This window comes from Xanthomonas vesicatoria ATCC 35937 (genome assembly GCF_001908725.1).
GTDB lineage: Bacteria > Pseudomonadota > Gammaproteobacteria > Xanthomonadales > Xanthomonadaceae > Xanthomonas > Xanthomonas vesicatoria.
This window is the reverse complement of the sequence record NZ_CP018725.1, coordinates 2,183,278-2,238,387: the sequence shown is the minus strand read 5'-3', so window position 1 is coordinate 2,238,387 and position 55,110 is coordinate 2,183,278. Positions and strand designations below refer to the sequence as shown.

The following is a 55,110-nucleotide window of genomic DNA, read 5'->3' as shown; positions in this document are numbered from 1 at the left end:
CGTGCCCTGCAGCGTCTTGTTTGTCGCCCCGGTTACCCACTGTGTCAGTAGTGCCTCGATGCTTAAGGCCATGCAGCGAAAAGCGCTTCTGCTTTGAAATGATCCCTTCTGTCATTGCGAGCTTGATGAATCGCTGCCAGGCGCTATCCAGCGATGACTTAGCCATGGGATTACCGGTCGCACATGGATGATGTAATGGTTCGCCTGTCCGGCGAATACCTTTTAACCGCACACGTTTTCCGGCTCGGGGACAAATGTTGCGCAGAAATCCTCGTCTCTAGAAGTGGTGGTATCACGCTACGGCAGCACAGATTGCCGATGACAGGATTCACTTCATACGTGGAGGCAACTTCCTACGCGCAGAGCCTAATGCGCCAGTGCAGAGTTGCGGGCGACGGCACGCTGCTGCTGCCAGTCGCCGCCGAAACGCAGCTGTCGCAGGGGCGGCAATGAAGGCGCACAACGCATTTTCCAGTTCAAGCGATGTGGTGAAGCCTCTTGATCCATGGCGAACTTATTCCTGCGTTCTTGGAGCTGGAGTTCTGTAGTCCATGTCATGATCTATGAATCTATATCAAAACGTAAATATCGGTACGGTATATGAATTATTCCCAAGGTATCTTGGGGTAATATTAAATATTTCCAGGGGGGATTTTCGTTTTGTGCGTTATATTTTCGCTCTTTTATCAATTTCGTTGGGGGCGTGGGCTATTGTTTTAACGATACCTCCACAGAAATTTTCCAAATGACGAATTGCCTGGTTGCGGGACACTATGCGGATCGCAAAACGTCCAAGCCATATCGTTATATTTTAGTTGCTAGCGTATTAGCATTATTCGCGTCTGGTTCCGCACTGGCTATTGATCCGGCGCGACTCCATCAACCAGTTATCGGTGGCACCGTTCTGACAATGAGCCTTGGTAACGAGTGTACGGCGGGCCTTGTGCTCAAGCAAAAAGGCTTTCTTGCCAACCTAACTCCATATCGGCGGGCGGTGAGATTCGTTCTAACCGCTGGCCATTGTGGTGAATACAATAGCTCGGTTTCGGTCAGAGGATCGGACCTGGGCTACGTTTCTTGGAAGTCAAATGTTTCAGATCTTGAATTGATTCGGGTCGAGCCAGTTAACCACAGTTATCGACATTGCTCAGCACCATCAACAGGGCTTACCTGCTCAATCGTTTCGAGGTATGAGCCGCGTGCGCTCGGAAAAGTACTGCTCTCAAGAGCTGCTCTCTATCGTTCACGAGATGGGGGGCTTGCTTCGATAGCTGTGAGCGGTCATGCGCCCGCATCCGCGACCGAACGGTTCTGCACAAGCGGTAGAACCACTGACGTGATGTGCTACTGGACGGACGCTCGAATTCCTGCGGAAAACCCTATTACTGCCGGACTACTTGGCGCAACGGCCGATTTCGGCGACCTCATAGGTCCAGGTGATTCCGGTGGCCCGGTGGTTAACACTTCAGGCGTTATGCATGGAATCATAAAAGGGCACGCGTCGAATTTGAATATGATGTTGTATACCTCTACTGCCCAGTTTTTTCATGAGCAGCCTGACTATGAGGTTGCACCCCCCAACTGATATTGCGAGTCAATCTAGGTTGGTTGAGAGTTTGCTCTTAAGTCCGTGACGTCGCCGCCCCTGATTGAGGGGCGGCTAACCAGGAGGAAAGCGAGCGCCGTAAAGATAGGAGGTCGAGCAGCATCTCGTAAGATTTTCAGAGGCTAAGTTTGGTCTCACCTTGCACTTTGATTCTAGTTCCAGCTGCGTCAGTGGGCCTTCGCCACTAAGTCGATGTGTGGCCTTGGCACTAGCCAATCCTGCAAATCAACCTCGCCTTTGAAGTTGGCTAGCCTGACACGCTGTTCTGGACACATGTCGGGCCGTCCGATCGCCAGGGTGTAATCGAGCTTCGCCAAGCCACGCTTCACCCGCTCCAGCTCCGCGTGTGCATGCTGGCGTGCCGTTGACTCATCGGCATACGACTCACGCAGACGCTTGGCATTGTCGTCGGTGCCTACGAGCACCGACTGCCGCCGCGCCTTGCCCTTGTCCACCCAGTAAACACGCACGCCGGTGTAGGCATCACGGTCGGCCACGGAGTAGCGGTGTTGGTCGCCGTCTCGTCGTGTGAGGGTGACAGTCGGCAGCGGCCTGCCGCTCACTGTGGTGCCGGCACCAATCGGTGCAAACAGAAGCGCCCCGGCTTTGACCGTCGCGACCGCATCGAACCGTTGCCCCAGCCCCGTCAGTAAATTCATGTCGCTCTCGTTCGCCTGGTCGAGGTGCGGCAGCTTGGTACGCGCCAATGCCTCGGCGACGCGAGGCGTCAGTCCGTGTTCGCCGGCCAACGTGTTGAGCACTGCGCCCAGCGTGGTGTTGTGCCAGCTGCGTTCGCGGCGTGTGCGCCCCTGTGCTACCCGGTTTGATTCGCGAGTCGGTGCGCAAAGCTGGCAAACATCATCTGACGGGCAAGCCTACCGAATTGATGCGGTGCGGATCTGCGAGGCAGGCGGACACGTGCTTGATCCGTTTGCGGGGAGCGGAACCCACATTGGTTGCAGCAGTATTGGAGGGTTATCGCTGGACCGGTGTGGAGATGACTGAGCACTATGCCAAGGTCACCAATAGCCGAGTCTCTCAGCTATAAGCTAAGCACTGTGGCCACCCTCTCCGGGGCGGCCACGTCCTGCTGGAATATCTCTGCCCATCATCCACATGTGCTGTCTTTGTAGAAGCACTGCATTCGCTCACCAGCCATTGTGAGTATAAAGCCTGTCATGGTGGTGCGGTGGCAGTTGCTTGGTCGCGCAGTGAATTAACTGCAGCTTGGCACATCCAATTGTGTCGCCGGCCGCATTAATGCAGGAAAAAGGCTTTTGGTGCAACGTCGCTTATACAGCCTTGGTCTCACGCTATTTCATGTGGATGTGGCCGAGTCGGCATAATAATTTACCCGGAAATCATTGCTTCGCTAAAACAACTGCGACTTCTGATTTGGGTGCTTCAACGTTTAACCATAGAGGATGATTATTAACTCCAAACTCACGAGAACAAAACATGAATAATCCCAAATCGAAATACATGCTTGGAGCCTGTATCGTAGGATGCTTAGCTAGCACAAGCGCAGCAGCGCAGGTCTCCGGAAATAACGATGCTGGCCGCGCTGAGGCTATGTCTACGTGGGAAGCTACGATCATGAAAGAGGTTCCTGCGATGGAGGGCTGCTTTCGTTCGACATTTCCGAACACGGGTTGGCAGGCGGTACGCTGCGGGGCGCAGCCGAAGTTAGTCATGGGTTCGCACCAGGTTGCAAACGGCAACGGCCTTATAACTACCAACGCTGACAGGGCGCTAATTACGGGTGACGGTCACGATTATGCAGCGCGCTCAAGCAGGCTTACCCGCTCGGCCGTTGGCTCGTTCCCGGGTGTAAGCGGCGTGACCACTGGTGTGGTCCAGTATTCTCTACAGATCAACACCGATAATGCAAGCAATCCTGCCGCCTGTGCGCAGTTCGGTTTCTCTTCATGCAAAACCTGGCAACAGTACGTTTACTCGAGCGATTCAGATGAAAATTCCAGTAACGGTTTCCAACCCGTTATCTTCATCGAAAGCTGGGTCTATGCCGACAGTTCCTCAGAGTACGACGCGGTCGGTTGCCCATCCGGTTGGGATGCCTACGAAGGCAACGCATGCGTGATCAATAGTGACTCGGTGACTGTACCTCTAGTACCAGTGTCGGGCATTGGCGGCGTCAAGTTGACAGGTTCGGCAACCTCAGGGGGCGTGGACACCTTGACGTTCTCGGTGAACGGGCGAGCCTATAGCGTGAGCCAGAGCGCCTCCACTGTGAGCATCAATAAGATTTGGCGCCAGTCCGAATTCAACGTCTTCGGTAACGGCGCCAATACGCAGACTGTGTCGTTCAATCCAGGCTCACGCGTCTCGGTAAACCTGGCCGTAAACGATGGGACGACAAATGCCCCAGCCTGTCTGGGCGATGCCGGCACCACGTTCGAGCAGAACAATCTGACACGCGGTAGCTGTAACGCCTTTGGTGGTACGTCTCCCGGCATCAGTTTCCTCCAAAGCAACTGACTGTTTGCGTCTGGGAAGGTTCCGTCTTCCCAGGCGTTGTTCTTGCAGCGGAATCTAATCGAGTCGCACCGAGCGGTTGCCTTAGACCTTGCGCAATTCATTGGTCTAGGACCAATGGCGCCGTCAGGTGGGCTGGGTGCCACTAGGCCAGAATCAGGGCTGAGGTGACGGCCCGCAGATCGCGTTTCGGAGCTATCTAGAGCGAGGTCGCTAACTGGGATGATCGGGAAAATTGGCGGGACGACCCAGCGCGCACTAGGCCTCACGGCCTGGCTTCCGGGAAAAATACGCCCTGCAAGCTACTGATTTTTAGGATTAATAGTGCTAACTCATAATCCTTTGGTTCCAGGTTCGAATCCTGGTGGGCCCACCAACAGAAAGCAGGCACTTGGACGCGCATCCAAGTGCCTCTTTGTGGCTCGGGAAGCTATCAGAACCATCTTCCTCTGTGTTGATCGCGTAGTGGCGGCTTCTGGATAAGCGACTACGTGCGCGGTATTCATCATGCCGCTCCATCGCGGTGCGATTGCTTGCGCAGCCCCGTGAGAACATCGACTGTACGGCCTCATGCATGCAGACACGCCGCCGGACCACAATGATGCTTTGCGCATCGCCGTCCAATGAGGCCATCAAAGCTAGCGGCCTCGCACGCACGGACTTCGATCTGATTTGCTCAGGAAATGGAGAGCATGTGGCAAGCCACACTGCCTATGGTCACGAGTGGGATCAGAAGTGAGTGCAGATTGATGGCGTCAGTTACGATCGTGAGTAGGTGCGGGCGACGTATCAGGTCGACATCCATCATGGCACTGGGCGGATCAGACCACCTAAAAGCATGGCCCCCTATCCCAAGAAGTGGCGACGGTGGCTGGTGGCAGCTGCAAGATCTAAGCATCACGCCGAACCGGATCCAAGGCGCGGTCAAGTTCAATGGCATGAATGGCCCAAGCTTTCGATAGATCGGCACAGTGGGTTCATGACGTTGAAAGGTTCTGAAACCTTTGAGGGAGCCTGCACGGCGGTGGAGCCAGACCGTACCGCTTCAGAGGTGTAATCGAGCCTTCCAGGATGCGCCAAGCACAAGCTGCTGTGTGCAGTTACGTGGCAGGCACGACAACGCGGTACCGGCAGGTATGGACGTCTATGATCATGCCGCCGCTTGGTCGCATGCTTGCGGAGGCGTAGCGTTATACCGGTAGCTACTCATTTGCACGCACGATTACGCGTGCCGGCGGAGCAGGCTTAAGCGATGCCTGTGCCGCGCCGCCGGCGCATCCGGGTAATGGCTGCACTATGCCGTCATCATGTGCCGAGCAGATCTTGTAACCACTGCTCAACGCTGCGCGGTGTGCTACCCAGCAATTGCTGGGCACTGGTGGCGGGGGTGATGGTATTGGCAGGGGTTTGCCAAAGGGCTTGGTAGAACCCGGCGACGGCCATGGCAGCGGGGCCGAGCAGGGGTTGCAGTTGCTCGCCGAAGGCTTCGGGTTGCACAGGCCGGAAGTGGACATCGCGCTTGAAGTGTTTGGTCATTGCTGCGGCAAGGTCTGCGCCCAGCAGGCCAGGTAGCTGGCCGATGCCGACCACGCCGCTGATGGCGGGCTGCTCGAATAGCTGCGCAGCGACGTCGGCGATGTCCAGGTGCGAGCTCCAGGACACCGGGAAATCCTCCCGGATCGGGTAACCGGGGACGCCGTTGGCGTGCACGCCGTCGATAACGATGGGCAGCAGCAGGTTTTCCAGATACAGGCGCGGGGCGATGATGGCGTTGGAGACGCCGCTGCGTTGCACGCCATCGATCAGCAGGGCGATCGCCGAGTCGGGGGCTGCCTGCAAGGGGTTGCCCGGCTCGTCGACGATGCTGCCGCTGGTGGAAATCAGCACACGCGCAGGCTTTGCGGCGGCAATGGCCTGGACGATGTTGGTGGCGTAGGCCACGCGCACGTCTTCGGGCGCTTGAGGCAGGTGCACGAAGACGCCGTGCGCGCTGCGATAGGCCTCGGTCAACGACTGGGTCGAGCCATTATCGATCTGCACCGAAGGACCGGCAGCCGCGTTGGCGTTGCGTACTGCGGCCACAGCGTGCTTGCCGGCCTGCAACAGCACGTTGAGCAGCGGGGCGCCTTGTGCGCCGGTGGCGCCATGGATGATGTAAGTCATTGGCATACTCCTGTGGATGTGAGGGAAAGCTGTGAAGGAGCATGCGTGGCGTGCTTCGGTTACTTCAACTGCACTAATGGCAAGTCGCTGAGGGCATGTCCGCATGGAGAACGAGATGACACTCAAGCAAGGGATCGAGATTGGCGTGGTGTTGTATGCCGATGCGCAGCAGGCGGCCGTGCTCGGACTGACCGATCTGTTTACGGTGGCTAATCGGCTCGCGGGCACGCGCGGTACAGCGCAGGGCGCGGCAATCCGGGTCACGCATTGGCAGCAGGCAACACCCACCGCGGTGCCGTCATGTGTATTTGAGAGCGACACACACGTCGGCGCGCGCCTTTGCGCGTTGATCCTGCCGCCAAGTTTGGTCGATGTGCCTGATGAGCAGCGCAACGCTGGCCTGATCGACTGGCTGCGCAGACAGCATGCCCGGGGCGCGATGCTGTGCTCGGTATGCGCGGGGGCATTCCTGCTGGCCGGCACTGGCGTCGTGGACGGACGTCGCATGACCACGCACTGGCTACACGCAGACGCGCTGCAGCAGCGCTTTCCGGCGATCCGTGTGGACTCGGACGAAATGCTGATCGATGAGGGCGATATCATGTCCGCAGGTGGTGTGATGTCCTGGACCGACCTGGGTCTGCGGTTGGTGGACCGCCTGCTGGGACCGGCGATCATGCTGGAAACCGCACGTGTGATGCTGGTGGACCCGCCGGGCCGGCAGCAGCGCTATTACAGCGTGTTTTCCCCGCGTTTGACGCATGGCGACGCGGCTATCTTGAGGGTGCAGCACTGGCTGCAGCAGACCGGCGCGCAGGATGTGGCGCTGACCAGTCTGGCCGCACAGGCGGGACTGGAGGCACGCACCTTCTTGCGTCGGTTCCAGAAGGCCACCGGCATGACCAGCACTGAATATGGCCAGCGGCTGCGGATCGGCCGGGCACGAGCCTTGCTGGAAGCAAACGTACTGACCATCGACGCGATTGCGTGGGAGGTCGGCTACCAGGAGTCGGCGGCGTTTCGCAAGGTATTCAAGCGCACTCTTGGGCTGTCGCCCAGCGACTATCGGCGGCGATTTGCAGGCGCAAGCAGTGCCCGGGCGAGCTGAGCTTACCGACCGGTTTCTTACTTGACGTGCCTCCAACACGTGTGGCGTTGGTGAAATGTCGCTACAGGACCGATGATGTCGGCGGCGCCACTCGTGGTGAATACGGTACTAGCGCATGCTGGTGCATGGCATTCAACACGAGAAACACCATGAGCAAGGCCGTCATTGTCATCGATCTGCAGAACGATTATTTCCCCGGCGGGAAACTGCCGTTGAGCGAGATCGAGCCTGCGGCCGCAAACGCATTGGCGGTAATCGCCAATGCGCGCATTACGCGCGTTCCGGTATTGCATGTGCGTCACGAGGCGGCTGCAGATGCCGCGTTCTTTGTGGCCGGTTCGCGAGGCGCGCAGATCCACGATACGGTTTCGCCACACGATGGCGAAGTGGTCATCGTCAAGCGGCACGTCAATGCTTTTCGCGAGACGCTGCTTGCGCAGCAACTGCAGCAACATGGTGTAACGGACGTGGTGATTGTTGGCGCGATGAGCCACATGTGCGTGGATGCCTGCGTGCGCGCTGCCTCCGACTTGGGCTACACGGTGACGGTGCTGCACGATGCCTGCGCCACGATGGATCTGGATTTCGGTGACACCAAGGTGCCGGCGGCACACGTGCATGCGACGATGATGGCCGCGTTTCAGTTTGGCTATGCGGCGGTGCGATCCACGCGGGACTACCTGCAGGCTCAGTGAGACAGTGGCGCGCAAGCGGCGCTGGGTGCTGATGCGTGGGCCGATTGCTGAGCGAGCTGCGCTTGGCCCGGGACGGGGTGCGCCGTACATTGCAGCGCGCAGCGCCGCACGCGTCCAAGCGTCAGGCTGCGACGAAGGGTCGCAGGTCGCGTGGCGTTTTTTCATTACACTTCGCCCGTGCACCTCGGTCCCTCGCCCTTGTTCAGCATGATGCAGCGCCTGGCTTGCCTGGCGCTGTTGCTGTTGCTGGTCGCGCCGTTGGTAAGCCGCTCGCTCTCGAACGCCGCCGGCTTCCTGGACGGGCCGCTTTGCCACAGCCAACCCTGGCAAGCGGGTGTGAGGGCTGCGGCGGGTGGCGATGCACATGCTGCGCAGTGGTCAGCAGGCGCGCAGGTTGGGACAGCCAAGCGATGGCTGAGCGCCGAACACGATCTGCATCAGGCCGATGGCGGTCATGTGCCCACGTGCGAGTACTGCCTGCTCGCGGCGCGGCTGTTGCCGTATCTGTTGATGGCGTGCGTGCTGTTTGCGCCCAGTCGCGGCGTGCTTGCGCCTGAGCGTTTGGCCGCCGCGCCTCGATTAGCCGCACGCAGGCTGGCACATGCGCCACGTGGTCCACCGCTGTTTGCCTGAAACATCGGGTCGAGAGCTGCACCCGCCTACGGGTGTGACGTTGGATGTTTTGGAGCATGTAGATGACGTACTTTGCCTTGCCGCCCCGTGCGGCGGCGACGCCTTGCCTTGCCCTTGTGACGCTGGTGCCGGCACTAGCGCTGATGACCACTGCCCAGATGCGCCGGCTTGCCGCGAGCGAACTGCGACACGTATTTCAGGACGACGCGAGCGACGATGCATCGCGCCTGCACTCACCGGATCATGCACTTTGCGCAGAACCGCCGGCCGGCTTTGAATGAAACTCATCACCTATGCGTGCGCACCCGCTGCCGAGCGCAGCTCGCCTGCAGCGCATGGTGCGGAATGGAACGGCAGACACAAGGCCGCTCTCAACGGAAGGATATGCATCAGGATGCGATCAATGCGATTAGTGTGGAAGCGACGATTGTCGCAGGTGATGCTGGGGTGTCTGGTCTGCATAGTGGCCGGATGTGGGCAATGGGGCAGTGGGGCTGCTCCCAATGGTGCAGATCTGAGCGCGATGGCGCGCGGAATGGATTTTTACCTGTACGACACCGAAGGCACGCCACGGCCATTGCGCAGTTTCCGTGGCAGGGCGTTGGTGCTGTTCTTCGGCTTCACCCATTGCCCGGATGTATGCCCGACGACGCTGGCGCGTGCGGCGCAGGTCAAGCGCAAGCTGGGTGCGGATGCCGCGAAGGTGCAGTTCGCGTTTGCCACACTGGATCCGCAACGCGATAAGCCAAACGTGCTCAGGACCTACGTGAGGGCATTCGATCCGGACTTTATCGGCTTGACCGGTAGCGAGGGCGATATCCGCGTGGCCGCGGGCAATCTCAAGGTGAGCTATGCAAAGGTGCCGATGGGCCCGACGTACACCATCGATCACTCGACCCGCAGTTTTCTCTTCGATCGCGACGGACAGCTGCGCGTGGGCCTGGCCCACGCGCAGACGGTGGACTCGGTTGTGCACGATATCCGGCAAGTGCTCTGACTGAAGCAAGAGTGGCCTGCCGGCTTCCCGCAGTTAAACGTCGATGACCGCGATGCAAGGCGCTGTGGCGCATGCACGGCTCGACCCAAGGAGAACGAAATGAAAGTGCATCTACTGATGGCGAGTGCGTTGTCTGTCTTGTCGATGGTGGCCTGCGAGCGCACACCTGCGCCCGAGGCCAACCCGGCACCCGCTGCCGAGGCACCTGCTTCGACTGCGGCGCCGACGCCGGAGCCTGTCGTGGTGGCGAGCGGGGCGTGGTCGCGTGCAACGCCACCGGGCGCGCCAGTGGCAGGTGGCTACCTCACCTTGCGGAATCAGTCGGCAACGCCGGATCGTCTGGTGGCGGTGGAATCGCCAGCCAGTGCACAGGTGGAAATCCATGAGATGACGATGGATGCGGGCGTGATGAAGATGCGCCATCTGGAACAGGGGCTGGTCTTGCCGCCGGGCAAAGACGTGGTGCTGGGTAATGGCGGCACGCATTTGATGTTCATCGCGCCGCACGCGCCGTTCGAACAAGGCAAGCCGGTGGTGGCCACGCTGGTGTTTGAGCATGCACCGCGCGTCGAGGTGCAGTTCGACGTTCGCCCGATGGGCGCATCGGCGCCCGATGCCGGGTCGCATGACGCGCATATGCACTAGGCAATGTCGTTGGCAAGCAACCTGCCAGCACCCTGCGTGCTGGCAGCCATGGGTCGTCCGCTACCAGGATCAGTCAGTTAATGGAAACGTCAAAGGCTCCGTGTTGTGGTGTGGCACGTTTTTTTCAATTGCTGGAGGGCCCTTGGGCGTCGCTGATCGTGCGCGAGCTGCTTGCCGGGCCGCGCCGGTTCACCGAACTCAGGCAGGCATTGCAAGGCATCAGCGCACATACGCTGACCAGCCGCCTGCGGCAGTTTGAGGCCTCCGGTCTGGTGGTACGCACCGCGTACGCGCAGACGCCGCCGCGCGTGGTGTACGAACTCACGCCATTGGGCGAAGGGCTGCGCGGCGTCTTCGATGCACTGCGCGAATGGGGCGAGTCGGTGCCGGCGCAAGCCACGACGGTCATCCAACCAACGGATGGCGTGGCAATGAGCATGCGGGAGATTGCCGCCGGCTGCCCGCTCGCCAAGTCCTGAGCAGGTGTTTGGCTTAGCGCCCACGGCGCCGTCTGCAACTGCGGGCGATGTCGTGGCGTTGTTTCGATGCGTGATGTACCGGCCGCCGCAAGTCTAAACAGGCAGCAGTGAGCAGAGCACGCACATTAGCCACTCTTCCAGCACGCAATCTGCGGCTGGAGCATCGCCGCCAAGCCGCGCCTGCTGCGCATCCCAGTACTTAGGTTGTTGTGGAATATACGATTCGTATACGATATGTATATTCCGCGACATACCAGGAGCCAACCATGGGCATCGTCAATATCGATGACGACCTGCACGATCAACTGCGGCGCGCTTGTACCGTCACCAGCCGGTCGATCAACGCGCAGGCCAATTTCTGGATCAAGGTCGGCATGTTGTGCGAGATGCATCCGGACTCTTCGTTCCAGGACATCGTGGCGCAGGAGCTGCGTGCGGCGGGGGTAAGGCCGCAAGCCTTGAAGCCGCCCACCGCAAAGCCAGGGCGCGCATGATCAAGCGGCCGGATGAGATCGCATTGATGGCGATCTCCGGGCAGCTGCTGGCGCAGGTCTTTCATGCGCTGGATCGGCTGCCGCTGGAGGGACGCAGCACGCTGGAGCTCAACACCATTGTCGAACGGATGATTGTGGACGAGCTCGACGCGCGGCCTGCGAGCAAGGGGCAGTACGGATTCGAATTCGTGCTCAATGCATCGATCGACGACGTGGTCTGCCACGGTGTGCCATCGGCGGACGATGTGCTACGCAGCGGGCAGATCGTGAATCTGGACATCACGCTGGAAAAGAATGGCTTTATCGCCGATTCCAGCACGACGTATCTGGTGGGCGAGGTCGCCTATCCGGTGCGGCGGCTGGTGCAGACCGCCTATCAGGCGATGTGGAAAGGCATCGCTGCGGTGCGGCCCGGTGCGCGCCTGGGCGATATCGGGCATGCCATTGCGCGGCATGCGCGCGACCACGGCTATAGCGTGGTCAAGGAGTATTGTGGGCACGGCATCGGACGCGCGATGCATGAAGAACCGCAGATCCTGCATTACGGCCACGCGGGAACCGGCTTGGCGTTGCAGGAAGGCATGGTGTTCACCATCGAACCAATGATCAATCAGGGCCGCGCGGCGATCCGTTCGCAGCCTGACCAGTGGCCGGTGTACACACGCGATGGCAAGCTGTCGGCGCAGTTCGAACACACGGTGGCGGTGACGCGCACCGGCGTGCGCGTGCTCACGCTGCGGCCCGACGAAACGCCGCTGTGCCCGGTAGAGTGAAGCACGACAGCGCACGGCGCGCGGCAGCTGTCATTCCGGCGATGCGCGCCTGGGCGTGTCGGGCACGCGTGGGATGAGCGGGGTGGTGTTGGTCTGCAGCAGTGTCTGTACGGCTGTCTCGACACTGATAAAACGCCTGCGTTGCAGCAGATAGACCACCATGAGCAGGGCAACGAACATCAGCGTTACGCCTGGCTTGATGATGGCTGCGGGCAGCAGGATCCCAATCACGATATACACCATGGTCCAGTTGCAGCTGCCGGTGATGGTGATCTCGCGCTGCCTGCGGTCGACCGCGATGCGCCCGCGCATGATCGGTGGGTACACCGGGCCGACGATCACCAGAAATGTCTCGCGAAACGCGTAGACATGCTCGGATAACGGATGGAATCTCAGTTCCGGCCAGCGCGACCGATCGAGCGCATGTTCCACCTGCGCCAATGAAAAACAGTCCAGCGCCTGACGGCTTGCCGGAATCCGGCGGCGGAACACCGGTAGTCCCCATCCGAAGTACATGCGGTTCCAGGTGATCGACAGCACGCCTTCGATCGCGATCACGACCAGCAGCAGGGTGAACATCCAGGCTCCTTGTTGTCGGTAGAACACTGCTGCGGGTTGGCGAGGGACTGCGGTCCCACGGTGCCAGTGCCGACTCTAGCAACCACGCGCGCGGCACAGGACGATCAAGCCGCCAGCGCGCCGCAGGCGGCGGACCTGTGGCCGTCGGATTGCATCAGGTCAGCGAGACTGATGCACACTAGATGCCACCGCCAACGTCGCCACGTCCGACGCGCTGATCCAGCAACCCCTGGTGCCATGCAGCCACAGCCCCACACTATCCTTCCTGCGCAGCCGTCTACTACCGCGCAGTGGCGCCGACCCGTCGAGTGGTTGCGCCGGCAGTTGCGTGCCAACGATCTGTGGTTCATCGGTCTGGCGGCCCTGGTGGGGTTGGTGGCTGCCACATTGATGGTGCTGCAGGCCGGGATCGCGCACGCGTTGCAGGCCTGGTTGTACGGGTTGGGGCCGGATGCACGGCTCAGCACGGCAACCTCGATCACGCCCACGCAATTGCTGGTGCTACCGCTGGGCGGGCTGCTGGTGGGCCTGGTGGCGTTGATGGCGCGCCGGCGCAAGCGGCCGCTGGTGGATGCGGTGGAAGCCAATGCGCTGCACGGCGGGCGCATGTCGATGCGCGACAACCTGATCGTGGCGGTGCAGACCTTGCTGTCCAACGGCTTCGGCGCATCGGTCGGGTTGGAGGCGACCTATACGCAAATGGGATCCGGCGCCGGCTCGCAGCTCGGTCGCATCCTGCGGGTGCGCCGCGCGGACATGCGCACCCTGGTTGGCGCCGGAGCGGCGGGTGCCATCGCCGGCGCCTTCGGTGCACCGCTGGCCGGTGCGTTCTATGCGTTCGAGATCGTGATCGGCGCCTATACGCCCTCGGCGTTGGCTCCGGTGGCGGCGGCGGCACTGGCCGGTGCGTTCATGGCCAGCGCGCTAGGTGCAGCGCCGTACTCGTTACCAGCGGCGGTGGCGTACCAGTTGCAGCCCCGCGACTACGCGATCTACGTTGCGCTGGGGTTGGTGTGCGCGTTGATCGGCATCGCCGTGATGCGCCTGGTGGCCGGTATCGAACGCAGCGTGGGGCGTATCAATCTGCCGCTGTGGGGCCGCCCGGTCATCGGCGGGTTGCTGCTGATTCCGTTGGCGATGTATTCGCCGCAAGTGCTGTCCTCCGGCCACGGCGCGTTGCACCTGGATATGACCAGCACCACCACCTTGCAGGTGCTGGCTACGCTGTTGGTGCTCAAGTGCATTGCCTCTGGCATTTCGCTGGGTTTCGGCTTCCGCGGCGGGTTGTTCTTTGCGTCCCTGTTCATGGGCTCGTTGGTCGGCAGTCTGTTCGCGGTAGGCGTGAACCTGTTGGTAGGTGCCGCGGCGGTGGATGTCACCAGCGCGGCGCTGGTGGGTATGGCCGCCCTTGCGGCGGCGATCGTGGGCGCACCGATGACCATGGCGATGCTGATCCTGGAGGGCACGCACGACTTTGTACTGGCCAGCGCGGTGATGGCGGCAGTGTTGGTGGCCAATACGGTGGTGCGCCAGGTATTCGGCTATTCGTTTTCGACCTGGCGGCTGCATCTGCGTGGCGAAAACATCCGCAGCGCACGCGACGTGGGCTGGGTACGCCATCTGTCGGCCGGCAAGATGATGCGCAAGGATGCCAACCACACCGCGCAGGACATCAGCGTCGGCGACTTTCGGCGCCGCTTTCCGCTGGGTTCGACCCAGCGCGTAGTGCTGGAAGATGCGGCCGGGCACTATGCCGGCGTGGTGCCGCTGGCGGTGCTGTATGCCGACAACGTACAGCCGGATGCACCGGTGAGTGACTACGCCAAACATCGCGATGCGGCGTTGCTGGCAGACACCGACATCGTGGCGATCATGAAGGTCTTCGATGCGACGCAGGCCGATGAGCTGGCGGTGATCGATACCGAGCGCCGGGTGCTGGGCGTGTTGTCCGAAGGGTTCGTGCGCAAGCGCTACGCCGAAGAACTGGAAAAACGCGAGCGCGAATTGATGGGCGAGCGGACCAGCGGCGACGACTAAGGCGGTCCATCCGGACGCAACGCAACTGCACTGGTCGCTACAGAAGGTTCAACAGGATGGCAATGCAAGGCAAAGCGGCCAGGCGACGGGCGCCCGACAGCAATCTCAAGCGTGCGTGCTACTACAAGGCAGCAGCCGAAGTGGCGTGCTCGCTGGCCGCCGAAGCAGGGTCTGGTGTGCTTGGCGTAAGGGCATGGGTACCCATCAACGCGGTGAGTCGTCGGTGGCAATCGCGCACGGCAAGCGCGGACGCCGGCATGTTGCAGGCGTCGAAGGTGTGTGCTTCCGCCTGCCAGGCGGCGAGCAGGTCTTCCAGGTCGCGGAGCAGGCTTGGCATACGGCTTTCTCGATGGGAATTTGCTATCTACGGCCGCACACAGTGCGTGGATGCAAGGTCGCTGTGATGCAGGCTGACTCAGTTATCTAACGACACAGCGCGGCCACCCCGCCCCAAACCTGCGTGCGTCGCCAGCCACGCCAGGCGTGTGTCTGACCAGCCTTGGCATGGCCAGCGCTGTCGCAAGCGCCGTGGTTCGGACGTGTTTGCGCAGTGAGGAAGATGCGCACCACTCGACGTCAGCCACACGTACACGTCACGGCGCCGGGAAGAGGCTGGCTAGGCGGCCTTCTGCCGCGGGAGATCAGCATGCGTACGCAAGACACTGGCAACGGACGGATCGGCGACCCCAGCCCGCCTAATGGGGTCAAGGCACCCGGCAAGAACGATGACCTGTTGCAGGACGGCCCGGCGCAGGACAGCGAGATCGATGACGACGACAGCATCGAAGGCGATCTCGACGAAGACCAATAGCTCTGGTGGCAACAGCCGCACAGCTCGTGCGCGTGCGGTGAATGCGCTTTGAAAGCCGCAATCGCGGTTGCCGCTAGCCGTCGGTAAATGTCGCCTTGACGATCCAGTCGACAACCTCAGAGCTGACGTTGCGTTGCGCATCCAGGTTAGTGAAGTCAGGGCACACGTAAGTCCAGGCAAACGCTCGGCAACCTCGATCAATGCGCGGAGCTTGCGCGCCACCGGGCCGCTCCCGAACCCATGCGCCAGGAACGGCACGTGCCCCATGCAGCGCGCCACTCGCGTGCCCGATCGGCATGCACGCGGGTCAGATCGGGGTGCGCATGTGCGCCGCTCGTCAGCCGGCGCTGCCCGACCTACACTGCACGGCCGCCGACCGTTGAAAGCCATGGACACCTTGCCGCCTTTACCCACCATTACGTTGGGCGAGTATCGCCACTTCAAGGGCGGGCGATATGAGGTGCTGGGGATTGTGCGCAGTAGCGAAACGCTGGAGCCGCTGGTGCTGTATCGGCCGCTGGACAGCGAGATCGGCCTGTGGGTGCGGCCTTACGCGATGTTCGTTGAACAGGTGGACGTGGAGGGCATGATGCGGGCGCGCTTTGCGCTGGTGACGTGATCGACGCTCGCCGTGATGTGTCAGCTGTCATTGGTCCGGTAAAACTGCCGTGAGCACAGCCAACGCGCCGCTCATCACGCCCGACGGGCGCTACCTCATCGTGCGTGGCCGGCTATGGCGCACCTCCAATCCACAGTTGAGCCAAGAGGCGCGCGTGGCTTTGGTCGGTGAGCTCATGGATGCACGGCGTGCGGTCAAGACGGCCAAGCGCCATGACGATATGCAGCAACTGGCGTGCGCGCGCGCCAAGGTCGATGCGGCCAAGATCGCGTTGGGAGAACGCGGCCCGGTGTGGTGGACCGATGGTGCCGACGACCTCAATCGGCATCTGGTCAAGAACACGCCCTATGCGGACTGGTTTGCTGGTCTCGACGCCACGGCTTAGCGTGCGTGCAGCACTACGCTGCAGAGACCGATCGCCAACGGTTGCGGCGGAACCCCAGCGATGGTCGTCTCGCACAGAACTGCGCATCTGCTGCGTGGCGCGACTTCCTAAGCACCTGGTGGAACGCAAGCTGTCGCAAGGACGACCTGTCGCAAAGAAAGTCGCAGAGTTGCAAACGGCCCAGCGCGACGCCGCCGCGCTGGGCCGTTGCTGCCAGCGTAGGGGACTCAGCCCAGGTCGCAGTTGCTCGGTTGCGGCCAGGTGGTGGCGGGCAGCATCGCCTTGACGGCGGCCGGCGCGGTGATGCCGATGGTGCTGGCACCGTACAGGTCTTCAAGCTCGTCGATGCTGACGATGTAGCTGTCCAGCGAACCCAGACTGGCACTGTTGGGAATCAACCAGCTGATGGCGCGCGTGCCGCCGCCCGGGTTGGCGGTGATGATGGTCTTCCAGAAGAAGTCCGGCGTCCGAATGCCGTGGCTGCTCAGGAAATAGTCGTTGCTGGTATCGCTGTAGATCACCCCGCCATAGACCTGCACACTGGCGATATCGCGGTAGCACTCGGCCACGTTTTCTGCGCGCACCCAGATGCCCTGGTTGAAGCTGGACACCTGCGGCACGATGTTGGACATCAGGTTGGCGCGACGGATGTAGGTCGCGTTGTAATCCATATGGTTGGAGGTCACCAGGTGGCCGCGGTCGTAGCCGGTGCGCACGCTGGCATACGAGGCGGTGGACGTTTGTCCGGCGCAGCCGCTCGGCAGCTCGGTGTCCAGGTTGAAACTGGAGGGGCGCGCGGCCGATCCGGTATCGGCTTGCAGGACGTACTCGTAGCGCAGCGCGGTGTGGTTGGTGCAGTCGTAGCGCAGCGTATAGCCGCCCTTGTTGAGGGTGACGACCTGCGCCTGAGCTGCGGCACTGAAGGCGGTGAGAAGCAGAACGGCGAAGAAGGTCCTAAAGCGCATGGAGTGAATCTCCTGGGTATCGTTCGGGCGCACAACGCCGTCGTCGATGCCCGTGAGGCAGATCGACGTACTGCGCAATGCAGTGAGAAAGGTGAATCGCTGGCCCGTCCCCTAGCGAGCACGACAGCTATCGCATGCGAATGTTGCTTGCCTATGACGAAGGCGACACGAAACCGATGCACAACGCAGCATGCTGTGGAGGTGTGACGCGTTTGGCAGCTGCTGATGTGCCGGCGCGCGCAGGACGGCGCTGCTGTTGTTCGATAGGATCGGCGGCCATTGCGCGCGATGCGCAATGGCGTGCAAGCGTCCGCCGGACATCATGCGAGCCAAGCCCACTCGGATGCCCTGATGCCGCGCGGCATGCCCCATTGGCACGTGGTCCAGCTGCAGGGTGATCGCTTGCCACTAGCGACTTCAGTCCTTCAATGGCTCCGCGCAGCATGCGGGATGCATCGATTCCCAATAAAAAACCCTCCTCCACATCGCTGCAGAAGAGGGGCGTTGAAGATCCAGCGGATCGATCTACCTAGGCGACTTGTTTGGTCGCAACCGGGTGTGCGGACGTTGCTTCCAGCTGAAACAGCGACACCAGCTGGGTCAGGGTGCTGGACTGTTTTTCCATCGCGCGCGCTGCGGCCATGGCTTCTTCCACCAGCGCCGCGTTTTGCTGGGTGGTTTCGTCCATCTGGATGACTGTCTGGTTGACCTGCTCGATGCCGGCCGATTGCTCGGTGGAGGCGGCGGTGATCTGCCCCATGATGTCGGTGACCCGGTTCACGCTGGCCACGATCTCGGTCATCGTGGAAAACGCCACGCCCAGGCAGTCCGGGCATGGCGATGTGGTCAGGCGAGTCGACCAACGGTACTGATACGTTTTTGCTAGCGTTGCTGCGGCCATCAAGCGAGCACGATGGTTGCAGACCCGGCTGCAGCGCCGGCAGCACGTGTGGAAGCGATCACGGGGCGGCGCTGGGCAATTTCACCACTACCTTGATCTCGAACCGGAAGCCGGCCAGCCAGGTCACGCCGACCGCGGTGACGGTGGGGTAGGGCGCCGGGCCCCAATAGCTGGCCCACCGCTCCCACGCCGCGTCGAACACCACGTCGGGGTTGACCATGAATAAGGTGACGTCGACGACGTCCTGCGATGTGCAGCCGGCGGCGCCGAGGATGGCGTCGAGATTGGCGAACGCCCGCGCGATCTCTGCGTCCAGGTCCGGCTCGGGTGAACCGTCCTCGCGGCTGCCGACCTGACCGGCAACGAACATCAAGCCATCGGCACGCACCGCCGGCGAATAACGATGGCGCTCATACAGCGCATGGCGGGCCTGCGGAAAAACAACGTCACGTGTGGTCATGGGGGCTCTCCTTCGAAGTGCGACAGAACGGACGTCCACCCTAAGCGCGCGACCATGCGCAATAAATCCGCAGGTGCGACCAACACTATTTGTAAAATCCAAACAATCTTGGTGCAGGAGGGGCGATGGACCGGTTCGATGCGATGCAGGCATTTGCGCGGGTGGTTGAGACCGGCAGCTTCACCAAGGCGGCCGAGACGCTGGAGATGAGCCGTGCCAGCGTGACGCAACTGGTGCAGCAGCTCGAAGCGCGCTTGCGGGTGAGGTTGCTCAACCGCACCACCCGCCGGGTGCACGTGACCGCCGACGGCGCCGCCTACTACGAGCGCGTCGTGCGCCTGTTGGCCGACATGGACGATGCCGAAACCAGCCTGTCCGCTGCAGCGACATTGCCGCGCGGACGCTTGCGTGTGGACGTGCCCAGCCCGTTTGCGCGCTTGATCCTGATGCCGGCGGTGCCGGCGTTTCATGCGCGGTATCCGGATATCCAGCTGGATATGGGCGTCAGCGACCGGCGCGTGGATCTGATCGGCGAGAACGTGGACTGCGTGGTACGCGGCGGCACCATCGCCGATCAATCGTTGATCGCGCGCCATGTCGGCGACCTGACAGCCGGTGTGTATGCGGCGCCGAGTTACCTGCACCGGCTAGGCACACCGTCGCACCCTTCCGAGCTGGAAAACACCCGGCATCGCTGCGTGGGTTTCATGCGTTGGGGCGCCACCACCACGGTGCCCTACGCGATGCGGCGTGGCGACGAAGCGGTGACCGTGCACGGCCGGCACGTCGTCGCCGCCGATGACGGCAATGCCTATCTTGCCGCGGGGCTGGCCGGCATGGGCGTGTTGTGGCTGCCGGTGTACATGGCCGCCGCACACGTGGCCAGCGGCGAGCTGGTATCGGTGTTCGAAGACTGGCAGCTGGAGCCGATGCCGCTGTCGATCGCGTTTGCGCCCAATCGCCACGTCAGCGCCAAACTGCGGGTCTTCATCGATTGGGTAATCGAGCTGATGGCCGCGCATGAGCATGTGGTGCACCCGGCGCTGCGTTGAGTGCTGGGTGAAGTGTTTGGCTGACGCAAGGAGGTGGCGCGTTGCGTGTGCGGCTGTCTTGATAGCAATGGCACGGCGCATGCGAATAGGCGTGCCGTGCGGCGCCGTGTTGCAGCACGCCTTCGGTAACGGTGACCTGCGCGGTGCCGTGTCACCCGCCCTCGGGGCCGCCGACAGCGCAACTCGGCATCACACCAACGCGGTCAAACGCGCCTACAGCAGCAGGTCGGATGATCCGAGGGATTCAGGCAATACAAGCAATGTGATAACGTATCATTTTACTTTCCCGTCAACGCTATGCCACCAGACGTACCGCCAAACGCTGCGATTTCCATCCGCGATCTGCACGTCGCCTATGCCGGGCGCGCGGTGTTGAGAGGGTTGAATCTGCATATCGCGCCGGGCAGCGTGTACGCGCTGCTCGGTGGCAACGGCGCGGGCAAATCCTCTACGCTGTCGACGCTGCTGGGCTTCGTCAAACCTGCTTCCGGCAGCGTGCGAGTGGACGGTATCGACCCGGTCGCTTCGCCCGGCAAGGCACGCGCACGGTTGGCGTATCTGCCGGAAAACGTCGCACTCTACGAGCACCTGAGCGCTCTGGAAAATGCCGACTACTTGCTTGCACTTGCCGGGCAGCGCTGCAGCCAGGCCGACATCGGCCAGGCCTTCGCGGCTGCAGGCTTGCAGCGCGAGGCCTGGGGCCAGCGTCTGGGCAGCTTTTCCAAGGGCATGCGCCAGAAGGTAGCCATTGCCGTGGCTACGCTGCGCCAGGTGCCCGTGCTGCTGCTGGATGAGCCCACCTCCGGGCTGGACCCGCGCGCCATTGCCGACTTCAACCGGCTGGTCGACGGCGTGCGCGAGCGCGGCGGCGCGGTGCTGATGGTCACGCACGATTTGCTGGGCGCCGTGGACGTGGCCGACCGGATCGGGTTTCTCGAAGACGGACGCATCGTCGAAGACATCGGCGCTGGCGACAGCGGCTTCGATGTGCGCACCCTGCACGCGCGCTTTGCGCGGCCTCAGGAACGCGCGGCATGAGGGTGCGTGCATGAGTGCGGTGTGGCTGGTCGCTCGCGAAGAGCTGCGCTTCATGGCACGCAATCGCTCCGCCGCCATCGGCGTGGTGTTGCTGATGCTGCTGACCCTGGTCGCGGCGCTGACCGCTGCGCATCACCAGCGTGAGGTCACCGAGTTCCGTGCGCGCCAGCAACAGGCCGCGCAGCAGGCCTTCGACGCGCAACCGGACCGCCACCCGCATCGGGTGGTGCATTACGGTCATTTCATCTATCGCCCGTTGCCGGCGCTGGCCGCATTCGATTCGGGGGTGGATGCCTTTACCGGCAACAGCATGTTTCTGGAAGGCCATCGTCAGAACACCGCCAACTTCGGCGATGTACGTCAGAGCTCGCTGCTGGTGCGCTTCGGTCAACTGACACCGGCTTTTGTGCTGCAGGTGCTGGCACCATTGATGCTGGTGTTTCTGGGTTACGGCGCCGTGGCCCGCGAACAGGAGACCGGCACGCTGCGCGTGTTGCTGCTGCAGGGCGCCACGCGCCGGCAACTGCTCGGCGGCAAATATCTCGCGCTGGCCGCGGTGGCCGGCGCGTGTCTGTTGCCGGCGTTGGTCGGCTTGCTACCGATCGCGCTGTTGCCAGGCCAGGCGGTGTTGGTGGCGCTGCTGGTGCTGGCCTATGGCGTGTATCTGCTGGTGTGGTGTGGGCTGGTGCTGGCGGTATCGATGCTGTGCCGGCGCGGCCGCGATGCGTTGCTGGTGTCGCTGGCGCTGTGGGTGTGGCTGGCTCTGCTGGTCCCGCGGGTGGCGCCGGACGTGGCCAGTGCGGCGTACCGGTTGCCCACGCGGCTGGAAACCGACGTGGCCATCCAGCGCGACCTGCGCACGCTCGGCGACAGCCACAACCCGGACGACCCGCATTTTGCGCAGTTCAAACAACAGGTGCTGGCGCGTTACCGCGTGCAACGCGTGGAAGACCTGCCGGTCAATTACAAAGGCTTGTTGGCACTGGAAGGTGAGCGGCTCACCGCCAGCCTGTTCGAGCGCTATGCGGCGCGCGATGCACGCATCCAGCAACAGCAGAATCTGCTGGTGCGCAGCTTTGCCGCGCTCAGCCCGACGGTGGCATTGCGCGAGGTCTCCATGACCCTGGCAGAAACCGATCTGCGTGCGCATGAGCGCTTTCTGGCGCAGGCCGAGCACTACCGTTACATGCTGGTGCAGCGGCTCAACCAGTTGCAGGCCGATGCGGTCAGCATGGCCGACGACACCGCGCAGGACGCAGGTGCCGATCAGCGTAAGCGCATTTCGGCAGCGCATTGGCAGCGTATCCCGGTGTTTACGTTCACCCCGGCGTCCAACGCGGATGTCGTCGGTGCGGCCGCTGTGCCGCTGGGTCTGATCGCGGCGTGGATGCTGGCCGCCTTGTCTCTGTTGCTGGCCGCCGGGCGGCGCGTGGGAGTGGCACGCTGATGGTGCTGTGGAAATACGAAGTGCTGTTGTTGCTGCGCGCACGCGCGGCTATGGCCGGGTTGCTGCTGTTGACGCTGCTGACGGTGTGCAGCCTGCTCTCCGGGCAGCATGTCATCGACGCGCAGCGCGCCAACATCGCGCGCATCGCACCGTTGCAGCGGGAAGACAGCGCAGCGGTGGAGGCGTATGTCACGCGCTCCAACGATGCCGGCAGCGCGGCCTACTACAGCTTCCATCCGACCTGGGATGCGCCATCGCCGTTGGCCTTTGCTGCCGTGGGCATGCGCGATGTGGCGCCTTACATCCTGCGCATACGCGCACTGGGCCTGGAAGCGCAGGTCTACGATGGCGACAGCTATAACCCCGAGCTGGCGTTGGCCGGACGCTTCGATTACGCCTTCGTGCTCGTGTTCCTGCTGCCACTGTTCGTGATCGCGTTGCTGTTCGACCTGCGCTCTGGCGAACGCGAGGCCGGGCGTGCACGCATGCTGGCCGCGTTGCCAGGTGCCGGCGCCGCATCGCTGGTACGCCGCACCGTGGTACGCGCGGTGGCGGTGCTGGTGTGTCTGGGCGTGCCGTTCGCGGTGGCCGCGACGTTGAATGCGGTGCCGCCGCTGCAGCAACTGGTGGTCCTGGCGCTGACGTGTGCGTATCTGCTGTTCTGGGTGCTGCTGGCAGTGGTGGTGGGCCGCATCCATTGGCGACCGGCCGCACATGCCACGGCGCTGGCCACCTGCTGGGTGGTGCTGGCACTGGTGGCGCCTGCGTTGGCGCATGTGGCGATCAATCAGGCAGTGCCGGTCAATCAGGGCACCGAAATTGCGCGGCTGCAACGCGAGGCGGTGAACCACGCCTGGGATATTCCGCGCCAAGCCACCATGCAGCGGTTCTATGCGAGCAATCCGCAGTGGGCCGATTCGCCGCCGTTGACCGACGCGTTCCACTACAAGTGGTATTTCGCCTTCCACGAAAACGGCGACCGGCAGGTCGCCCCGCAGGTGGCGGCGTATCGCCAGGGGCTGCTGCGCCGCGAGACGTTCGCCCGGCAGGTGGCCAGTGTGTTGCCGCCGGTGGCAGTGCAGGCCGCGCTCACGCGCCTGGCGCGCACCGACCTGCAGGCGCAGCTGGCCTATCAGGCGCGTATTCGCGCCTATCACCAGACATTGCGCGCGTTCTATTACGGGTATCTGTTCCGTGATCGGCCGTTTACGGGCGACGACTTCCAGCGTGCGCCACGTTTCGATGCTACCGCCAAGCCCGCGCCGCAGGGCAGCTAAGCGCGGCTGACCAAACGACTGCGCTCATTGCCAGGCGGGCGCGACCGCTGCTCGGCGCGGCATGCATCACTCCTACGCTCTGAGGCTGGGCGCGCCATCCACACCGAGCCGCGGACTGTGCGCTACTTTTTTGCCGCTTTCAGCAGTAAGTCAAGGCTGAAAAGTGATCAGCTGCGAAGAGTGTGGCCGTGCGGTTTCGGCAGCAAGTGCTGCAAGGAACAGCAGAGGTTGGCGGCGACCGCCGATAAAGGCATTGGTTTCGGGCAGCAGCGTTGGCCAATGTGGTGTGACAGGTTTCTTGCGACGATGGAGCAGATCGTGCCCCGGTTTGCGCTATGTGCGGTGATCGAGCCGTGCTGCCCCAAGACGGGCGCTGGCCGGAGTGGAGCGGATGCTGCGGGTGTAGTTGGCGCAGCACGGCTCACCCTGATTGACGCGGCGTGCGCGTAAGCCTGACGGGACGGCACGACCGCGTATTGGTTTGTCGGGATCGACCTGGACCGCAAGCGCGCCCACATACGCGCGAGTTCATGAACCAGCGCGTCGTCCGCACACACTGGAAACTGCAGAGCACCGCACGGTGGGCTTCATGCGCTGTGGCGACTGCGTGTCATGGCAGCTGGTCCTGCAGCGCGATACCGAGCAAGTGCAGTGCAAGGCGGCAAAGGGATGGTCATGACGACGGAGATGCCTGGCTTGCGACCGGGTTGGCCGTCATGGGCATGCTGTGGTTGCCGCAGCAGACTGTCGATCGTGTTCCCGCCCAACCCGCATGTGCGCACAGAGCTTACGTGCCTTCATCGACTGGGTGATTGCGCTGATGGCCGAGCATGCGCCGGTGATCGCGCCATGATAAGGCTTGGGTTCGATGCGATCGGCCTGTCCCGCGTCCTCGCATGCGATTGGGAGTTGCAGGGTGCGCTGTGTGCGGTCAGTCGGCTGCCGCGCAGTTGCCACCATTGCCGTATGCGCTTCGAGGCCGCCGGCCCGAGACATCGGAATATGCTGCATGCATGACGCTGCGAACGTCAGGCGATGGATCAGGCGTCCGGCTCCATGAGCTGCAGCTTATGACTAATTGCCGAACATAGTGTTCGGTGCGGAGGTGGTCTGTAATTAAATCGATTTTTATAAATAACAATAATTTCTTCTGTAATCCACGTATTACGGATTGGTGGATACTTAAAAATTGCGAATAATTTATGTGACATGATTCCGGTAATTGCTGAAAATATCAGAAAGAATGCGCGCCGACGTGTGGAATTCGGCATCAATGAAAATATATATCATATTTAATCGGAGAATAATTAATGTTTAAAAAGTTAATGGCGCCCGGCGCGTTTCTGCTGCTGGGCCCGCTGCTTGGACTGTTGTCTCCCGCGGCCAAGGCGCAGCAATCGCATGGATTTGTCGACGTGTCGATCAGCGAGGACCAGCAAAAGACGGCACTTGCCTATTGGACGCCGGCCCGTATGGCAAGTGCATTGGCAGCGACAGGCGATCAGGATCTTCCCACTCACGGACGTGACGGCATGCTGAAGCCAGACCGTGTCGATCCGGCCGGTGGGGTCGAGATGATGTCGACCGGGCGCCTATTCTTTCTTGCCAATGGGCGCGATTCGTATTGCACTGCTAATGCCGTGCAATCTGCAACGAAAAGCGTCATCGCGACTGCAGCGCATTGTGTGCAGAACCCGTCCAATCGTCCGAATGGCCCACGGATCGAGCATCTGGTGTTCCTTGCGCATTATCGGAATGGCGAGTGGTCGGGGCGCTTTCCGGTGCGGAACGTCCACACGGTTACCGGGTGGAGTGGCAATGGCGATGCGGGATTCGATTTTGCTTTCCTGAGTCTTGGGCGCGACAACTATGGTTCGCGCATCGGCGATCTCGTTATAGAGAGTCCGGTGCGGTTTGCGGCGCCGCCAACGCTAGGAAATTTTTACGCCTATGGTTATCCCAATGCGATTGGTGGAGGGGAGCTCCCGCAGAAGTGCTCGGGCCGTGCCACCGAAAGCCCGATCTTCCAGCCCGGTCCGGAACTACGTGTTGTGCGGGGCTGTCTGAATTTCTCGGGCGGCGCCTCCGGCGGCCCGGTCATGCAAACATTGCCCGATGGCACATATCAGACCGGTAACGTTAAGGGGTATAGCCCCGGTGCAGGCGGGACCGTGACGATGACCTACTGGGAGAATGCGGCGCACGGTGCCTGGGATCGCGCGCAGCACGACCAGTAGCGCGGTACATTTACGACGTGCCGGGATCGGTCATCGCCGGGCGTAGGCACGCACGTGAGAGACCGACTCGGCATTGTCATCGGTTCCCCTTCCGGAGGTGGCGCGCAAGAAGTTGGTGCTGGCGGCCACGCGTCATGCATGCCGTTACGACAGAGCGAAGCGCGGTTGGGTTCGGCGTTGAGTCGCAAGGCAGTGCGTTATGCGCACGTGCGCCAGTTCAAGCGCAGGCATTGTGTGCTGCGACGGCCGCGCACTGTTCTGGGGCGCGTGGTGTGCGATATGCAGCGCGAGCTGCATCAGGTGTGAGCAGCGTGCGTGAGTGCATCGCTGTCAGGCTGGACGCGCGTCTGGATCCTCACGATTGGATGCTTCCTCTTGGACCTCTTGCCCCGTTTATCGCCGAGATTGGCGTTCGAAAGGGATTTCTCAGGAGAGACGCATACGTTTCACCGACGGCGGTGAAGTGCTGAAACGATACCTCTCGATTCGATCCACCCGCGGCCTCCATCATCTGCGCGGGTAGCGCAGGTCCGGTGTATCAATCCAAGCATCGATGCGGCCGCACCAACGCGGCCGCGCTTCACGACGCGGCTTGGGGCCTGAATGGTAGTGATTGTGCGCACGATGAAGGCACGGAGCGCCCGCAATCACCCTGCGCTGCGTCGCTTCGACGTACCGCTACGGCTGCGCTTCTTGCCGGCTGCCATTGGTGCGGCCGTTTCGTCGGCCAGCACGCCGCCATGCTGCATCTGCTCCAGCCACGACAATGCATCGACATAGCCGAGGAAGTGCTGCAAGTAGCCGGGCGAGCGTTCGCGCATCAGGGTGATGCAGCGGTGCACCAGGACGCTGGAATTGAGCGGGCCGGCGTCCTTGGGCGCGTCCTGCAGCGATTGGCGCACCTGGCTGGCGGTGCGCACGGTGGTCCAGGTACGACGGAAATCGTCCAGCGCCGGCAGCTCCGGGAATAGCTGCGTATCGGCGGCCGCGGTCTTTCTGCTGTCCACTTCCATCAACGCGGCGTGGCCTGCCAACTGGTCGGCCAGGGCGCCAAGCGGGCTGCGTTGCACTGCCTGCGATGCAATGCCGGCATGCGCGCCACGCGCAGTTTTCTTGAGGGTGGCCGCGTACGCATCGACCAGGCCGGCGAGCTTTGCTTCCAGCACCGCACGCACCGCATCGGCCTGCGTTTCGGCGCGCATCGCCAGGGTCTGCATCAGATGGAAGCGCACCGGGTCCAGCCGGTCGGCGCCCTGGCTGCGCCAACGCTCCAGGCGCGCGCGTGCGGAGGCCGGCGTGCTCATCGGGTGGCGGCAGCCTGCGTGGGCGCTGCGCGCTGCGCGCCGGACGGGCGGGCGATCGGTGCGATTTCCACCCGGCGATTCTTGGCGCGGCGCGCTTCGTCGGCGTTGGAATCCACCGGTTGCTGCGAGCCGAACGCCGCAGCGAACACCGATGCGGCCGGCACGCCGTCGGCGATCAGCGCGCGGGTCACGGTGAGCGCGCGCTGCGCGGACAACTCCCAGTTGTCGGCATAGCGGCGGTTGCCGCCCAGCACCGGGCGGTCGTCGGTAAAGCCGCTGACCATCAGGATTTCCTCGCGCGCGCTCAGGTATTGCGCCAATGGCGCAGCAAGCGATTTCAATACCTCGCGCCCTTCCGGCTGCAGTTCATCGGAGTTGAATGCAAACAGCACGTTGCCGCGGATGCCGATGCGGCCGTCGACCAGCGTCACGCGGCCGGCGGCCAGTGGCGCCGCCAGCGCCTGTTCCAGGGTCTTGCGACGCTGCGCTTCGGCCTGGCGCTGTTTGACCTCCTGATCGAGACGGCTGGACAGCTGCAGCTGTACGCCGATCACCCCGACCAGGATCAGCACGAACGCGCCCAGCAACACCGACATCAGGTCGCCAAAGGCGGCCCAGATCGGTGTGCCCGATTCGCCGTCGCTTTCGATCTCCTCGCTCATGCCGGCTCCGCTGCGCCGGCATCGCTGCGGCGGCCCTCCAGCTGACGCAGTTCTTCGATGATCTGCTTCTGCGACAGCATGCTAAGGTCGACCACTTCACGCGCCTGCGCCACGTAATACGCCAACTGGTCGTCGCTGCGTGCCAGCGACGCATCCAATGCAGTGGCCACGTGTTGCAGGCGTTCGTTGAGCTCGCCGGTGGAGGTGCTGAACAACTGCACCGCCATGCCGAAGGCTTCGCCCAGGCTGGCCACTTCCACCGCGCTGCCGCTGACGTGCGCGGCCACCGCGCCGAGCTTGCCGGTTTCGCTGCCGATCTGTTCGGTGAGCTGGCTGCCCACGCGTTGCAGCAGGTCCGCCGAGGTGGTGACCAGCGCATCGACGGCCTGGCGTTGCTCGGTGGAGGCGTGATTGACTGCGTTGAGCAAGGTGTCCAGCGTGGCCAGCAGGCGGCTGCGTTCTTCCAGCATGGCGGTGTCGCGCACCATGCTTTCCGACAGGTTCTGGCGCAGCTCGGCCACCACGTCGGCCGCAGCCTTGGGGGCCTCGGAGGCGATCTGCATCAGGCGCGAGATCTCGGCAATCGTGGCGCTGGTCTGCGCCTGCGCCTGCGTGGACAGCTCGCTGGCGGTGCTGGCCAGGGTGTCGCAGATGGCCTGCTGTTGCTGGGTGACGCGCTCGCCGGTTTGTTCCCACTGCGTGGCCAACGTGGCGCTCATCGCGGCAAAGCGCTCGCTCCACAGGGCAAGACGCTGCGCATCGCGCGCTTCCAGCGCGGCCTGCAACTCGGTATGCGAGTGCTGCAAGGTGCCGACCAGGTCTGCGGCATGCGTGTCGAAGCTGGCGGTTGCCGCGGCCAGCGCCAGCTGGTGCTGGGTGGCCAGTGCGGCACTGGCATGTTGCTGTTGTGCCAGCGCGTCGCTCCAGGCAGTGGCGGTTTCGCTGCTGGACTGCTCCATGCGCTTGGACACCGCATCCACCAGCGCGTTCGAACGCGCATCGAAGGTGCTGGCGAACTGCGTCAGGGCGCTTTGCAGGTCGTGGGTGAGCGTGTGGTTGGCGCGTTGCTGCTCGGCCACTGCGGCGGTCCAGCTGGCGGCCGTGGCGGCGGTGCTGGCCTCGAATCCGCTGGTCAACCCGTCCAGCTGCTGTTGCACGGCCTGCTGCACGACATGCTGCAAGGTAGTGGTCTGCTGTGCGAGCTGTTCCAGCGTGGCCTGCACTTGCGTGCCGAGCGCTTGTGTGGCGCGTTGTTGTTCGGCCAGCACCGATGCCCAGGTGTCGGCATGGGCGGCGGTGCTGCGCGCAAAGCCGTCATCCAGTGCGTGCAATTGTTGCTGCACGGCGGCGCCGACGCTGTCTTGCAGGGCGCTGCTGCGTTGTTCGACCTGCGCCAGCGTGGCGTGCATCTGTTCGCTGAGCGCCTGCTGCGCGTGCTCCTGTGCGGCCAGCGCCGCCTGCCAGTGCTCGGCCGCACTGCGTGCGCTGTCCTTGAAGCCGGCGTCGAGCCCCTGCAGTTGCTGCTGCACGGCGGTGCTTACGCCATCCTGCAATGCAGCGGTGTGCTGGGCGATCTGCGCAAGCGTGATCTGCAGCTGCGTGGTGAGCGCCTGCTGCGCGTGTTCCTGCGCGGCAAGCGCAATGGTCCACTGTTGCGCAGCGCTGTTGGCACTGCGATCGAACCCGCTGCTGATGCCGTCCAGTTGCTGCTGCACGGCCTGGGTGAGTTGCGCATGCAGTGCGGCGGTATCACGCGCAATGCTGGACATGGTGGCTTCCATCGCCGGCTGCAACGCTGCGCCAACCGCGCGCGCGCTGTCTGCAACGCCGACCTGCAACGATTGCTCCATCGACGTGGCCAGCCGCGCATACGCCGCTTCGGTTCTGGCGTGGAACTCGGCCTGCTGTGCGGCCAGACGCGCGTCGGCGGCGATGCTCTGCTGCTCGATGCTGCCCATCAGCGCCTGCAGGCGGTCGATCAAGGCCGGCATCAACGCGCTTTGTTGCTGCTGCAGCTTGAACACTTCGCCGCGCTGGTGCGCGTCCGAATGGGTATGCAATTCGGATGCGATCTTCAGATCCAGCTGTTGCACGGCCTGCAGCCGCTCGCGGCGGCATAGCGCCGACAACAGGCCCAGCATGGCCGAGGTGGCAACACCGGCGATGGAGGTGCCGAAGGCGAATGCCAGGCCTTCCACCGGTGCCGCCAGCGAGCCGCGAATGGCCTGCAGGTCGGTGGCGCTTTGCAGTGCAAACCCGGTGCCCTTGAGGGTGGCCATCATGCCGAGCAGGGTGCCGAGCATGCCCAGCAACACCAGCAGGCCGACCAGATACGGGGTCAGCACCGGCGCCGGCACCGCCACGCGCGCACCCTGGATGCGCAGCCGCACCGCATTGCGCAGGCTCGGGTGCAGCTGCTCCAGCCACGCGTCCAGCGCCGACGGCGCGGCGGTGAGCCCGGTCACTGCGGTGTCCAGCGTTGCGCTGGCCTGACGGTAGCGATACAGCTCCAACGCACCGGCGAGGTAACACGCACCGATCACCGCCGCGACGCAGGCTCCCAGCGGGTTGTTGCCCAGATAGCCGAACCCGACCCAGCAAACCGCCAGCAGGCCGACGAGAAACACACACACGTGTACGAGAGTTTTGAACATGACGTCCCAGTTAGCGGGTACGAAGCGCTGCAAGCAGGCCTTCGATCGGGTGAAAACGAACATCCAGTTCGGCGAGCAACACGCTCTGCATGTCTTTGCGAAATACATCCAGCCAGCCATCGGACACCGCGCGCGGCGCGATCTCCTGATCGCTTGGCGCGCCATGCGCGTACGCGGCCTCGCGCAGGCGGTCGAAATGCGTGCCCAGCAGGCCCGGCACGGTGTTCAACAAGGTCTGCTCGCGTGGGCTCAAGGTCAGCTCCATCACCGCATCCACTTCGGCCAGCCGCGCCATGTCGCTGGACACCAGCGCCAGCAGGTCGCGCAGCCGCCCGCGCAAATCGCCGGTGGCAGTGCGCATGGCACGCTGCATTGCCAGGTAGTGCTGCCGGAACGGTGCGTAGTCGGGCATCGGCGGCGCTGCATCACTGTCCATCGCCGCACGTGCCTCGCTGCGCAGTCGCGCCACCAGCACATCGAGATCGGCGACGCTGCTGGTCGCCAGGCCCGCGCGCACGCGGGCGCAGGCGTCGGCATCGAGCGGACGCGGTTCGGGCAGGTCGTCGATGTCGGGCAGCTTGCCATCCAGCGCCTTGGACACGGCCACGGCCCGGGTCCAGTCGATCCACTGGCTCAGCCGGTCGGCCAGCGCATGGTTGGACTGGGCGACGCGGACATCGCTGAGACGTGCGAGCAGGCGAATGAACGCCGGGCCCGAAAGGGGCGCCCGTGGAGCAGACTTCGCCATTGTTCCGGTCAAAGACCGCGCATTTTACACGGGAATGACAGCGGGTCTGTCGGTGCGGCCGGGCGTGCGCTGCGGTGGCGGGTGACGTTCATGGTGGGCGGGACGTGCGGGGCCTAAGGATTCCGGGAGCCGGCACCGGGGGCAGGCCGGAGCATCGGCAGCGAGGTGGTCGCGCAGGCGCGGCAAGCCGAAACGTCCGCGGCGTCTGCGTTGACGCCCATTCGTGAGCGAGGTTCATGACCGCATGCCGCCTGCGTGGCATCGCGCGGCGCCGGAGTTTGCTACAAACGGGAGAGCAGGTGGCACAGGCGATGCCAGGGCGCCGGTGCACCCCGGGCGATTGCCGGAGCCGCGTCTGGCGTCATGGCCGGCGTGCCGCGCCCCGCGCCCGTCCGCCCGCACTCTTCGAGGAGCATCCGCATGAAATTCGACGCCCCTGCAGGCGCCAACCCCAGCGACCGACTCAAGGTGCTTGGCCAGCCGGTCGACCGCGTGGACGGGCCGCTCAAGGTGACCGGGCAAGCCCGCTACGCCTACGAATGGCACGACCAGCCCGGGGAGATGGCGTATGGCTATATCGTCGGCGCGGCGATCGGCAAGGGCCGCATCACCGAGCTGGACACCGCCGCCGCGCGGGCGGCGGCCGGCGTCATCGCCGTGCTCACCTACCAGAACGTGCCTACGCTGGGCACCGGCGCGTTCTACGTGCAGCGGTTCCTGGCCGCGCCGCAAGTGGACCACTACCACCAGGCAGTGGCCGTGGTGGTGGCGGAGACCTTCGAGCAGGCCCGTGCCGGTGCGGCGCTGGTGCGCGTGCGTTATGCCCGCGAGCGCGGGCAATACGACCTGGCGGCCCAGCAGGCCAGCGCCCCGGTGGCGCCGCAGGCGCCGTTCGGCGGGCCGCCCCAGACCGCGCAAGGCGACTTTGCCGCGGCCTATGCCGCCGCGCCATTCACCGTGGATGCCACCTACCGCACCCCCGACCAGGCGCACGCGATGCTGGAGCCACACGCCACCATCGCGCGCTGGGAGGGCGAGCAGCTGATCTGCCACACCGCCATCCAGCAGATGAACTGGGGCACGCGCGATCTGGGTAAGGCGCTCGGGGTGCCGAAGGAGCGCATCCGGCTGCTGGCGCCCTTCATTGGCGGTGGCTTCGGCGGCAAGGGCACCGCGCAGGCGGACCTGGTGCTGGCCGCGCTGGCCGCGCGCATCACCGCGCGACCGGTCAAGCTGGCCCTGCAGCGCCCGCTGATGTTCAACAGCACCATCCACCGGCCCGCCACCATCCAGCGTCTGCGCCTGGGCGCCACCGCCGACGGGCGGCTGACCGCGATCGGTCATGAGAGCTGGTCGGGCAATCTGCGCGGCGGTCGCAGCGAGCCGACCACCTTGTCCACCCGTGCGCTGTATGCCGGTGCCAACCGGATGACGGCGGTGCGGCTGGCGGTGCTGGATCTGGCCGAAGGCAACGCCATGCGCGCGCCCGGCGAGGCGCCGGGAATGATGGCGCTGGAAGTGGCGATGGACGAACTGGCCGAACGCGTCGGCATGGACCCGGTGCAGCTGCGCATCGTCAACGACACCCAGGTGGACCCGGAACAGCCGCAGCGCCCGTTCTCCACGCGGCCGTTCGTGGCCTGCCTGCGCAGCGGCGCGCAACGCTTCGGCTGGGCGCAACGCAATCCCACCCCTGCCAGCGTGCGCGATGGCCGGTGGTTGATCGGCATGGGCATGGCCAGCGCCATTCGCGGTGCGCCGATCTCCAAGGCGGGTGCGCGGGCGCGGCTGGACCGCAGCGGCACGCTGACGATCGAAACCGACATGACCGATATCGGCACCGGCAGCTACACCATCGTGGCGCAGACCGCGGCCGAACTGCTCGGTGTGCCACTGCAGCAGGTGGTGGTGCGGCTGGGCGACTCCAGCTTTCCGGAAACGCCCGGCTCGGGCGGGCAGCAGGGCGCCGCCTCGGTCACCGCCGGCGTCTATGCCGCCTGCATGCAGCTGCGCGAGACGGTGGCGCAGCGCCTGGGCATTGCTGCCGGCCAGGCACGCTTTACCGACGGCAGGGTGCATGCGGGCGGCCGCGCCATCCCGCTGGCGCAGGCGGCAGCGCAGGGCGAGCTGGTGGCGGAGGACGCCATGGAATACGGCACGCTCAAGCAGTGCTACGCGCAGCAGACCTTCGGCGCGCATTTTGCGCAGGTGGCGGTGGATGCCGACACCGGCGAAATCCGTGTGCGCCGGCTGCTGGCGGTCTGCGCGGCAGGGCGCATCCTCAACCCCAAGACCGCGCGCAGCCAGGTGATCGGCGGCATGGTGATGGGCGTAGGCGCGGCGTTGATGGAAGAGATGGCGGTGGATACGCGGCTGGGCCTGTTCGTCAATCACGACCTGGCCGGCTACGAGGTGCCGGTGCATGCGGATATCCCGCATCTGGAGGCCCATTTCATCGACGAGGTCGACCCCACCATGTCGCCGCTGAAGGCCAAGGGCGTGGGCGAGTTGGGGTTGACCGGCGTGGCACCGGCGCTGGCCAATGCGGTCTACAACGCCACCGGCATCCGCGTGCGCGACTACCCGATCACCCTGGACAAGCTGTTGGCGCAATTGCCGCGCAGGGCGGGATAGGCGCAGAAGACGACGGCGGTATGGCCTGGCCAATGCGTGTACTGGGCAGCGCCGTCGGTGAGCGCTCGCATGGTGCGGGCGATAATGCAGGTGCCGTGGACTTGCCAGCGGGTGACGTGATCAGGCCATGGCTGGTGCGTGCCGCGATAGCGGGTGCGTGCGCGCTGCGGGCGCGCCTGTTACGGAACGTCAGCGTCCCCCGTAGTAACGATGTACACCTTGCACTATCGGAGCACGTGTCATGCCGTTGTGGAGGTCAAACGGCGGGTGATCGCACGCTGTCGAGCGCGACCACGTCGTGTCAATCGCAGCATAGAAATGGCCGTATCGGAGCGAATTGGGCGCGGGGAACGCACCGTTCCAGCTACTTCCAGAGTGCTGTTCTCTAACCAATTCAGGTTGGCGCCCACTGTCTCCGCAGCGCCGCTGTTTTGTAAGGTGAACAGGTATAAGCTGCGGGCCGGGTAAATCCCAGCGAGGAACACGATGGACCACTCCGACATGCAAGTGTCCGATCTGCTGGTCTTGGAACTGCAAGGGTTCCACGATGTCTATGGCAACGGCCCGGACTTCTGGGACGCCTACCAACGCATCATGAGCGTGGCAGCCCAGGCAGGCGGTAATATGATCAATCTGGCCAACGAAATGGCCGCACTGGCACAAAGGCTCGGCGCGATCGATCGCGCGCAGCTGCTGTAATTGCCCTCGCGGGCGTGCGGCTGCCGCCCCATGGTGTGCTCTGCACCACCGCATACGTGATGGCCCATGCGCTCATCCGGCCTTTCTGTCGTTTTCACACGCCCCTGCTGCGCGCATTTTTACGGTTGGCGCATCGATGGCACGCGGTGGTCATTACGGTCACGCAGTGTCGGCCGGGGCGCTCTCGCAATGCGCTGGGCGGTGGAGATGCGACGCGCCTGCGTTGCCTGCCATTGCAGCGGCGGCCCCAACTCCGTGCCGGATGCGATGGTCCGGCACCTCGTTGAGGAGCTTGGTGTGAATGAAATAGGTGGAGGTGTGCGTGTACATCTGGTCGGTGGCCCGCACGATGGGCAGATGCTGTGTGGTGCGTCGTTGCAGCATGTGATGCTGCCGATGGGATATCGCATGACACCCTGGCCAGGTGGCCAATCGGGCATTCATTGGCATCAGGAGCTCAACCTGGCTTGCGCGCACGGGTCGCTGACCGCCAATGAGCTGTATGCAGCACTAGGCGCGCGATGGCGCAATTATCTGACGATACGGCGGCAGCAAGCGGCCGCCGGCAAGGGCGGCGATGCGCGCAGTGGATGCGTTGAAACAGCGCTTGCGTGACGCGGCAACATCACTGGCGGCCAGCGATGATTTGCATCAATCGCGCAACGCGGCGGACCGCAGGCGCGTAGGACAGCGCATCGCGTAGCTCTAGCTCCATTACGTACGGCGTGCAAATGCACAGCGCATGAGGAGGTTGCTTCATGACCTGCGGCCGCGCTGTTTAATGACCTTCGCACGCACTACCGCACGCAAGACAAACGCGAGCGCAAGCTGACGTGTGCTGCGCGTGTCAGGCTTATTCCGCCTCGTCGGGCGTCTTGACCGGCGTCACCACGGCAGTTTCGGGTGCGCCGCGCTTTTTGTCGCGACGCAGTGGGGTGTCGCCCAGACGTTCGATTGCTCCGCCTGATTGCTGGAATGCCTCCAGGTCGGCGGCCAGGCGCTGTTCGGACAGACGCGGCTTGCCTGGTTGATTGCTCACGGTCATCGACTGGCGGCGGGAGTTATTCATCTCGAATCCTCATGCGTTGTAGAGCGTCAAGGGGATGCCGCGCTGGCGTTGATCGGCGTAGGTGGCACGCACGTCGCGGCAATATGGGCCGGACATGACGAAACGCCGGCAGATCGCCGGGCGCGTTTCATAGATCGAGCAGCACATGCGCGCCGAATCCAGCGCCACGCACCAGCCTTCCTCATCGCGCGCCATCACGTGCCAGCCTTGCGGTGTCACGCTGGTCAGATGCTGGGGGATGCGGTCGGATGGATCGACCATGACGGTGAGCCGGCAACAGACGGCGTCGCAACGTTCGCAGAGAGTCTTGATGGAAAAGGCCAGATTGAAGTGAAGGCGACACCGGTTTCCGGCCGCATCTGCACCATACACCCTGCGCGCGACCGGATGTGAACCGGCCGTGGGCCCCATGATGAACGCGCACCTCGGAAAATGCAGGCGCCCCGGCGGCGCCGTGGACAATTGCCTGCCGGCTGCAATGCAGGCGGCGGGCGCAGGTAGGTGCCAATTCCCCTTGATCGCGCGCGACATGCGTACGTGGCCGCGCAGATCGCTCATGCAGGCAATTTGATGGGTCAGCCCTGGTCGTCGCTCGGCGGACCTGGCCGCCAGCGTCCGGCCGCGTTGCGTTGCCTTTGTCACGCCGGTGCGAAAACGGTTTTCACCTCTGCCATCGATGGCGCGCCGTAGCGTAACGATGCCCGTCTCATGCATCAGGAGCACCCCCATGAATACATCCAAGCAACATCCATCCGCGCACGACCAGTCTGCGGACCACGACCAGGAACACAGTGACCAGCAGAAGCAGGACGCGCTGCAGGACGAGGCGGTGGAAGAAACATTCCCGGCCAGCGACCCGGTGTCGCCCTTCGTGCCAGCCAAGCCGCTGGATTGACTGGCACTCAAGGCAATCGCATAGCCGAGCAGTGATCTACGGCTGCGACAATCAAAACCAACAAGGCCCGGTCAGCGACCGGGCCTTGTTGGTTCATGGAGTGGCATGCGACGTTTAGGGCGTCAGTACCACCTTGCGGCAATCGTCCTGCTTCTTGTCGAACAAGGCGTAGCCCTGCGCAGCATCGGCCAGTGGCATGCGGTGCGAAATGATCGCATTAGGCTTGAGCTCACCGTTGCCGATTCGCTCCAGTAGATGCGGCATGTGTTTTTGCACGTGGGTCTGACCCATCTTGAAGCTCAGTCCCTTGTCGAATGCATCGCCGAGCATGAAGGCATGGATAAAACCGGCATATACGCCCGGCACGCTAACGACGCCGCAGCGCCGTGTCGCGGCGATGCACTGGCGGATCGCCACACCGCTGCTGCCTTCCAGCTTGAGGTTGGTGAGCGCGGTTTCGATCGCACTGCCTTCGGCCTCGAAGCCCACTGCCTCGATGCTGGCATCCACGCCGCGGCCGTCGGTCTGCGACACGATCACATCGGCCGGGTCGTCGATCTCGTCGAAGTTGATCGGGATCACGCCATAGGCCTTGGACGCAAAGTCCAGACGGTATCCATGTCGGTCGACCATGAAGATGCGTTCTGCGCCCAACATGCGGTAGCAAGCCGCCGACATCAGGCCCACCGGGCCAGCGCCGAAGATTGCCACCGTGGAACCTTGCTTGACGCCCGCATCGACAACCGCCTGATACCCGGTGGGGAGGATGTCGGACAGGAACAGCACCTGCTCATCGTGTAGTGCATCGGGCACCACCAGCGGCCCGACGTTGGCCTTGGGCACGCGGACAAATTCGGCCTGCCCACCGGATAGACCGCCGTAGAGATGGCTGAAGCCAAACAGGGCCGCAGGCGGGCGCATGTCCTTGTGGTTGAGTGCCGCACCCTTGCCGGTGTTAGTGGTTTCGCACGCAGAAAATTCCTGCAGCATGCAGTGGAAGCAGCGCCCGCATGCGACCACAAACGGAATCACCACGCGGTCGCCCGGCTTGACGGCGGTCACGTCCGGACCGACTTCTTCAACGATGCCCATGAACTCATGGCCGAGAATATCGCCTTGTCGCAGGTCCGGAATCTTGCCGCGGTAAAGATGCAGATCCGAGCCGCAAATGGCGGTGGCGGTGACGCGCAAGATCAAATCATCGCGTTCCACCAGAACCGGGTCTGGCACGGTTTCGACCCGTACATCGCGTGAGCCGTGGTAATTGAGGGCGAGCATGCAGTTCTCCTGAGGGCCGTCGATACGCGGCAACGTCGCGCAGTGTTGGCCTTGGACCGTTAAGCCGGTCAGCACGGTGCGTGGGCGCGGTGTGGACGCACACATTCGGTGACGCCGCGTTGATCCGCATGTCACGTCTGGATAACTGTCGCACTCGCACGCTGGATCGACCCGCAGTACCGCGCTTGGAGTCAGGGCAGTGCGGTGTGCACCCAAACATCAACGTCGCCGAGCGGCGACTATTCAGGAGACAGGCATGGGACTTTTCAAGATGGTGACTGCCGGCGCCGTGGGATACGTGGCTTATAAGGCGTGGCAACGTCGTCAGGGTTCGACGGACAGCGCGGAGACGCACCAGGACCGTCAGCGCGCCATCGGCACAACGCCACCGCATGGTGACCCATTGCGTGACAGCGTTGGTGATGTGCGGGACCGCAAGCAGGCGCTAGGTGCACTGGCCATCTTCAACGAGCAGGAGCGCTCGCTCGCACAGCTTGCCGTTGTCAAAGGTGCGGCAGGAGAGTTGCTGGATTTCGCCCGCAAGATGGATGAAGCCCATAGCGCCGCATTGACCGATCTCAGCCGGTTTGCGCCAGATCGGAGTGGCCCGTTGGGGCAAGCAGCATCCGTTCGCGCGAAGAGTGCTCGCGATCAATTGGAACCATTGCATGGTCAGGCATTCGAAAAACAGTATCTGCAAGCTGCCGTTCGCAGTCATGAGCAGGCGCTGGCATTGTTGGATACCCAGCTGAGCAGCGAGCCTGGTTCTAGCGATCTTGGCAAGGAGTTGCAGCGGATGCGCGAAACTGTCGCCGAGCATCTGGACCACGCCAAGGCACTCAGCGCGAAGCAGACCCAGCCGCACTGAGTGCTGCGATTAGCACGTGACAGGTCGAGGTCGTCCAGCTCGGTGATCTCGCGGCAACGTACTGATTTACAAACCGGTTGGCGTATGACGCAGAAGAAACAGGCAGCACGTGCTGCCTGTTTTTTTATTGGATGTCATGGCCGCGCCGTTGGCGGTTGAGTCCATGAGCGCGGATGCGTATTGATGTCTTGGCTTGATCAGGTGTGTCGCACTCCACCATGTTGCCATGCGCTAGCAGTGATGGCCGTCTGCAGCGCCGATCATTCGACCAACAAAATACCCGCGTCACCTTCACAGGTGACGCGGGCATGCAGCGCTCTACGCGTGTTACATCGTGACGGCACCGCCAGCGATGGTCAATAGAGTGCCCGAGGTATAGCTGGCCGTATCGGATGCCAGCATGACGTAGGCCGAGGCCAACTCCACGGGCTGACCAGGACGCCCCATGGGCGTCTGCGCACCGAAGTTCTGCACCGATTCTTCGTCCATGCCCGAAGGAATGAATGGCGTCCAGATAGGGCCGGGGAGCACGGCGTTGACGCGGATATTTTTCTCGGCCAGCACGCCGGCCAGACCGATGGTGAGATTGGCCAATGCGCCCTTGGTCGCCGCGTAAGGCAGGATGTTGGGAGTGGGCTTTTTCGATTGCACCGAGGCGGTGTTGATGATCGAGCCGCCATCCGTCATCAGGGGTGCCGACAGCCGCACCAGGTTGAAGGCCGCATGCACGTTGGTGTCGAAGGTCTTGCGCCACTCGTCCAGCGTAATGTCTTCGAAGCTTTCGAAGTACTTCTGGTAGCCGGCATTATTGACCAGGATATCCAGGCCGCCGAAGGCACTGTTGACCTTCTCGATCAGTGCTGCCGCCTGGCTTGGGTCGCTGATGTCGCATGCCACCAGCAGCGCCTTGACCCCGGCTTTCTCAATGAGCGCGCCGATCTTGGCCGCGTCCTCCTGCTCGTCAGGCAGGAATGCGATGGCCACATCGGCGCCCTCGCGTGCATAGGCGATGGCCACCGCCGCGCCGATGCCGCTGTCGCCACCGGTGATCAATGCGCGCTTGCCTTTCAGTTGCCCATGACCGACATAGCTGTCTTCGCCATGGTCCGGGCGCGGGTCCATCTTCTCGGTGCGGCCCGGAAAGCTCTGCTGCTGCGGCTTGAAGGGCGGACGCGGATAATTGGGTACGGGCATGGTCGTCTCCTGACGTTGGTGTGTGCTGATGCAAGCAGCAAGTGCTGCGCTCAACCCCAGTGTGGGCATGCAAACGTAAACATCCGGGCTAGGCAATGTCGGCAGCGTGTGTGCTGCACTTCACTAGCAGGCGGCACATTCATAAGGCCGGTTATCTTTCTGCGTAGACCGATGGCGCCCATGGCTGCGGGCTTCATGCGCTCTTGCTCACGACGTTCGATACTGCGCGCATTGTCAGGAGGCCTTCCATGTTCTTCCGTCGTAACGGTTTGTCGTTGTGCCTGCTTGGGCTAACCTTGTTCTTCATCTGCTGTCAGATCTATGCCGGACTCCACGCGTATAACGAGGAGCTGCGCGAGCAGGGGCAGGCGGCACTGCGGTTGGCGGCTTATCTGCATAGCCCGCACTTCGTGTCTGCGTTGTTCGAAAACTGGGAGAGCGAGTTTCTGCAGATGGGCATGTATGTGCTGCTGACGGTCAAGCTGCGACAGGTCGGTTCGGCAGAATCGCGCCCGCTCGATCCCGACGAAGAGGACACCTCGATCAAACCCGGCACCGCGCCGTGGCCCGTGCGTGCCGGTGGGCTATGGCTGCGGTTGTACGAACACTCTCTGGCAATTGCCTTTGGCATCCTGTTCCTGATGAGCTTTGGGTTGCATCTGATCGGCAGTTGGCGGCTCGAGCTGCTGGAGCGCGCACAGAAGGGCCTGCCGCCCATCACCATGTTCGACCATTTCACCGACGCCGCGTTCTGGTTCGAGTCGATGCAGAACTGGCAAAGCGAATTTCTGGCGGTGTTTTCGCTGGTGGTCTTGACGATCTGGCTGCGGCAAAAGGATTCGCCGCAATCCAAGCCGGTAGAGGCGCCCCATTCGCAGACCGGTGGGTGAGCGTCGTGGCGCGTGGAGTGTGCGATGCATCTGCGCGCCAGGCCGACCACTTGGCGCATGGTCACTTCACACCATCACGCAGCTTCGTTCACTCCACTGCAATGTGCCTGTGCCTAGCGTGACCTCACACCGAGACGCAGGAGATGCACATGGGTAGCGAAGCGAAAAAGCCGTGGGGTCCCGGTTCCGATCAGAGCAAGCCGTTCACGCCGCAGGAGAAACGTAACGAGAACGTGGAGTGGAAGGTCCACGACATGCCCGACGAGGACCGTGACGTCAACAAAGCCGATCCCGAGCACGATTACGAACGCCCGGATGGCTCGGAAAAGCGTTGAGACCCTCCGGCAATCGCCAGCACCACGCCCGCAACCGCGGGCGTGGTGCTTTCAGCTCTGCCGCGCCGGGACGGCATTCCGCATTCCGCGCGGTGCGGTGCGGCGCTGAAACGTGCTCAATGGTGATGGTGATAGCCCACATCGGCGGCGATCTTGCCGCGGAACACGCGATACGACCACACCGTATAGCCCAGTACCAACGGCAGCAACACCACCAGGCCAACCATCGGGAAGATCTGCGACGAGGGCGGCGCGGCCGCCTGCCAGATGGTGTAGCTGGGCGGCACCAGATACGGCCACATGCCCAGCACCAGTCCGATAAAACCCAGCACGAAGATGGCCAGTGTCAGCAGGAACGGCGACGCATCGCTGCGTGAGCTGTCGCTACTACGCCACAACGCCAGCGCCACGGCTGCCGTCACTGCCGGGATCGGCGACAACCACCAGAAGTTGCCGTGCGCGAACCACCGTGCCATCACATGCGAGCTCAGGAACGGCAGCCACGCGCTGACCAGCACCAGGAAGGTCACTACCACACCGACCAGCGGCTTGGTCAGCTGGCGCGCCAGGGTATGCGTGCGTCCCTCGGTCTTGAGGATCAACCAAGTGCTGCCGAGCAGCGCATAGCCAAAGACCAGGGCCGCGCCGGTGAGGATGGTGAACGGGCTGAACCAGCCAAATACCCCGCCGATGTAGCGCCCATTTTCCAGTGCCATGCCTTCCACCAGCGCACCCAGAATGATGCCTTGCGCGAATGCAGTAAGGATGGAGCCGGCGATGAACGAAAGCGTCCACAGCCGTCGCGAGCGTTGCGCCTTGAAGCGGAACTCGAAGGCCACACCACGGAACACCAACGCCATCACCATCAACAGCACCGGCAGGTACAGTCCCGACAGGATCACCGCGTACGCAGCCGGAAACGCAGCGGACAATCCCGCGCCACCGAGCACCAGCCAGGTCTCGTTGCCGTCCCAGATCGGGGCGGCGGTATTCATCATCAGGTCCACCTCCTGTTCGTCGCGTGCGAACGGCGCCAGCATGCCTAGTCCCAATACGAAGCCATCCAGCACCACGTACATCAGCACGCCAAAGCCGATGACGCCAAACCACACCACCGGCAACCAGTAGCTCAGTTCCATGGTGTGTTCTCCTGTTCCAGCGCGGTGTCGGCAGCAGAGAGCGGGCGTGCAGGCGTGTGTTCGCCCCCGGCCACGTCCGGGCCATCGCTGCTGGTTCGCGGGCCGGCATGCACCAGTTTGGTGAGGTAAAAGATGCCGAAGCCGAAGACGAATGCGTAGCCCAGCACGTACACCAGCAACGACACTGCCACGGTCGCGGCCGATTGCGGGCCCATTGCGTCGGCGGTGCGTAGCAGTCCATACACCACCCACGGCTGTCGCCCGATTTCGGTGACGAACCAGCCGGCGATCAGGGCGATAAAGCCGGCCGGCAGCATCACGTTCCAGGCCAGGATGAGCGCTTTTGCATGCAGCCGGCCGCGCCACCACGCAATGGCAGACACCCACGACAACAACAGCATCGCCATGCCCAGGCCGACCATGATGCGGAAGGCGAAGAAGACCGGAGCCACCGGTGGGCGCTGATCGCGTGGCACCGAGGTCAGCGCAGTGATGTCGCCATCGGCGCTATGGGTCAGGATCAGGCTGCCCAAGCGTGGAATCGCTACTTCGTAGTCATTGCGCTCGGCCTCGGCATTGGGTAGCGCAAACACCACCAGCGGCACGCCGGCACCGGCTTTCTCACTGTGCCAGTGCGCTTCCATCGCCGCCACCTTGAGCGGCTGATGTTCAAGCGTGTTGAGGCCGTGCTGGTCGCCGACCAGGACCTGGATGGGCAGCACGATGGCGGCAAAAGCTACCGACAGTCGCAACATGCGCGCAGCCTCGGGCAGGTGCACGCCCTTGCGCAGGTAGTACGCCGCCACGCCGCCCACGACGAAGCAGGTAGTGATGAACGAGCCCAGTGCCATGTGCACCAGACGATAGGGGAACGATGGGTTGAAGATGATCTGCACCCAGCTCACCGGCTGCACGATGCCGTTGACCATCGCGTAGCCCTGCGGCGTGTGCAGCCAGCTATTGGACGACAGGATCCAGAACGTGGACACCAGCGTACCGATCGCCACCATGCAGGTTGCAAAGAAGTGCAGCTTCTCCGAAACGCGGCCCCAGCCGAACAACATCACGCCCAGGAAGCTCGCTTCCAGGAAGAACGCGGTGAGCACTTCATAGCTCAAGAGCGGCCCGATCACGCCGCCGGCGATACGGCTGAGCTCGGGCCAATTGGCGCCAAACTGGAACGCCATCACGATGCCGCTGACCACGCCCATGCCGAAGGACACGGCAAAGATGCGCAGCCAGAAAAAATACAGCCGTTTCCATCCCTCGTCGTGCGTGCGTAACCAACGCCACTCAAGAAAGCCCAGCAGATTCGCCAGGCTAATGGTGAAGGCCGGGAACAGCACATGGAATGAAATAACGAAAGCGAACTGGAGGCGGGACAACAACAACGCTTCCACGGGGTTCTCCTAGTAGCGTGTGGTCACAGCGATGCTGGCGAGGTAATGGCATGCCGTAGTGCGAGCTGGATCCCAGTATGAGGACTGTGCCTGTGAGCGCTGTCGCTTAACGCTTCACGATGCGATAGGCCGCACGCGTAGTGGCATGCGGCAGCAGGGTGGAAGCCCAGGCGCGTTTCGTACCGCCCGGGCGGTCGTGTTGCGTTGAGTACTCCGCATCCGTGCGGTGCGTCCAATGTGATCGGTAACGGCGCGGCCTAGGCGCTGCGCAGATGCCGCAGACAACGGGGCGCCAACCAGTCGGCAAGGGCCGCATTGCTAGAGCCCGGCGTCAGGCACAGCGCATCGCGCACTGCCTTGATTGCTTGCTGCTCGCTCAGATCCGGCTGCGCGTTGTACGCGTCGCAGACGGCGCGCACGGTCCCTTCGGGAATGCCGTCGAAGGGATGGTAGCCAAGCTGGCCGCGCCGATGCTGGTCCCTCCAATACGTCAATGCGCTTTGCACATCGGCGTGGCGATGTACGGATACTGCATGCATGTGACACCTCGCTCGGCTAGGTCGGGGAGCAATGTTTTGCGCTTTGAAAGTACGACGCCGTGATGACGATCTGCACGCGCTCTCCACGCGATGCGCGTCGTGGGTGGAGGCGCCTCAGACCGCAACGTTCATCGCCCGGACGCGTCATCCAATGGGATAACGGCCGCCTATTGGCGGCCGGGACACGGTTGCAGTGCAACACCATAAACGAACTGATCCATTAGACTAAGCCGCGCCGGGCCGAGCAAGAATGCGCGGCAACCGTCGTCGCAAACCTTGCACTGTTTGGCGTTTCGACATGCCGGGCACGGTGACCGACCCCGACCATGACGCTTGGCACTGGCAAATTGCTGCCCAGCCGTGCGTACTGCGCGCACGACACGGCGAGCTCGACTTGGGGGCAAGGGCGACGGTTCGGCCACGAGGGTCGTGGCTGCACGTGCAATCTCGTAGTGATGCGCAGGCGCGGTTTTCGCGCCGCTGTCACAATTCTCAACTGAACATGTAGTAGCCATTGCGGACACAAGCGCTCATGGACCGTCTTTCCTGCGCCATCATCGATGACGACGTGGAGTTCTGCGATCAGGTGGTTGAGTTGGCCACCGATAGCGGCTTCCGCGCCAAGGGCATCCACACCCTTGGCGAAGCCAGCCATTGGCTGGACAGCAACTTCCCCGATCTATTAGTTGTGGACGTTGGCCTGCCAGATGGCAGCGGCTTCGATCTCATCGAACGGTTGGACCCCGATCACACACCACAGATCGTCGTGGTGTCGGGCGACTATGCATATGAAACCCAGGGCCGCGCGCAGCAGTTTGGGGTCAGCGAGTTCCTGACCAAGCCGTTTGCGCCGGAGCGGCTGGAGCGTGTGCTGGGTGGTCTGCGTGAGGCCCAGCAGGGCAATCTGGGCATCATTGGTAACAGCGACAGCATCGTGCTGTTGCGCAAGGACATCGTGCGCGTGGCGCCAACCGATCTGAATGTTCTGGTGACTGGCGAAACCGGCACCGGCAAGGATCTGGTCGCACGTGCCATCCACCGGGTGTCGGGCCGTCGCGGTCGCTTCGTGCCGGTCAACTGCGGCGCGATTCCCGAAGAGTTGTTGGCAAGCCAGCTGTTTGGCCATGAGCGCGGCAGCTTCACCGGTGCCGACCGTCGTCATGCCGGATTCCTGGAACAGGCGGCCGATGGCACGCTGTTTCTGGATGAGATCGGCGAAATGCCCAAGCGCTTGCAGGTCTATCTGTTGCGGGCGATCGAATCGCGCAGTTTCATGCGCGTTGGCGGCAACGAAGAAATTCCGCTCGATGCGCGGGTGGTCGCTGCCACGCATCAACATGTGCAGCGCGAGCAAGCCGTGCTGCGTGAGGATCTGTTCTACCGTCTCAACGAGTACCCGATCCAGGTGCCGTCGCTTCGCGAACGCCGCGGCGACGCGCGTGTGCTGGGGCTACGCGTGATCGACGAGCTCAACGTCAAATACGGCAAGCGCAAGCTGCCGACCAAGTCGCTGCTGCGCTATCTGGCGTATCACACCTGGCCGGGCAACGTGCGCGAGCTACGCTCGTTCATCCACTATCTGTATCTGCGCTCGGATGGCGATTTGCTGACTGCGCCGGATGTGGAGCAGACCGTGCCGCAGGCCGACGAAGACGGCTTGCTGATTCCGGTGGGGTGGACCATGCGTCAAGCCGAAGACGCCATGATCGAGTCAGCCTTGGCGCGTACGCGGTTCAACAAGAAGGCTGCGGCACGCGAATTGGGGATCAGCGTACGCACGCTGCATAACCGGCTCAGTGACAAGGACGCGCAGTGACGGATGTTGCATCGCAGGGCGGCAAACGCGAGCTGCTGCATCAGTTACGCAACCGTCTCAATGTGATGGGTTTTGCGTTGTATGCACTGCGTGACGAGACCTCGAAACCGCTTGAAACGTTGCGTCATGCGCATCAGTCCGCCATCCAGTTGCTCAACGAGCTAGGCGAGCAGGAGCGCGCCCAGGAATTAGCCGACAGCCAGCACGCCCAAGCACCTGACGTAACGGTGCCGCCGCCGAACGATCAATAGTGCTCGGCCGGTTGGGTCTGTTTGCTGAGCAATGTGGTGATGGTGCGCGGGTTGTACGGCTTCATGCAGTAGGACAGGTGCGCGAACCGCGGCGGTAGCGTGTAGCGGTCGTACCCGGAGCAGAAAGAGAACGGAACACCGCGCTCCAGCAGGGCGTCGGCGACCGGGAACACAGGCTGGCCACGTACATTGACGTCCAGTAGCGCGCCATCGATGGTCTGGCCTGACGCGAGTAGCGATAGCGCGTCTTGCACATTCCCGACTGGGCCCACCACGCGCGCACCCGCTTCGACGAGCAGATCGTTGAGCGCCTCGGCCAATAGATAATCGTCTTCGACCACCAGGATCCGGCGGCCAGTGAGTAGATTGTCGAACATGGGCAACTCCTGAGGCGTGGGCGCACCAGGTGCGTTTTATATGGTGCGCCCATCCAAGGTTAACGCGGCGCGTAAGCAGGCGCTTCCACGGCAGGGGTGCGCCGCCGTGTGGCCGATGACTGCCAATGGTGCGATCAGCGGACGCGCAGAGAGGTCGCTGGCTTGGCGGAATTAGCGGCTATCCGCCATCATTCCGGATTGCGCTTGATCGTCAGGCGCCGACGATGTGACAGCCGACATGACTCAAGACGACGCCGCTTACGACGACCACACGCCCGACGCCAACCACGCGCCGCTGTTCATTCTGGGGGTAGGTGCGGGTGGCCTGGATGCCACCCGGCTGGCCGAAGTACTGGATGCGGTCGCAGGTTCGCCGGATCTGGCAGTCATGCTGCTGCTGCGCGATCAGCAATTGCTGGACAAGGCACGCTTGCGCGAACTGCTGGGCCCGCAGGCACGCTTGTTGCTGGTGCCGGAAGACGGTGACCGCCTGCAGCCCGGACGGTTTTATCTGCCCCCCAACGACACCGTGGTGACCTTGGAAGAGGGCACCCTGCGCTTGCGGCCACTCAATGGCGAAAGCGATCACGGCTTGATCGACAGCTTCTTCGTTTCGATGGCGCATGACCAGGACGGCAATGTGATTGGCCTGATTGTGGGCCGCACCGATGGCGATGGCACCCTGGGCACCGCGGCGATCAAGGAATGCGGTGGCCTGGCCCTGGCAGTGGACGATCCGTCGCTGCATGAGCTGGATCTGCGCAGCGCCAGCAACCCAGCGGCCATTACCGACGACATCCTGCCGTTGGCGCGAGTGGCCGCACGCATCGCTGCGCACATGCAACGGCACCACAGCTTGGGCCATGCCGTTCCGGCAGGTGTGCGCAATGGCAGCGAGAACGATCAGCTCAGCCAGGTTGCCAGCATCCTGCGCAACACCACCGGTCACGACTTTCATGGGTACAAGCGCGCTACCTTCCTGCGCCGGGTGCAGCGGCGCATGCAGGTGGTGCAGGTCGAGGCGCTCGAACAATATCTGGACGTCCTGCGCAGTCACTTTGATGAGCCCTTGCTGCTGTTCAACGACCTGTTGATCGGCGTGACGCAGTTCTTCCGCGACCATCGCGAGTTCGAGTTCCTGGAGCAGCAGGTCATCCCGCGCCTGTTTCAGGGCAAGCATGTGGGCGATCATCTGCGCGTGTGGGTACTGGGTTGCTCCACGGGTGAAGAGGCCTATTCGTTGGCGATGCTGCTGCGCGAGCATGCCGAGACGTTGGATGCACCGCCGCGCATCCAGATCTTTGCCAGCGATATCGACGGGCGCGCGCTGGCGACGGCGCGGGTGGGGCGGTATTCGTCCAGCATCGTTGGCGAAGTGGCCCCAGAGCGCCTGCGCCGCTGGTTCGTCAAGGAAGGCGACACCTATGTGGTGCGCAAGGAACTGCGTGAGCTATGCGTGTTCTCGCAGCACAGTATCGTCAAGGATCCGCCGTTCTCGCGCCTGGATCTGGTGTCGTGCCGCAACCTGCTCATCTATCTGGATGCAGAGCTGCAAAATCGGGTGATCCCGATCTTCCATTTTGCGCTCAAGCCCGGCGGTTACCTGTTCCTGGGCAATGCGGAAAACGTCTCGCGGCATGCCAAGTTGTTCGTACCGGTGGAGCGCAGCTTCCGTGTATTTCAGAAGATCGATGCCGACAGCCGCGTGCATGCCACCTTTCCCACCCTGCCGCGGGCGCCAACCGACCGGGTGCTGGCACCGCCGCAACGACAGCGCGCCTCCAGCAGTGCGCTGGTGCGCGCGGGCGAGCGGATCGCCGACCACTACGCACCGGCCTACGCCGTCCTGGACGAACATTTCGATGTTCTGCATTTTTCTGCACAGGCGGGGCGTTTCATCCGTCCGGGTGGCGGTGCGCCCAGCCTCAATCTGCTCAATCTGATTCACCGCGACCTGCGCCTGGATCTGCGCAGTGCCCTCAGCCGTGCCGAAGCGGAAAAGATGCCCGTGCAGATCAAGGGCATCCAGGTGCACGAAGACAGCGCTGCGTGGGCGGTGGACCTGTTCGTGGAACCGACCTCCGATTCGGAGGTTCCGCGTGGCTATGTCGTGCTGTTTCAAGAAGTGGAGGTGCGCGATCCACTGGAGCTTGCCGGCCCGCGGGATGCGGCCGCCGACAGAGGTCATGTGCAGGTGCTGGAAAACGAACTGCGCATCACCCGTGAGCGGTTGCAGTCGATGATCGAAGAGTTGGAAAGCACCAACGAAGAGCTCAAATCGTCCAACGAGGAATATCAATCCCTCAACGAGGAACTACAGAGCGCCAACGAAGAACTGGAGACCTCCAAGGAGGAGCTGCAGTCGGTCAATGAGGAGGTCACCACCGTCAATGGCGAGCTGGCGCATCGGGTGCAGGAATTGGCCCACGCCAATAGCGACCTGAAGAATCTGCTGGAAAGCACCCAGATCGCGACCTTGTTTCTGGATAACGAACTGCGCGTCACCAACTTCACCCCAGCCATTACCGACATCCTGCCGTTGGTGGAAAGCGATATCCATCGCCCGATCAGCCACATCAAGTTGCACGTGGCTTATGACGAGCTGCAGGACGATGTGCGCCGGGTGATCCGCACTCTGGCCGTGCACGACCGCGAGGTGGAAAACCCGGCCACGCATGCGCGCTACATGGTGCGCGTGCTGCCGTATCGCACCGTGGACAACTTCATCGGCGGCGCGGTGCTGACCTTCACGGACGTCACGCCGTTGACCCGTGCCGAGCGCGCCCTGCGCAGCAGCGAGCAACGCCTACGTACCTTGATGGAAGGCATCCCGCAACTGGTGTGGCGTTCGCACGATGGCGGCAACTGGACCTGGTCCAGTCCGCAATGGTCGAGCTATACCGGCTTGAGCGATGCCGACAGCCTGCAGCTGGGCTGGCTGCAAGCGGTCCATCCGGACGAACGCGAGCTGACCATGACTGCCTGGTGCGACAGCGCACGCACCGGCGGGCTGGATGTGGAGCACCGCCTGTTCAACGCATCCGAGCGTGGTTACCGCTGGTTCCACACCCGCAGCACTGCGGTACGCGACGAGCGCGGCCAGGTGCTGGAGTGGCTGGGCACCTCCACCGAGTCGGACAATTTGCGCCGCTTGCAGGAGCAGCAGCGCGTATTGGTGACCGAACTGCAGCACCGCACACGCAATCTGATCACCGTGGTGCAATCGGTGGCCAAGCAGACCATGCAGAGCAGCCAAAGCATGCCCGAGTTCGCCGGCAAGTTTGAAGATCGCCTGTCGGCGTTGTCGCGCGTGCAAGGCCTGTTGTCGCAATCGGATAACGAGCCGACCACCATCGGCGCACTGTTGCGCATGGAGCTGGCCGCGCTCGGTGCCGAACCGGATCATCACCGCATCGTGGTGGAGGGGCCCGACGTGGCCTTGCGCAAGTCGACAGTGCAGACCTTGGCTTTGGCACTGCACGAATTGGCCACCAACGCGCTCAAGTACGGCGCATTGGCCGTGGATACGGGCACGTTGGCGATTCGCTGGAACGTGGTCAATGGTGGCGACGCGTCCGCGCACCTGGTGTTGCAATGGGTCGAAGAGGGCGCAAACCAGCAGCTACGCAATGACCGCGATCAGGCCGGCGGTTTCGGCCGACGCCTTATCGAAAAGGCGTTGCCCTATAGCCATGGCGCGCATACCCGCTATGAACTAAGCGACACGCGTCTGGAATGCGAGATCCGGCTGCCGCTCAACCCGCTGCATGGGTGAACCCCTGCGTTGCGTCGGTGCGCGCACGGCGTCCGTCGTGTCGACTGGCACCGGACCCGAGGTCCGCTATGAACATGACGGGCCTCGTCCATTGAAATGTCCGCGTTGGTGATGCACGCGCTACCGCTTCGCCGGGTTTTCATGATGCAGTGGAAGAGGTTGATTGGGCGCAGCGCGCTCGTCCAGGGTCATCGCGCGGTTTATCCGCTCTGTCATGCAGTGCAGTGGCGCTCGCAGCCGAACCGCCATGACTCGTGAACAATTTAGCCGTCAACCGAACGCTATCGTGCATTGCTTGCGCACCTAGCAAACGCGGCTGCGCGAATCTGGCGCACTCTGTAGGATCGATCATCGAATCGATGGAAAATCTTGCACTTCGATGCAGATCTTGGCGCCCGAATTGACCCTCATGGCACCACAGTTGTGCCTGGAGCAAGTCGCTATACGGGCAACGCCCGTGTTTGCTTGTGCCAAAAACTTGGCGCGCATTGTGCTTACGTAGTCGGTGTCATCAAGAGGCACAGTGGAGTAGTCATGATTACCCGTATTCTTCAGTTGTCCGCCCGGGTGGCGAGCAACGCGTGGGTCGAGGTCGGTGTTGGTGCCGATGCCGATGTGCTGGTGGCCAATCGCGGCGGCCAGCGCGAGGAACGCGCTACCTTTGGGCGACGTGCGCCCGGCCAACAGCGTTCGATACATATGCAGGAGCCCGCGTGGTTGGGCAATGTGGACCTGGCCATCTGGGAAACCCAACGGTGCGCGATACCGCTGTGCGGTTTTGTCTGCACAGCGTCGGCAGATGGCACCACGGCCGCAACATGGCTAAGTCCGGACGGCAGCGCGTCTTATGCAGCCGGGCTGCGCAATGTGACGGACATCGGCGGTCGGTTGCAGATGGGATTTTCGTTGCTGGTTGCGACATCGGCCACCATGCCGACCCATCGCCCGTTATGCATCGACGGCGACGTGGGGCAATGGCTGCAGATGACTGGCGCCGAGGCGATGGGCAATCTCACGCCCTGGCGGTTGGAGCGCTGGACGGCGGCCGCAGGTGTACGGCCGGAATGGACAAGCGATGTGACAGAGCCGGCGATCCGCGCGTAATTGGCCTACACGGCTGGTGAGATCAGGGGGCCCGATGGGCCCCTTTTATTTTCGGTCCCGCGGCGGTGAGACTGTAGAGGCACGCGAGCTAGGTACGAGATAGCCACGCACCTGTGTGGGACTCGCGCGCGGGCATGTTGGCACCGCGGCGTAGCGTCTAGTCTCTTCATGTCGCGTGCCGGGTTCTCTTATCGTCGCGGCGCTTGGAGCTGTGTCGCTCGTAATTTATTGAACGTAAAAGCTCACAGATCGTGGTCGGTCTGCAGCGTTTGACTATGCATCCTTGTCGGTGTCCTCGAGCGCACGTTGTTGCGCCTGGATGTGTTGCTGCTTGCCATAGGTGCCGGTCTGGCCAAAGTTGGGCTGCGTACTGCCATCGCGTTGCGGTTGCGCATCTGGCTCGGCTTCACCCACCCCGCCGCCGCGCCCGTGATCGTGCTGGTTGAGCTCCTCCGGCTTGCCATCGCGTGGCACTGGAATCTCACCGTCCTGCGCAGCCGACGGATCGTTGCGGCCATGTCCGTCAATGGATGCATCGGTCCCAGTGCCGCGGTAGGCGGACTGGCGTGCATCATGCGTATCAAGTTTGGTTTTGTCGTTCATGCCAAGTCCCATGTGGTGTCAAGAAAAAGGCCCGGGTCGTGTACGACCCAGGCCAGTGATGCAGCGGTGACATCTTCAATCTCAGCGCTGGATGTCGCCGGTGGTGGACCCTGCGCCCGGACCGGCACCCAGATCTGCTCCGGTCACGCGATCCAGTTCCGGGTTGGAGAGCAATCGCTCCGACATCGCATCCAGTGCCGCGGTCTGTGTCTTGTCCAGGGCAACCGTCGCCGAGCCGTCGCCGCCATCCACCGCGGCCTGCGATTCGCGGTCGGCCACGACTTCCCATTGCTCGCCAGCATTCCATGGGCCAACCATGTCGCCCTCGCCCTGCGACGTGTTGTAGTACTTGTCGGTAAAGCGCGGGTCCCCCGGCAACTTGCCCGGCGGGAAGTTTGGCTCGATCGAGTACAGCGCCTTCTCGAACGACTTTTGATGCGCGACTTCGCGGGTCATCAAGAAACGCAGCGCATCCACAATGCCCAGGTCGTCAGTCACAGTGATCAGGCGCTCATAGACCAGCTTGGCACGTGCCTCTGCCGCAATATTCGACCGCATGTCAGCGGTCGGGCAACCGATACTGTCGACATATGCCGCAGTCCACGGCACGCCGCTTGAATTGACCAGGGCCGGGCCACCGCCATACAGGATCTGTTGCGTGTGGCTGGTGCTGTTCTGGGTCATGTTGCGCATGTCCATGGCCTCTTCCATGCCTTCAGACAAGACGGCTTTCGGCCCCTTGTTGAGCATGGCGATGATCGACCCGATGATCTCCAAATGGCTGAGTTCCTCAGTAGCGATATCAAATAGCAGATCCTTGCGACCCGGATCGTCTTCACCCAGCGCCTGGGTGAAATAGCGCATTGCAGCGGCAAGTTCGCCCTGCGGACCGCCAAACTGTTCGAGCATCAGCGTCGCCAGGTCGGGATTGGGCTGGGCAACGCGGACGGTGTACATCAACCGCTTGTTGTGCATAAACATAAAGATGCTCCATGGCTTGCGCCCGGCAACTACGACCACTCAAGGAGCGGGCAGAAACGTGGGGGCTTGGCTGTTGAGAGATGCCGCAGGACTGCGAGCGACGGGGCGGCGGTGCCGCCCCGTGACGGATCAGGCCGCCTTGCTGGTCTTGGCAGCTTTCTGGTTACCGCCCTGTTCGGCGAGCAGGGTCAGCTTTTCGTCGGTGGCCTTTTCTTCTTCCAGCGTGGCCAGCAACAGCGGCAAAGCGTCTGCATAGCCGAGCTGCTTGGCCATCGCTGCGATGGTGCCGTAGGAGGCGATTTCGTAGTGTTCCACCTTCTGCGCGCCGCCAATCAGTGCAGCATCGCGCACCGGGCCGGCTTCGATTTCTTCGATCACTTCACGGCTTTCTTCCACCAAGCCTTCCATCGCCGCGCACTTGATGCGCTTGAGCTTGATTCCCAGCACCTCGACCACCTGGTCCAGACGCTCGATCTGGCCCTGGGTTTCTTCCAGATGGGTCTCGAATGCGGCCTTCAACTTCGGCTCGGTGGCAGCACGTGCCAAACGTGGCAGCGACTTGGTCAGCTGCTTTTCAGCGCTGTAGATGTCCGACAGCTCGTGGATGAAAAGTTCTTCGACAGTCTTGATCGCCATGGGTGGCTCCTTTGTTGGTCACAGGGTTGAAACGTGGCGTTCACCGTTCGGCGGCGACGCTGAACAAGTGGTTTGCGTTCGAAAACGCAAGCACGATTGCTTCCTGGTGCGTGATCAGCCATTCGGTGATGGCGATCGGCATCAGGCCGATACCGCTTGACCGCTAAGCTAGCCCTGCAAGTGTTAGCGCGATTGGTGGAAACGGTGATCCCGATGCGATGGCGACCTGTGCCATAAGCGCGATGCAGTCGACAACGCAGCGATGCGCGACCGGTCCAACGGGATAGGCGCCTGCGGCGCTCGTCGATCTGCATGCATGGCCTGCACGCATTAGATGCTGTCGCTTCAAGGCATCACCGACATCGCTGCCTTGCAGCGCAGCGTCTGCAACTGCATGGTGCCAGCCGGATCACGTCGCCATCATGTGTGCGCGCCGTACAGGCAGATGCGTTACAACGGGCGTCGACTCCCGCACGAGATGCCGCATGACACCGTTGGACAAACCGCTACGCCGTGAACTGCAGATCGGCGACCAGGCCTATACGTTGATCATCGACCCTGACGGCCTGAAGTTGGTCGAGAAAGGCAAGCGCAAGGGCGTGAGCCTGCGTTGGGATGCGCTGGTCAGTGGCGATGCCGCATTGGCCATCGCCTTGAACGCCTCACTCAGCGAGGGGTGAACTGCAGTGGTCGCAATGCCAGGCGACGCGATGCGCGCATGACTCAGGTTGCTGCAAATAATTGCGCCAGCGTGCGGACGGCCGCTTCCGATGCTGCACGGTCGGGGGAGGAATCGGCATTGTTGAAGTCGTTGCTACCCTGCGCCTGCACCAGCAGCCCATCGCGACGCGGTACCACATTGAGATTGTGGCCGCGCCAGACCAGCCCGTACGTGACCTCGGGCTGCGGGATCAGGCGTGCTGTCTGCCCCCGCACCGGAATCACGCTGTCGTCGCCCAGCAGCGCACGCGCGCCGTAGCCGGTGGCGTTGATCACGATTTTTTCGCGCAGGTCGGCGAACTGACGTGGGTTGTCGAAACTACGCGTGTAAAGCTCGCCACCGCCCTGCAGAAAATCCTGCAGCAAGAGTCGCGAATACGCGCTGATGTTGAAGGTCAGTTGACTGTAGCGGCGGACGAAGGGCACCGGAAATGGATGGCTGCCGGCAGCGACCGGTTGCGAGCGCGGGCCAAGGTCGTGCAGCAGCGTGCGCTCCAGTGGCGGGTAGTCCGGTTCGTGCGCTTCGGCCGAGGCGACCGGTTGATCGAACGGCACATCCGACAGCGCGTAGCCATCGCGCCATTCGATCGGCTCGCCGGGCAGGCCGAGTAGCGTCTGATAACGGCGAAACGAGATTCGCGC

The 55,110-nt window shown here is 62.9% G+C and carries 54 protein-coding genes and 4 pseudogenes (2 of these 58 cut by a window edge); 33 read left to right on the top strand and 25 right to left on the bottom strand.

All coding sequences use genetic code 11. From position 1 onward, the window contains the following. Positions 1-166 carry the 5' portion of a site-specific integrase gene (locus BJD12_RS09790; protein WP_074052556.1) on the bottom strand. The gene continues 68 nt to the left of window position 1, outside the view, so 166 of the gene's 234 nt are visible here — the first part of the coding sequence; its start codon is at positions 164-166; the stop codon falls past the left edge of the window. Positions 167-745: 579 nt separating this feature from the next. Between BJD12_RS09790 and BJD12_RS09780 the strand changes: the two genes are divergently transcribed. After that, positions 746-1,585, top strand: coding sequence for a chymotrypsin family serine protease (locus BJD12_RS09780; protein WP_005988039.1), 840 nt, complete (start codon positions 746-748; stop codon positions 1,583-1,585). Positions 1,586-1,753: 168 nt separating this feature from the next. Here the strand turns inward: BJD12_RS09780 and BJD12_RS09775 are convergent. Continuing rightward, a pseudogene (locus BJD12_RS09775) lies at positions 1,754-2,421 on the bottom strand (contractile injection system protein, VgrG/Pvc8 family); the annotation flags it as partial. On the opposite strand from BJD12_RS09775, the pseudogene BJD12_RS24945 reads away from it, so the two are divergent. Both BJD12_RS24945 and BJD12_RS09765 read left to right on the top strand, forming a co-directional pair. Beyond that, a pseudogene (locus BJD12_RS24945) lies at positions 2,412-2,654 on the top strand (DNA methyltransferase); the annotation flags it as partial. The pseudogenes BJD12_RS09775 and BJD12_RS24945 sit on opposite strands and share 10 nt — an antisense overlap. A 410-nt stretch (positions 2,655-3,064) precedes the next feature. Beyond that, positions 3,065-4,105, top strand: a complete 1,041-nt coding sequence (locus BJD12_RS09765) for a hypothetical protein (protein WP_039427789.1) — start codon at positions 3,065-3,067, stop codon at positions 4,103-4,105. A gap of 1,302 nt (positions 4,106-5,407) precedes the next feature. Here BJD12_RS09765 and BJD12_RS09760 read toward each other — a convergent pair. Next, the gene (locus BJD12_RS09760) at positions 5,408-6,265 is read right to left on the bottom strand and encodes an NmrA family NAD(P)-binding protein (RefSeq protein ID WP_005988045.1); all 858 of its coding nucleotides are present in this window, start codon (positions 6,263-6,265) and stop codon (positions 5,408-5,410) included. Between the two features lie 115 nt (positions 6,266-6,380). Here BJD12_RS09760 and BJD12_RS09755 point away from each other — a divergent pair, with 115 nt between their 5' ends. From BJD12_RS09755 to map, 9 genes are all read left to right on the top strand, one after another. Next, entirely contained in the window at positions 6,381-7,373 is a 993-nt protein-coding gene (locus BJD12_RS09755; RefSeq protein ID WP_042827586.1) for a GlxA family transcriptional regulator, read from the top strand. 149 nt (positions 7,374-7,522) lie between these two features. After that, entirely contained in the window at positions 7,523-8,068 is a 546-nt protein-coding gene (locus BJD12_RS09750) for a cysteine hydrolase family protein (protein ID WP_005988049.1), read from the top strand. A gap of 207 nt (positions 8,069-8,275) precedes the next feature. Continuing rightward, on the top strand, positions 8,276-8,701 hold the full coding sequence (locus tag BJD12_RS09745) for a DUF2946 family protein (RefSeq protein ID WP_058564012.1): 426 nt from the start codon (positions 8,276-8,278) through the stop codon (positions 8,699-8,701). A gap of 62 nt (positions 8,702-8,763) precedes the next feature. Continuing rightward, the gene (locus tag BJD12_RS24215) at positions 8,764-8,982 is read left to right on the top strand and encodes a hypothetical protein (protein WP_126936579.1); all 219 of its coding nucleotides are present in this window, start codon (positions 8,764-8,766) and stop codon (positions 8,980-8,982) included. Further along, positions 8,979-9,698 carry an SCO family protein gene (locus BJD12_RS09740; RefSeq protein ID WP_244149918.1) on the top strand — a complete coding sequence of 240 codons (720 nt, stop codon included), beginning with the start codon at positions 8,979-8,981 and terminating at the stop codon, positions 9,696-9,698. Before BJD12_RS24215 ends, BJD12_RS09740 begins: the two co-directional genes overlap by 4 nt. A gap of 99 nt (positions 9,699-9,797) precedes the next feature. After that, on the top strand, positions 9,798-10,343 hold the full coding sequence (locus BJD12_RS09735; protein WP_005988055.1) for a copper chaperone PCu(A)C: 546 nt from the start codon (positions 9,798-9,800) through the stop codon (positions 10,341-10,343). 80 nt (positions 10,344-10,423) lie between these two features. Then, positions 10,424-10,822, top strand: a complete 399-nt coding sequence (locus tag BJD12_RS09730) for a winged helix-turn-helix transcriptional regulator (protein ID WP_042827580.1) — start codon at positions 10,424-10,426, stop codon at positions 10,820-10,822. A gap of 266 nt (positions 10,823-11,088) precedes the next feature. Further along, positions 11,089-11,316, top strand: a complete 228-nt coding sequence (locus BJD12_RS09725; RefSeq protein ID WP_005988057.1) for a ParD-like family protein — start codon at positions 11,089-11,091, stop codon at positions 11,314-11,316. Next, positions 11,313-12,089 (top strand): type I methionyl aminopeptidase, encoded by a 777-nt coding sequence (gene map / locus BJD12_RS09720; protein ID WP_005988058.1) that lies wholly within the window; start codon positions 11,313-11,315, stop codon positions 12,087-12,089. The genes BJD12_RS09725 and map overlap by 4 nt, the downstream gene beginning before the upstream one ends. A gap of 30 nt (positions 12,090-12,119) precedes the next feature. Here the strand turns inward: map and BJD12_RS09715 are convergent, their stop codons facing one another. Continuing rightward, a complete protein-coding gene (locus tag BJD12_RS09715; protein WP_005988059.1) occupies positions 12,120-12,668 on the bottom strand; it encodes a hypothetical protein in 549 nt (182 codons plus the stop codon). Positions 12,669-12,905: 237 nt separating this feature from the next. Here BJD12_RS09715 and BJD12_RS09710 point away from each other — a divergent pair, with 237 nt between their 5' ends. Beyond that, on the top strand, positions 12,906-14,705 hold the full coding sequence (locus BJD12_RS09710; RefSeq protein WP_050812833.1) for a chloride channel protein: 1,800 nt from the start codon (positions 12,906-12,908) through the stop codon (positions 14,703-14,705). A 121-nt stretch (positions 14,706-14,826) separates the two neighbouring features. Here BJD12_RS09710 and BJD12_RS09705 read toward each other — a convergent pair whose 3' ends face one another. Next, the gene (locus BJD12_RS09705; RefSeq protein WP_005988061.1) at positions 14,827-15,042 is read right to left on the bottom strand and encodes a hypothetical protein; all 216 of its coding nucleotides are present in this window, start codon (positions 15,040-15,042) and stop codon (positions 14,827-14,829) included. A 309-nt stretch (positions 15,043-15,351) separates the two neighbouring features. Here BJD12_RS09705 and BJD12_RS24580 point away from each other — a divergent pair, with 309 nt between their 5' ends. The 3 genes from BJD12_RS24580 to BJD12_RS09695 all read left to right on the top strand — a co-directional run bounded on the left by BJD12_RS24580 (position 15,352) and on the right by BJD12_RS09695 (position 16,520). Then, positions 15,352-15,516, top strand: coding sequence for a hypothetical protein (locus BJD12_RS24580; protein WP_005988062.1), 165 nt, complete (start codon positions 15,352-15,354; stop codon positions 15,514-15,516). A gap of 388 nt (positions 15,517-15,904) precedes the next feature. Next, positions 15,905-16,135: a DUF1653 domain-containing protein gene (locus tag BJD12_RS09700; RefSeq protein ID WP_005988063.1), complete on the top strand. Its 231-nt coding sequence runs from the start codon at positions 15,905-15,907 to the stop codon at positions 16,133-16,135. A gap of 49 nt (positions 16,136-16,184) precedes the next feature. Further along, positions 16,185-16,520, top strand: coding sequence for a hypothetical protein (locus BJD12_RS09695; RefSeq protein WP_005988064.1), 336 nt, complete (start codon positions 16,185-16,187; stop codon positions 16,518-16,520). 227 nt (positions 16,521-16,747) lie between these two features. Here BJD12_RS09695 and BJD12_RS09690 read toward each other — a convergent pair whose 3' ends face one another. The 3 genes and pseudogenes from BJD12_RS09690 to BJD12_RS09680 form a co-directional block, all read right to left on the bottom strand. Beyond that, entirely contained in the window at positions 16,748-17,485 is a 738-nt protein-coding gene (locus tag BJD12_RS09690) for a DNA/RNA non-specific endonuclease (protein WP_039424338.1), read from the bottom strand. 529 nt (positions 17,486-18,014) lie between these two features. Then, positions 18,015-18,299, bottom strand: a pseudogene (locus BJD12_RS09685) (methyl-accepting chemotaxis protein); the annotation flags it as partial. Between the two features lie 145 nt (positions 18,300-18,444). After that, complete coding sequence (locus BJD12_RS09680; protein ID WP_005988067.1) at positions 18,445-18,846, bottom strand: Rid family hydrolase; 402 nt, start codon at positions 18,844-18,846, stop codon at positions 18,445-18,447. A gap of 125 nt (positions 18,847-18,971) precedes the next feature. Between BJD12_RS09680 and BJD12_RS09675 the strand changes: the two genes are divergently transcribed. From BJD12_RS09675 to BJD12_RS24575, 6 genes and pseudogenes are all read left to right on the top strand, one after another. After that, positions 18,972-19,898, top strand: a complete 927-nt coding sequence (locus BJD12_RS09675; protein ID WP_005988068.1) for a LysR family transcriptional regulator — start codon at positions 18,972-18,974, stop codon at positions 19,896-19,898. Between the two features lie 297 nt (positions 19,899-20,195). Beyond that, positions 20,196-20,936, top strand: coding sequence for an ABC transporter ATP-binding protein (locus BJD12_RS09670; protein WP_005988069.1), 741 nt, complete (start codon positions 20,196-20,198; stop codon positions 20,934-20,936). A gap of 10 nt (positions 20,937-20,946) precedes the next feature. Then, positions 20,947-22,383, top strand: a complete 1,437-nt coding sequence (locus BJD12_RS09665) for an ABC transporter permease (RefSeq protein WP_005988070.1) — start codon at positions 20,947-20,949, stop codon at positions 22,381-22,383. Continuing rightward, a complete protein-coding gene (locus BJD12_RS09660; RefSeq protein WP_005988071.1) occupies positions 22,383-23,660 on the top strand; it encodes a DUF3526 domain-containing protein in 1,278 nt (425 codons plus the stop codon). Before BJD12_RS09665 ends, BJD12_RS09660 begins: the two co-directional genes overlap by 1 nt. 1,310 nt (positions 23,661-24,970) lie before the next feature. Beyond that, entirely contained in the window at positions 24,971-25,897 is a 927-nt protein-coding gene (locus BJD12_RS09650) for a trypsin-like serine peptidase (RefSeq protein ID WP_126936578.1), read from the top strand. Between the two features lie 88 nt (positions 25,898-25,985). Then, positions 25,986-26,197, top strand: a pseudogene (locus BJD12_RS24575) (IS5/IS1182 family transposase); the annotation flags it as partial. Between the two features lie 347 nt (positions 26,198-26,544). On the opposite strand, the gene BJD12_RS09640 reads toward BJD12_RS24575, so the two are convergent. From BJD12_RS09640 to BJD12_RS09625, 4 genes are read right to left on the bottom strand one after another with little or no spacing between them, the layout of a single operon-like run. Further along, a complete protein-coding gene (locus tag BJD12_RS09640; RefSeq protein WP_005988075.1) occupies positions 26,545-27,201 on the bottom strand; it encodes a DUF2894 domain-containing protein in 657 nt (218 codons plus the stop codon). After that, positions 27,198-27,863, bottom strand: a complete 666-nt coding sequence (locus tag BJD12_RS09635) for an OmpA family protein (RefSeq protein ID WP_005988077.1) — start codon at positions 27,861-27,863, stop codon at positions 27,198-27,200. Before BJD12_RS09635 ends, BJD12_RS09640 begins: the two co-directional genes overlap by 4 nt. Beyond that, the gene (locus BJD12_RS09630; RefSeq protein WP_042827581.1) at positions 27,860-30,517 is read right to left on the bottom strand and encodes a DUF802 domain-containing protein; all 2,658 of its coding nucleotides are present in this window, start codon (positions 30,515-30,517) and stop codon (positions 27,860-27,862) included. Before BJD12_RS09630 ends, BJD12_RS09635 begins: the two co-directional genes overlap by 4 nt. A 10-nt stretch (positions 30,518-30,527) precedes the next feature. Continuing rightward, positions 30,528-31,265, bottom strand: coding sequence for a DUF3348 domain-containing protein (locus BJD12_RS09625; RefSeq protein ID WP_005988081.1), 738 nt, complete (start codon positions 31,263-31,265; stop codon positions 30,528-30,530). A 420-nt stretch (positions 31,266-31,685) separates the two neighbouring features. On the opposite strand from BJD12_RS09625, the gene paoC reads away from it, so the two are divergent. Both paoC and BJD12_RS09615 read left to right on the top strand, forming a co-directional pair. Next, the gene (gene paoC / locus BJD12_RS09620; protein ID WP_005988083.1) at positions 31,686-33,899 is read left to right on the top strand and encodes an aldehyde oxidoreductase molybdenum-binding subunit PaoC; all 2,214 of its coding nucleotides are present in this window, start codon (positions 31,686-31,688) and stop codon (positions 33,897-33,899) included. 486 nt (positions 33,900-34,385) lie between these two features. Next, a complete protein-coding gene (locus BJD12_RS09615; protein ID WP_005988086.1) occupies positions 34,386-34,598 on the top strand; it encodes a hypothetical protein in 213 nt (70 codons plus the stop codon). A gap of 159 nt (positions 34,599-34,757) precedes the next feature. On the opposite strand, the gene BJD12_RS24210 is transcribed toward BJD12_RS09615, so the two are convergent. The 3 genes from BJD12_RS24210 to BJD12_RS09600 all read right to left on the bottom strand — a co-directional run bounded on the left by BJD12_RS24210 (position 34,758) and on the right by BJD12_RS09600 (position 35,928). After that, complete coding sequence (locus tag BJD12_RS24210; RefSeq protein WP_005988089.1) at positions 34,758-34,982, bottom strand: hypothetical protein; 225 nt, start codon at positions 34,980-34,982, stop codon at positions 34,758-34,760. 469 nt (positions 34,983-35,451) lie between these two features. Then, positions 35,452-35,667 carry a hypothetical protein gene (locus BJD12_RS09605; RefSeq protein WP_042827582.1) on the bottom strand — a complete coding sequence of 72 codons (216 nt, stop codon included), beginning with the start codon at positions 35,665-35,667 and terminating at the stop codon, positions 35,452-35,454. 9 nt (positions 35,668-35,676) lie between these two features. Next, positions 35,677-35,928, bottom strand: coding sequence for a YkgJ family cysteine cluster protein (locus tag BJD12_RS09600; RefSeq protein ID WP_005988095.1), 252 nt, complete (start codon positions 35,926-35,928; stop codon positions 35,677-35,679). A gap of 466 nt (positions 35,929-36,394) precedes the next feature. Here BJD12_RS09600 and BJD12_RS24570 point away from each other — a divergent pair, with 466 nt between their 5' ends. Beyond that, a complete protein-coding gene (locus BJD12_RS24570; RefSeq protein WP_005988097.1) occupies positions 36,395-36,562 on the top strand; it encodes a hypothetical protein in 168 nt (55 codons plus the stop codon). A gap of 114 nt (positions 36,563-36,676) precedes the next feature. Here BJD12_RS24570 and BJD12_RS09595 read toward each other — a convergent pair whose 3' ends face one another. Further along, positions 36,677-37,840, bottom strand: coding sequence for a zinc-dependent alcohol dehydrogenase (locus tag BJD12_RS09595; protein WP_005988099.1), 1,164 nt, complete (start codon positions 37,838-37,840; stop codon positions 36,677-36,679). Between the two features lie 256 nt (positions 37,841-38,096). On the opposite strand from BJD12_RS09595, the gene BJD12_RS09590 reads away from it, so the two are divergent. Continuing rightward, positions 38,097-38,708, top strand: a complete 612-nt coding sequence (locus tag BJD12_RS09590; RefSeq protein WP_005988100.1) for a DUF4142 domain-containing protein — start codon at positions 38,097-38,099, stop codon at positions 38,706-38,708. A gap of 327 nt (positions 38,709-39,035) precedes the next feature. On the opposite strand, the gene BJD12_RS09585 is transcribed toward BJD12_RS09590, so the two are convergent. Next, positions 39,036-39,902: a glucose 1-dehydrogenase gene (locus tag BJD12_RS09585; RefSeq protein WP_005988102.1), complete on the bottom strand. Its 867-nt coding sequence runs from the start codon at positions 39,900-39,902 to the stop codon at positions 39,036-39,038. 248 nt (positions 39,903-40,150) lie between these two features. On the opposite strand from BJD12_RS09585, the gene BJD12_RS09580 reads away from it, so the two are divergent. Continuing rightward, complete coding sequence (locus tag BJD12_RS09580; protein ID WP_005988104.1) at positions 40,151-40,792, top strand: DUF6766 family protein; 642 nt, start codon at positions 40,151-40,153, stop codon at positions 40,790-40,792. A 149-nt stretch (positions 40,793-40,941) separates the two neighbouring features. After that, positions 40,942-41,127, top strand: coding sequence for a hypothetical protein (locus tag BJD12_RS09575; protein ID WP_005988106.1), 186 nt, complete (start codon positions 40,942-40,944; stop codon positions 41,125-41,127). Between the two features lie 116 nt (positions 41,128-41,243). Here the strand turns inward: BJD12_RS09575 and cydB are convergent, their stop codons facing one another. The 3 genes from cydB to BJD12_RS09560 form a co-directional block, all read right to left on the bottom strand. Further along, positions 41,244-42,266, bottom strand: a complete 1,023-nt coding sequence (gene cydB, locus BJD12_RS09570) for a cytochrome d ubiquinol oxidase subunit II (RefSeq protein WP_005988108.1) — start codon at positions 42,264-42,266, stop codon at positions 41,244-41,246. Then, positions 42,257-43,666, bottom strand: coding sequence for a cytochrome ubiquinol oxidase subunit I (locus BJD12_RS09565; protein WP_005988110.1), 1,410 nt, complete (start codon positions 43,664-43,666; stop codon positions 42,257-42,259). The genes cydB and BJD12_RS09565 overlap by 10 nt, the downstream gene beginning before the upstream one ends. Positions 43,667-43,923: 257 nt before the next feature. After that, on the bottom strand, positions 43,924-44,205 hold the full coding sequence (locus BJD12_RS09560; protein ID WP_005988112.1) for a hypothetical protein: 282 nt from the start codon (positions 44,203-44,205) through the stop codon (positions 43,924-43,926). A 532-nt stretch (positions 44,206-44,737) separates the two neighbouring features. On the opposite strand from BJD12_RS09560, the gene BJD12_RS09555 reads away from it, so the two are divergent. Continuing rightward, positions 44,738-46,021: a sigma-54-dependent transcriptional regulator gene (locus BJD12_RS09555; RefSeq protein ID WP_005988114.1), complete on the top strand. Its 1,284-nt coding sequence runs from the start codon at positions 44,738-44,740 to the stop codon at positions 46,019-46,021. A gap of 65 nt (positions 46,022-46,086) precedes the next feature. Further along, entirely contained in the window at positions 46,087-46,272 is a 186-nt protein-coding gene (locus BJD12_RS09550; RefSeq protein WP_324250444.1) for a hypothetical protein, read from the top strand. On the opposite strand, the gene BJD12_RS09545 is transcribed toward BJD12_RS09550, so the two are convergent. Continuing rightward, positions 46,266-46,649, bottom strand: a complete 384-nt coding sequence (locus tag BJD12_RS09545) for a response regulator (protein WP_005988118.1) — start codon at positions 46,647-46,649, stop codon at positions 46,266-46,268. The two genes, BJD12_RS09550 and BJD12_RS09545, sit on opposite strands and share 7 nt — an antisense overlap. Positions 46,650-46,887: 238 nt before the next feature. On the opposite strand from BJD12_RS09545, the gene BJD12_RS09540 reads away from it, so the two are divergent. Then, positions 46,888-50,424 carry a CheR family methyltransferase gene (locus BJD12_RS09540; protein ID WP_005988120.1) on the top strand — a complete coding sequence of 1,179 codons (3,537 nt, stop codon included), beginning with the start codon at positions 46,888-46,890 and terminating at the stop codon, positions 50,422-50,424. Between the two features lie 534 nt (positions 50,425-50,958). Next, complete coding sequence (locus BJD12_RS09535; RefSeq protein ID WP_042827583.1) at positions 50,959-51,528, top strand: hypothetical protein; 570 nt, start codon at positions 50,959-50,961, stop codon at positions 51,526-51,528. A gap of 273 nt (positions 51,529-51,801) precedes the next feature. Here BJD12_RS09535 and BJD12_RS09530 read toward each other — a convergent pair whose 3' ends face one another. The 3 genes from BJD12_RS09530 to BJD12_RS09520 form a co-directional block, all read right to left on the bottom strand. Then, complete coding sequence (locus BJD12_RS09530; RefSeq protein ID WP_005988127.1) at positions 51,802-52,131, bottom strand: hypothetical protein; 330 nt, start codon at positions 52,129-52,131, stop codon at positions 51,802-51,804. 81 nt (positions 52,132-52,212) lie between these two features. Then, on the bottom strand, positions 52,213-53,112 hold the full coding sequence (locus BJD12_RS09525; protein ID WP_005988129.1) for a manganese catalase family protein: 900 nt from the start codon (positions 53,110-53,112) through the stop codon (positions 52,213-52,215). 129 nt (positions 53,113-53,241) lie between these two features. After that, positions 53,242-53,748: a YciE/YciF ferroxidase family protein gene (locus tag BJD12_RS09520; protein WP_005988131.1), complete on the bottom strand. Its 507-nt coding sequence runs from the start codon at positions 53,746-53,748 to the stop codon at positions 53,242-53,244. A 485-nt stretch (positions 53,749-54,233) separates the two neighbouring features. Between BJD12_RS09520 and BJD12_RS09515 the strand changes: the two genes are divergently transcribed. Next, positions 54,234-54,428: a hypothetical protein gene (locus tag BJD12_RS09515; protein ID WP_005988135.1), complete on the top strand. Its 195-nt coding sequence runs from the start codon at positions 54,234-54,236 to the stop codon at positions 54,426-54,428. Between the two features lie 43 nt (positions 54,429-54,471). Here BJD12_RS09515 and BJD12_RS09510 read toward each other — a convergent pair whose 3' ends face one another. Further along, a protein-coding gene (locus BJD12_RS09510) for an NAD(P)/FAD-dependent oxidoreductase (protein ID WP_005988137.1) crosses the window boundary here: on the bottom strand, positions 54,472-55,110 show its 3' portion. It continues 570 nt past the right edge of the window; only the last 639 of its 1,209 coding nucleotides appear in the window; its start codon lies beyond the right edge, outside the window; its stop codon occupies positions 54,472-54,474.

Bases quoted from the DNA above. Each gene is read 5' to 3' on its own strand.
- BJD12_RS09780 (WP_005988039.1), top strand. From the start codon at position 746: ATGACGAATTGCCTGGTTGCGGGACACTATGCGGATCGCAAAACGTCC.
- BJD12_RS09765 (WP_039427789.1), top strand. From the start codon at position 3,065: ATGAATAATCCCAAATCGAAATACATGCTTGGAGCCTGTATCGTAGGA.
- BJD12_RS09760 (WP_005988045.1), bottom strand. From the start codon at position 6,265: ATGACTTACATCATCCATGGCGCCACCGGCGCACAAGGCGCCCCGCTG.
- BJD12_RS09755 (WP_042827586.1), top strand. From the start codon at position 6,381: ATGACACTCAAGCAAGGGATCGAGATTGGCGTGGTGTTGTATGCCGAT.
- BJD12_RS09750 (WP_005988049.1), top strand. From the start codon at position 7,523: ATGAGCAAGGCCGTCATTGTCATCGATCTGCAGAACGATTATTTCCCC.
- BJD12_RS09745 (WP_058564012.1), top strand. From the start codon at position 8,276: ATGATGCAGCGCCTGGCTTGCCTGGCGCTGTTGCTGTTGCTGGTCGCG.
- BJD12_RS24215 (WP_126936579.1), top strand. From the start codon at position 8,764: ATGACGTACTTTGCCTTGCCGCCCCGTGCGGCGGCGACGCCTTGCCTT.
- BJD12_RS09740 (WP_244149918.1), top strand. From the start codon at position 8,979: ATGAAACTCATCACCTATGCGTGCGCACCCGCTGCCGAGCGCAGCTCG.
- BJD12_RS09735 (WP_005988055.1), top strand. From the start codon at position 9,798: ATGAAAGTGCATCTACTGATGGCGAGTGCGTTGTCTGTCTTGTCGATG.
- BJD12_RS09730 (WP_042827580.1), top strand. From the start codon at position 10,424: ATGGAAACGTCAAAGGCTCCGTGTTGTGGTGTGGCACGTTTTTTTCAA.
- BJD12_RS09725 (WP_005988057.1), top strand. From the start codon at position 11,089: ATGGGCATCGTCAATATCGATGACGACCTGCACGATCAACTGCGGCGC.
- map (WP_005988058.1), top strand. From the start codon at position 11,313: ATGATCAAGCGGCCGGATGAGATCGCATTGATGGCGATCTCCGGGCAG.
- BJD12_RS09715 (WP_005988059.1), bottom strand. From the start codon at position 12,668: ATGTTCACCCTGCTGCTGGTCGTGATCGCGATCGAAGGCGTGCTGTCG.
- BJD12_RS09710 (WP_050812833.1), top strand. From the start codon at position 12,906: ATGCAGCCACAGCCCCACACTATCCTTCCTGCGCAGCCGTCTACTACC.
- BJD12_RS09705 (WP_005988061.1), bottom strand. From the start codon at position 15,042: ATGCCAAGCCTGCTCCGCGACCTGGAAGACCTGCTCGCCGCCTGGCAG.
- BJD12_RS24580 (WP_005988062.1), top strand. From the start codon at position 15,352: ATGCGTACGCAAGACACTGGCAACGGACGGATCGGCGACCCCAGCCCG.
- BJD12_RS09700 (WP_005988063.1), top strand. From the start codon at position 15,905: ATGGACACCTTGCCGCCTTTACCCACCATTACGTTGGGCGAGTATCGC.
- BJD12_RS09690 (WP_039424338.1), bottom strand. From the start codon at position 17,485: ATGCGCTTTAGGACCTTCTTCGCCGTTCTGCTTCTCACCGCCTTCAGT.
- BJD12_RS09680 (WP_005988067.1), bottom strand. From the start codon at position 18,846: ATGACCACACGTGACGTTGTTTTTCCGCAGGCCCGCCATGCGCTGTAT.
- BJD12_RS09675 (WP_005988068.1), top strand. From the start codon at position 18,972: ATGGACCGGTTCGATGCGATGCAGGCATTTGCGCGGGTGGTTGAGACC.
- BJD12_RS09670 (WP_005988069.1), top strand. From the start codon at position 20,196: ATGCCACCAGACGTACCGCCAAACGCTGCGATTTCCATCCGCGATCTG.
- BJD12_RS09665 (WP_005988070.1), top strand. From the start codon at position 20,947: ATGAGTGCGGTGTGGCTGGTCGCTCGCGAAGAGCTGCGCTTCATGGCA.
- BJD12_RS09660 (WP_005988071.1), top strand. From the start codon at position 22,383: ATGGTGCTGTGGAAATACGAAGTGCTGTTGTTGCTGCGCGCACGCGCG.
- BJD12_RS09650 (WP_126936578.1), top strand. From the start codon at position 24,971: ATGTTTAAAAAGTTAATGGCGCCCGGCGCGTTTCTGCTGCTGGGCCCG.
- BJD12_RS09640 (WP_005988075.1), bottom strand. From the start codon at position 27,201: ATGAGCACGCCGGCCTCCGCACGCGCGCGCCTGGAGCGTTGGCGCAGC.
- BJD12_RS09635 (WP_005988077.1), bottom strand. From the start codon at position 27,863: ATGAGCGAGGAGATCGAAAGCGACGGCGAATCGGGCACACCGATCTGG.
- BJD12_RS09630 (WP_042827581.1), bottom strand. From the start codon at position 30,517: ATGTTCAAAACTCTCGTACACGTGTGTGTGTTTCTCGTCGGCCTGCTG.
- BJD12_RS09625 (WP_005988081.1), bottom strand. From the start codon at position 31,265: ATGGCGAAGTCTGCTCCACGGGCGCCCCTTTCGGGCCCGGCGTTCATT.
- paoC (WP_005988083.1), top strand. From the start codon at position 31,686: ATGAAATTCGACGCCCCTGCAGGCGCCAACCCCAGCGACCGACTCAAG.
- BJD12_RS09615 (WP_005988086.1), top strand. From the start codon at position 34,386: ATGGACCACTCCGACATGCAAGTGTCCGATCTGCTGGTCTTGGAACTG.
- BJD12_RS24210 (WP_005988089.1), bottom strand. From the start codon at position 34,982: ATGCTGCAACGACGCACCACACAGCATCTGCCCATCGTGCGGGCCACC.
- BJD12_RS09605 (WP_042827582.1), bottom strand. From the start codon at position 35,667: ATGAATAACTCCCGCCGCCAGTCGATGACCGTGAGCAATCAACCAGGC.
- BJD12_RS09600 (WP_005988095.1), bottom strand. From the start codon at position 35,928: ATGGTCGATCCATCCGACCGCATCCCCCAGCATCTGACCAGCGTGACA.
- BJD12_RS24570 (WP_005988097.1), top strand. From the start codon at position 36,395: ATGAATACATCCAAGCAACATCCATCCGCGCACGACCAGTCTGCGGAC.
- BJD12_RS09595 (WP_005988099.1), bottom strand. From the start codon at position 37,840: ATGCTCGCCCTCAATTACCACGGCTCACGCGATGTACGGGTCGAAACC.
- BJD12_RS09590 (WP_005988100.1), top strand. From the start codon at position 38,097: ATGGGACTTTTCAAGATGGTGACTGCCGGCGCCGTGGGATACGTGGCT.
- BJD12_RS09585 (WP_005988102.1), bottom strand. From the start codon at position 39,902: ATGCCCGTACCCAATTATCCGCGTCCGCCCTTCAAGCCGCAGCAGCAG.
- BJD12_RS09580 (WP_005988104.1), top strand. From the start codon at position 40,151: ATGTTCTTCCGTCGTAACGGTTTGTCGTTGTGCCTGCTTGGGCTAACC.
- BJD12_RS09575 (WP_005988106.1), top strand. From the start codon at position 40,942: ATGGGTAGCGAAGCGAAAAAGCCGTGGGGTCCCGGTTCCGATCAGAGC.
- cydB (WP_005988108.1), bottom strand. From the start codon at position 42,266: ATGGAACTGAGCTACTGGTTGCCGGTGGTGTGGTTTGGCGTCATCGGC.
- BJD12_RS09560 (WP_005988112.1), bottom strand. From the start codon at position 44,205: ATGCATGCAGTATCCGTACATCGCCACGCCGATGTGCAAAGCGCATTG.
- BJD12_RS09555 (WP_005988114.1), top strand. From the start codon at position 44,738: ATGGACCGTCTTTCCTGCGCCATCATCGATGACGACGTGGAGTTCTGC.
- BJD12_RS09550 (WP_324250444.1), top strand. From the start codon at position 46,087: ATGGGTTTTGCGTTGTATGCACTGCGTGACGAGACCTCGAAACCGCTT.
- BJD12_RS09545 (WP_005988118.1), bottom strand. From the start codon at position 46,649: ATGTTCGACAATCTACTCACTGGCCGCCGGATCCTGGTGGTCGAAGAC.
- BJD12_RS09540 (WP_005988120.1), top strand. From the start codon at position 46,888: ATGACTCAAGACGACGCCGCTTACGACGACCACACGCCCGACGCCAAC.
- BJD12_RS09535 (WP_042827583.1), top strand. From the start codon at position 50,959: ATGATTACCCGTATTCTTCAGTTGTCCGCCCGGGTGGCGAGCAACGCG.
- BJD12_RS09530 (WP_005988127.1), bottom strand. From the start codon at position 52,131: ATGAACGACAAAACCAAACTTGATACGCATGATGCACGCCAGTCCGCC.
- BJD12_RS09525 (WP_005988129.1), bottom strand. From the start codon at position 53,112: ATGTTTATGCACAACAAGCGGTTGATGTACACCGTCCGCGTTGCCCAG.
- BJD12_RS09520 (WP_005988131.1), bottom strand. From the start codon at position 53,748: ATGGCGATCAAGACTGTCGAAGAACTTTTCATCCACGAGCTGTCGGAC.
- BJD12_RS09515 (WP_005988135.1), top strand. From the start codon at position 54,234: ATGACACCGTTGGACAAACCGCTACGCCGTGAACTGCAGATCGGCGAC.